A 54,545-nucleotide genomic window follows, 5' to 3' on the forward strand; every position below is an offset into this window, starting at 1 on the left:
ACGCGTACCCGCATCGTCGACGACATCTTCACCCGGATGCCCGAGGTCATCCCGGCCGTCGCCGAGACGGTGGCCTTCGGGCGGGTCGGTGAGCCCGAAGACATCGGCCGGGTCATCGCCCTCCTGCTCGACGACGCCGCCGCCTGGGTCACCGGCCAGGTCGTCGAGGCATCCGGCGGCCAGGGCCTCTGATCGCCCGGGCCTGAGGTGGTCAGCTTTCGAGGACGCGCTCCATCGCGGCCCGCGAGCGCCGCGTCAGCCTCAGGTAGCGGTCAACGAACTCGCCCGGGTCGCCGCCGCCCAGGATCTGGACGGCGCCGGCCAGTTCGGGGCCGTGGGTGGGGAGCTGGTCGGTCGGGCGCCCCCGCACCAGGGTGAGGGCGTTGCGCACCTGGGCGGCCAGGGTCCAGCCGGCGGTCATCGCGGCCGCGTCGTCCTTGTCGACCAGTTTGGCCTTCCGTTCCGCGGTCAGGGCCTCCAGCGTGCGGGTCCGGCGCAGGTCGGGCCGCGCGTCGGCGTGCCGCAGCTGCATCAGCTGGACCGCCCACTCGACGTCGGCCAGTCCGCCCCGGCCCAGCTTGGTGTGGGTGTTGGGGTCGGCGCCCCGGGGCAGCCGCTCGGTCTCGACCCGGGCCTTGATGCGGCGGATCTCGATGACCTGCTCGCGGCTCAGGCCGCCGGCCGGGTAACGCATCGTGTCGGCGAGTGTCTCGAACTCGCGGCCCAGCGACTCGTCGCCGCAGACGAAGCGGGCCCGCAGCAGCGCCTGCGCCTCCCACACCTTCGACCAGCGGGCGTAGTACTGCTGGTAGGCGTTGAGGCTGCGTACGAGCGGACCTTGCCGGCCCTCGGGCCGCAGGTCGGCGTCGATGCCGAGTGGCGGGTCGGGCGCCGGCGAGGTCAGCAGCCGGCGCAGTTCCTCGGCGATGGCGTGGGCGTCGGCCGCGGCCGACGCCGAATCGGAGGAGTAGACGAAGAGCACGTCGGCATCGGACGGGTAGCTCATCTCGTATCCGCCCAGGCGGCCCATCCCGATGATCGCGAAGCGCCCGTCGAACGGCCGGGAGGACCGGGCGATGGAGAGGGCGGCGTTCAGCGTGGCGTCGGTGACATCGGACAGGGCGATGCCGACCGCGTCCACGTCCAGCGGCTGGGCCGGCGCCAGATCGCCGCCGCGGCTCAGGATGTCGGCGCAGGCGATCCGGAACAGTTCGCGGCGACGGCGGGCCCGGACGGCCGCGACCGCCTTGTCGGGGTCGCCGGCATAGCGCGCGGCCGCGTTGTCGAACCCGTCCATCAGCGACGAGCGTGACCGCGGCTGCAACTCGGCGTCGTCGGCCAGCAGCCGCAGCGCCTCCGGGTCGCGGGTGAGCAGGTCCGTCGCGTACCGGGAGAGGCTGAGCACCCGGGCGAGGCGCCGGGCCACCGGGCCGGCGTCCCGCAGCAGTCGCAGGTACCACGGGGTGCTGCCCAGTTTGTCGGAGACGTGGCGGTAGTTCAGCAGGCCGCGGTCGGGCTCCGGCGCGTCGGCGAAGTCCTGCAGCAGCATCGGCAGCAGAGTGCGCTGAATGGCCGCCGTACGGGTGACTCCACCGGTCAGCGCCTGCAGATGGCGCAGGGCCGCGGCCGGGTCGGCGAAACCGAGGATCTCCAGCCGCCGGTGGGCCGACTCGGGGGTCATGCGCAGCTCTTCGGCCGGCACCCGGGCGACCGCTTCGAGCAGGGGCCGGTAGAGCAGCTTGACGTGCAGCCGGCGTACCTGGGCGGCGTGCCCGACCCAGTCGGCCCGGAACGCCTCGACCGCGTCCTGGCCGGGCATCGCCGTGTAGCCGAGCGCCGCCGCCAGCCAGCGCAACCCGGCCGGATCGTCGGGCACCGTGTGCGTACGCCTCAAGCCCTGCAATTGCAGGCGGTGTTCGACGCCGCGCAAGAACCGGTAGCCCTTCAGCAGGGTCTCCCCGTCCTGCCGCCCGACATAGCCGCCCGCGACCAGCGCGCGAAGCGCGGGGAGCGTGCCCGGCACCCGCAGGCTCTCGTCGACCCGGCCGTGCACCAGTTGCAGCAGCTGGACCGCGAACTCGATGTCGCGCAGCCCGCCCGGCCCCCGCTTGATCTCGCGGTCGACCCGGTCCTTGGGCACGTTCTCGATGATCTTGCGGCGCATGTCGCGGACGTCGTCGACCGCCTCCGGGCGCTCGGCCGCGTGCCAGACCAGCGGCGCCAGATCGTCGATCCACTCCTTGGCCAGTTCGAGATCGCCGGCCGCCGGGCGCGCCTTGAGCAGGGCCTGGAACTCCCAGGTGCGGGCCCACCGGCGGTAGTAGGCCTGGTGGCTGGCGAGCGTGCGGACCAGCGGGCCACGGCTGCCCTCGGGGCGCAGCGCGGCGTCGACCGGCCACGCGACCTGCCCGCCGATCTCGATCAGCCGGGCGGCGACGGTGGTGGCCGCGCTCAGGTCTTCGTCGCCGCGGGCGACGAAGATGACGTCGACGTCGGAGACGTAATTGAGCTCGTTGCCGCCACACTTGCCCATCGCCACGACGGCGAGATGAGGATCGGCCGGCAAACCGGCCACCGCGATGCCGTACGCCGCGGCCAGGGTCTCGTCGGCCAGACGAGACAGCGCGGCCATGGTCGGTTCGAGGCCCCGCCCGCCGGTCAGGTCGGCCGCGGCGATCCGCAACAGGCTCGCCCGGTAGGCCCGTCGCAAAGCCGGCACCGTGGAAAGGTCGCCTCTCAGCCCGCCCTCGGCGTTCGGCGGCAGCCCGCTCTTGCCGGTCGCCAGCACCGGCCACTGGTCCGGCTCGGCGACCAGGTGATCGCCGAGGGCCGACGACGCCCCGAGCACCGCGACCAGCCGCCGCCGCAGCCCGTGGTCCTTGCTCAGCGCCTCGAGCAGCGCGTCCGTCGCCTCGTTGGCCACGATCTCGCCGGCCGGCCCGGTGACCTTCTGCCCGTTTTCGCGGGTGGCCGCCCGGCCGACCGCGTCGACGATGCGGTGCAGCTGGCGCAGGGCCAGGTTGGGGTCGGCCGCCTTGGACAGCGAGTGCAGCAGTTCGGCCGCGTCGGTGCCGGCCGGGCCCTGCGCCTCCGGATCCCACAACCGCAGCCCCTTGGGCCCGAGCAGCTCGTCGGCCCGGATCCCGTCGTCGGTGAAGCCGTACCGGGCCAGCCGGCTGAGCCTGTTCACTGCCCCAGCAGCGGAAGCGTGCGGCCGGTGCCGGCGTCGGGGATGTCGGCGTCCGGCAGTTCGCCGCGCATCAGAGCGGCGAAGCGAGCCGCGAACGGCTGCCACACCTCTTCCACGTCGGCCAGGATGCCGGCGGTCGCATAGACCACCGCCTCGGGATCGAAGCCCAGCTCGGCGAGCGTGGCGGCGTCGTCGGCCACCCAGTGCTCGATCATCGCCGTGTCGCACTCGATGTGGAACTGCAGGCCCCACGCCCGGTCGCCGAGCCGGAACGCCTGGACCGGGTAGCGGCTCGACGCGGCGAGCAGGACCGCCCGCAGCGGCAGCTCGGTGATCTCGTCGCGGTGCCACTGGATCACGTCGGGCAGCAGCGGCACCCACTTGAACAGCGGGTCGGTGTCGGCCGCGTCGCGCTTGCCGACCAGCCCGGGCCCGATCTCGGGACCCGAGGTGCTGCGCTCGACCAGGCCGCCGTGGGCCTGGGCCAGGAGCTGCGCACCGAGGCAGAGGGCCAGCGTCGGCACCCGGTTGCGGACCGCCTTGCGCAGGAGACCCTCCAGCTCCGGGAACCAGGGCGCGCCGGGCGCGCCGTCGGGCTTCGCGTACGCGTTCTGATCGCCCCCGAGCACGATGAGCCCCAGGTAGTCGTCGAGGCTCTCGGGCAGCGCGTCGCCGGCGTGCGGGCGCAGCACGGTCAGCTCCAGCCCGGCCTCGGTCAGCCACTCCCCCAGCCGGCTCAGGTCGTCGTTCGGATCATTCTCGATGACAAGTGCGGTTCCCACGGATCGAGGCTATCGCCTCGTCAGGAATTCGCGGATCGCAGCCAGCCAGTCGCCCGAGTTGTCGAACTGGGGCATATGCCCGGCTTCGGCAATGGTGGCCAGCTCGGCGCTCCCCACTTCGCCCACCAGCCGCCGCGCCGCCGCGAGCGGAAACGCCATGTCGTGCTCGCCGTGCAACACCAGCACCGGATGGCCGGTCAAAGCCCCGACCGGGTCCGGCGGGCGCGCCGGCTTCAGCTGGCCTTCGGCGTACGGGCGATCCCACGCGCTGGAGAAGCGCACGCCTCGAAGCACCGCCCGCCACTCGTCGGCCCGGTCCAGCCGCCAGATCGTGGTCGCGATGTCGGCCTCGGCCATCGCCCGGGCCAGCGCGCCGTCCTCCCGTTCCCACGCCGGATCCGTCCAGTCAACGCCGCCGCCCGGTTTCGAGGCGACCGGATAGGCCGTGGTCGAGCTCAGGATCAGCACCCGCGCAGGTCGAAGAAGACCACGTGCCGGATGTCCCGCAGTTTCGAGGCCGGCAACAGATAGGAGTGGTCCCAGCCCGGGCCGCCGTGCACGATCACGAGCATCGGCAGCGCCGGGTCGCCGAAACGGCGCACGAACAGGTCGACACCGTTGATGCGCTCGGTACCGTGCACGCAAATGACCCTAGGGGGTGTGATGACCGAGGCGGCTCCGGACGTCCGGGTGTCGACGTTGGAACTCTTCTTCGACCTCGTCTTCGTCTTCGTGATCACCCAGCTGGCCGACGCGCTGGCCGAGCACCTCACCCTGGCCAGCCTCGGCAACACGGTCCTCATCCTGGCCGTCGTCTGGTGGATGTATTCGGGCTATGCCTGGCTCACCAACGCGATCGCCCCCAACAGCACCATCCGGCGCACGCTCCTGCTCACCGGCATGGCCGGCTTCCTGGTGATGGCGCTGACCATCCCGGGGGCGTTCGGCGAGTACGGCTGGCTGTTCGGCGTCAGCTACCTGGTCGTCAACATCGTGCACTTCACGCTGTTCATGGGCGTCGACCAGGGCCGGGCCCGGGCGATGCGCCTGCTCGGCCCGCTCAACATCCTGGCCGCCCTGCTCGTGCTGGCCGGCGGCCTGGTGCACGAGCCCTACCGCCATCTGCTCTGGGTGGCCGCCCCGGTCCTGCAGATCACCGCGAGCTACCTGCACCGCATCGAGATGCACGAGATCGCGGCCGGGCATTTCGCCGAGCGGCACGGCCTGGTCATCATCATCGCGATCGGCGAGTCGATCGTCTCGATCGGCGTCGGCTTCGCCGGGGTGCACCTGAGCTGGGGCCCGATCCTGGTCGCGGTCCTCGGGCTCTGCATCGCGTACTACCTCTACTGGTTCTATTTCGCCGGCGACGACGAGCGCGGCGCCCGCGTCCTGGCCAACACCTCGCAGCCGCTGCACCGGGCGCGACTGGCGTTGCAGGCCTGGGGCTACGCGCACTACCCGATGCTGCTCGGCATCATCGTCGCGTCGGTCGGCATCAAGATGACGGTCAGCCACGCCACCGGCCCGCTGCACTGGGGCCAGGCGTCGGCCCTCGGCGGCGGCGTTGCGCTCTACCTGCTCGGCCACGCGGCGTTCCTGGCCCAGCTGCGGCTGCGCGGCGTCCCGCACCGGCTGGTCGCGGCGGCGCTCGCCCTGGCGACGATCCCCCTCGGCCACTGGGTCGCTCTCGCCCAGCTGATCGCCCTGCCGCTGGTCATGGTCGTCACCGCGATGGTCGAGGACCTCCCGGAGGTGCGCCGCACCGGCTCGACCGCGATCGGCACCTTCGGCCGCATCCCGACCAGCGAGGAATCGTGAATCCGCCGCCCTGGACGCTGCGCTCCGCCGTCGCCGCCGACCTCGAAGTGCTCGCCGAACTGCGGGCCGCCGTGCTGCGCTCCGATCTGGAACGTCTCGGCCGCTACGACGAGCACCGGGTGCGGCAACGGTTGCGCGACTCGTTCTCGCCCGCCCACACGTCGATCATCCTGTCCTCGGGCGACCTGGCCGGGAGCATCACGCTCCGCCCGGACACGGACGGCCGCCAATTGCTCGAACACTTCTACCTCGACCCGCGGCTGCAGGGGCGGGGGCTGGGCTCGGCCGTACTGAAGACGGTGCTGGACCGAGCCGATTCGCGCGACCAGACGGTGGGTTTGGATGTGCTGCAAGGCAGCGCCGCGCGGCGTCTCTACGAGCGGCACGGCTTCGTGGTCGAGTCGGAGGACCCGATCGACGTCTTCATGGTCCGCACGCCGCGCGGCCGGCATGGCTGACGCCGCCGACATCGCGGCCTGTCCTCGCCGATCAGGCTATGCAGGCGCAGATGATGAGGGCGGCGCCGAAGTGGGCCGCCGCGCTGACCATCGCGCCGCCGTGGCGGTCGGGGGTGCAGATGACCTCGCCGAGTTTGCCCGGGGTCATCCAGTCGAGGACGAGGAAGGCCAGGCCCATGATGGCGATCCCGACGATGCCGAAGATGACCGTGGAGGCCAGGCCCTGGCCGAACGAGTCGTAGCTGGTGAAGATCGCGGTGAAGACGATCGCCGCGATGCCCAGCTGGTTGGCCGCGAGCAGCAGCGAGGCGTTGGGGTTGCGGTCGACCCAGATCAGGTCGCGGAGCTTGCCCGGCGTGAGCAGGTCGATCAGAACGTAGCCGAGCGCCATCAGGCCGATGCCCACGACGCCGAAGACGATGCTACGGCCGGCACCCTCGAGCAGATCTTGCAGCACGGGCTCTCCCAAGAACGACTGACGAAACGTCAGAGCGCAAGATAGCGCTGTCGCTCGTACGGCGTAACCTCGCGGCGGTACTGCTCCCACTCCGAGCGCTTGTTGCGGAGGAAGAAGTCGAAGACGTGCTCGCCGAGCACCTCGGCGATCAGCTCCGACTTGCTCATCACGTCGATCGCCTCGGAGAGGTTTTCCGGGAGGGCGTCGTAGCCCATCGCCTTGCGTTCGGCCGGCGAGAGTGACCACACGTCGTCCTCGGCGCCCGGCGGCAGCTCGTAGCCCTCCTCGATGCCCTTCAGGCCGGCCCCGAGCAGGACCGCGAAGGACAGGTAGGGGTTGCTGGCCGAGTCGATCGAGCGGACCTCGACGCGGGCCGAGTTGGGCTTGCCGAAGGCGGGCACGCGGACCAGGGCCGAGCGGTTGAGGTGGCCCCAGCTGATGAACGCCGGCGACTCGGTGATCGTGTTGGGCAGCTGGAGCGGGAAGAGGCGCTTGTACGAGTTGACGTACTGGTTGGTCACCGCGGTGTATTCGCGGGCGTGGACCAGCAGGCCGGCGATGAACGCGCGGGCGGTCTTGGACAGTTTGGCCGGGTCGTCGGCGTCGTAGAACGCGTTGCGCTCGCCCTCGAACAGCGACAGGTGCGTGTGCATGCCGCTGCCGGGCTGGTCGGTGTAGGGCTTCGGCATGAAGGTGGCCCGCACGCCCTGGGAGAGCGCGACCTCCTTGACCACGTGCCGGAACGTCATGATGTTGTCGGCGGTGGTGAGGGCGTCGGCGTACCGCAGGTCGATCTCCTGCTGACCGGGGGCGACCTCGTGGTGGCTGAACTCGACCGAGATGCCGATGCGTTCGAGCGCGAGCACGGCCTGCCGGCGGAAGTCGCGGGCCACCGCGTGGTTGGTGTGGTCGAAGTAGCCGCCGGTGTCGACCGGGATCGGCAGGGCTCCGTCGAGCGGGCCGTCCTGGATCAGGAAGAACTCGACCTCGGGGTGGGTGTAGAAGGTGAAGCCCTTCTCGGCCGCCCGGGCCAGGGCGCGGCGCAGCACGTGGCGCGGGTCGGCCCAGGCGGCGCTGCCGTCGGGCAGCAGGATGTCGCAGAACATGCGGGCGCTCTCGCCGCTGACCCCGCCCTCGAACGGGAACACCTGGAAGGTGGTCGGGTCGGGCATGGCCACCATGTCGGACTCGTACACCCGGGCGAAGCCCTCGATGGCGGAGCCGTCGATGCCGATGCCCTCCTCGAACGCCGATTCGAGCTCGGCCGGGGCGACCGAGACGCTCTTGAGGGTGCCGAGCACGTCGGTGAACCAGAGCCTGACAAATCGGATGTCGCGCTCCTCGAGCGTGCGAAGCACGAACTCCTGCTGTCGGTCCACGTCCACCCCTAGAGAAGAAAGTCCCAGTCTTGCCCGATGCCGTTACGCCGAGGTTACGCGTGAAGAATAAGGGCATGCCCACGCTTCGGATCGCCCTGGCTCAGGTCAACTCCACGGTCGGTGACATCGCCGGCAACGCGGCGTCGGTGCGGCGATGGTCCCGGACGGCGGCCGACGCCGGGGCGCAGTTGGTCGCGTTCCCCGAGATGATGCTGACCGGCTACCCGATCGAGGACCTGGTTTTCCGCCAGTCGCTGGTCTCGGCCTCGGTGGAGGCGCTCGGGCAGCTCGCGGTCGACCTGGCGGCGGACGGGCTCGGGGATCTCGCCGTCGTCGTGGGTTATGTCGACGCCGACGGGCCGCCGGCGACCAGTGCCGGCGCGGTGCCGGGGCGGGGCCGGCGGGATGCCTCGGCGCTGCTGCTCGGCGGGGAGGTGGCGGCGACCTATTTCAAGCACCACCTGCCCAACTACGGGGTCTTCGACGAGGACCGCTATTTCGAGCCGGGTCAGGCGCTGACCGTGGTGCGTTTCGGCGGGGTCGACGTGGCGCTGACGGTCTGCGAGGACCTGTGGCAGGCCGGGGGGCCGTTCACCGCGGCTCGGCGGGCCGGTGTCGGGCTGGTTCTCAACATCAACGCCTCGCCCTATGAGCTGAACAAGGACGACGTGCGGCTGCCGCTGGTCCGGAGGCGGGCGGCCGAGGCGGGGGCGACCGTCGCGTATGTGAACATGGTCGGCGGCCAGGACGAGCTGGTCTTCGACGGCGACTCGATGATCGTGACCGCGGGCGGAGAGTTGTTCGCACGGGCGGGACAGTTCACCGAGGAGCTGTTGATCCACGACTTGTCCCTGCCGGCCGCGAACGTCGTGCCGAATCGGCCGGAAGAAGCGACCGTCGAACCCCCGCATTTCGAGCAGGCCATCGACGACGACATGTCGATCACCCGGGTCGTCGCGCGGATAGCCGCCCGTCCGCACAAAGGTGACAAATCGGACGGCGGCATCGCCGATCGGATCGCCGACGAGGAGGAGATCTGGTCGGCCCTGGTCCTCGGCCTCCGCGACTACGTCGACAAGAACGGCTTCCGCTCGGTCATCCTCGGCCTCTCCGGCGGTATCGACTCGGCCGTGGTGGCGACGATCGCGGTCGACGCGCTCGGCGCGGACCGCGTCTACGGCGTCTCGATGCCGAGCGGCTACTCCTCCGCCCACTCGAAGGACGACGCCCTGGAACTGGCCGACCGGACCGGCCTCGACTACCGGGTCGAGCCCATCCAGCCGATGGTCGACGCGTTCCTGGCCAACCTGTCGCTCTCCGGCCTGGCGGTGGAAAACCTGCAGGCCCGGGTGCGGGGCGTCATCCTGATGGCGCTGTCGAACCAGGAGGGCCACCTCGTGCTCACCACCGGCAACAAGAGTGAGCTGGCGGTCGGCTATTCGACGCTCTACGGCGACTCGGTCGGCGGCTTCAACCCGCTCAAGGACGTGCCGAAGACGATGGTCTACCGGCTGGCCCAGTGGCGTAATACGCAGAAGAACGCCCCGATTCCGGAGAACTCCATCACCAAACCGCCGAGCGCCGAACTCCGCCCCGACCAGAAGGACTCCGACTCGCTCCCGGAGTACGACGTGCTTGACCCGATCCTGGCCGGGTATGTCGACCACGACCTGGGCCGCGACGAGCTGATCGCGGCCGGCAACGACGAGGCGCTGGTCGACCGGGTGCTGCGGATGGTCGACCTGGCGGAATACAAGCGCCGCCAGTCGGCCCCCGGCACCAAGATCTCGGGCAAGGCGTTCGGCCGCGACCGGCGCCTGCCCATCACCAACCGGTTTCGCGAAGGGGTGTGACAACGTCCACTGATCGGGCGCCCTCCCCGGGTGGGACGATTTCTAGACCCGGGGACCGCCGATATGCGGCCTCGAGGGGAAGGAGAGAACCGAAATGTCGGATATTCCAACCTTGTACGGCGGCCCCGCTACCCGCCGCGTCCGCACCCGCGACCTGCAGAACGCCAAGCAGCGCGGCGACCGCTGGCCGATGCTCACGTCATACGACCAATACACCGCCTCGATCTTCGACCAGTCCGGCGTCCCGGTGCTGCTCGTCGGCGACTCGGCGGCCAACAACGTCTTCGGCTACGAGACCACCCTCCCGATCACCGTCGACGAGCTGCTGCCGCTGGTGAGGGCGGTCGTCCGCGCCACCAAGACCTCGCTGATCGTGGCCGACCTGCCGTTCGGCAGCTACGAGGAGGGCCCCACCCAGGCCCTGCGCACCGCCGTCCGCTTCATGAAGGAGGGGGGCGCCCACGCGGTCAAACTCGAGGGCGGCCGGCGCGTGGCCCCGCAGATCGAGGCCCTGACCGGCGCCGGCATCCCGGTGATGGCCCACATCGGCTTCACCCCGCAGAGCGAACACACGATCGGCGGCTACCGCGTCCAGGGCCGCGACAACGAGGGCGCCGCGGTGCTGGCCGACGCCCGCGCGGTCGCCGAGGCGGGCGCGTTCGCGGTCGTCCTCGAGATGGTCCCCGGCGAAGTCGCGAAGTCGATCACCAAGGAGCTGCCGATCCCCACGGTCGGCATCGGCGCGGGCCCGGACACCGACGCCCAGGTCCTGGTCTGGCAGGACATGTCGGGCATGCGAACCGGCAAGGCCCCGCGCTTCGTCAAGCGCTACGCCGACCTGGCCGGCATCCTCACGGATGCCACGCGGCAATTCGCCGCCGAGGTCCGGAGCGGCGAGTTCCCCGCCGCCGAACACACCTTCTAAGAAGTACGGATCAGGCCGGGTCCCGTTCCGACCGCCGCGGCGGGTGGGTGGATGCGCCCCCTGCCGCCGCCGTCCGGCCGGGCCCGGCCGCCCACCCGGGCCCGGGCCACCCGATCGGAGCTGCGTGCTGCCGCCCCTCTGGGTGGGTATTCGCGGCGGATACTGGTGTCCGATCGACGGGTGACCGGTCCCAGACCGGCGTAGCCGCCCGCAAGAAACGAACTGCCGTCGCCAACTTCGAACGGCCCTGACGCCGACGCCGGCCGTCGAGGTCAGGCCTGCGGAGATGAGGGTGCCCATCAAGCATCCTCTCGACCTGCTCGCCAAGCTGCCCCGCCGGTGCAGCAAATCGGACAGGCTGCCGGCGAGTCAGGCCAGAACGATCTCGGCCGCCGCGGTCAGCAGGCGCGATTGCGCGTGCGGGCGCTTGGCCACCGGGCACGGCCAGCGGGCACGGCCAGCGGGCACGGCCGGTGGGCCGCTGTCGGCGGGCACGGCCGGCGGGCCGCTGTCAGCCGCACGGCCGGCGGGCCGCTGTCGGCGCGCACGGCCGGTGGGCCGCTGTCGGCGGGCACGGCCGGCGGGCCGCTGTCAACGCGCACGGCCAGCGGGCCGCTGTCAACGCGCACGGCCGGTAGGTACGGCCGATAGGCACAGCCGGCGGGCCGCTGTCAGCGCTGACGGCCGCTGGGCCGCCGCTGTCGGCCCGGCGATGGGCGCGGTCGATCGCGGTGAAGCCGGCGCGGGTGAGGCGCTGGGAGAATTCGTCGGCTGGCCGGAACTGCGCGGTGGTGACGGTGTGGTCGAACGGCGTCAGCTCCGGGCCGTCGCAGAAGCCGACGACCAGGGTGCCGCCCCGGGGGCAGGGCGCGGCGGAAACCGGCCGGCACGTCGTCGAGTTCGTGCGGCGGGCAGTGGATCAGGGAGTACCAGGCCGGGGTGCCGTCGGCGGCTTCGATCAAACCCACGCGGACGGAGACCTTCCGGTGGGCGGCGCGGGCGTAGTCGATGAATTCGGGCACCAGTCGCCGCCCAGCGAGTGCGGGTAGCCGGCGATCTGGCCCGGCCCGCACCCGAGGTCGAAGAGCTTGCCCGGCCGCCCACGAGGTCCGATGAAGGCGAGGTCGTCGGGATCCACCTTCTCGGCGCGGCCGAACAGGTCGACGTACAGATCAGCAACGCCGGCATACACCCGCCGGCCCCGGTTCGTCTCCACGGGTGCGCTAGAGGTTGATCTAGCCGGGACCGCGCCGGTCCCGGTGCGTTGTCAATTGCCCGTGGCTCTTGCCGAGTGACCGGCGAATTTCGTTGATCAGCGCCAACTGGGCCTCCGCCGGCCCTTGACTCGCGATCTTGAAGGCCTCGTCGGTGAGCGGGCGTACGGTCGTGTCGCGAGCCACCTGATCGAGAAATTCGCCGACCTTGACACCGAGCTCTTGGATTTTTGCGGCAACCTGAGGCGACGCCAGCAGTTTCGCCGACGCCAGCGTCGCGCTCCAGGCGCCCCAGTCGTAGTCCCAGCCGGACCGGTCGGCGTGGGCGCGCTTGAGCACCATCGAGAATTTGGCGTAGTGGCCCAGGAGATCGGCATAGCTGGCCAGCTGTTTGTCGAGAAGCCACTGATCTCTTTGATTCCGGCGGCTGACCCATCCACCGACGAGCACCCCGGCCGTCGCCGACAACGCGCCCACGGCGGTGGTCAGCAGGGGAACCCATACCGCCATGCGCCACCCACCTCCGTATCCGTTCGCCCGGCTCGCGAATCTCTCGCACGTAGGCAACGGCCGGAGCCCGGCGGCTCGACCGTGACGGTGCTGTAGGACTTGAATGATCCCAACGAGGCGCCCTACACGGCGAAGCGGGTCACGAGTGGACCACGGCGTCCGAACGTCCATACGGCGAGCGCGAAGCAGCAGAGCGCCGTTCCCGTGATCGTGACCGCTGTCCAGCCGCCCGCGGACCAGAGCGTGGTCGCGGCGGCCGAGCCGATCGCGGCGCCGATGAAGTTGCCGGTGGCCAGCGCGGTGTTGAGGCGGCTGCGGGCCTCGTGGGAGAGGGCGAACAGCCGCGCGCGGTTGAGGAGGGCCTGCGTCTGAAGGGCGACATCGATCGCGACGATCACGACGATGAGAAGCACGACGGACCGGCCGGCGAACGTTGCGACGACGAAGGCGCCGAGGGCGAGCGCCCAGGCCGCGCCGGTGGCCGGAAGTGACCAACCGCGGTCGTGCAGACGACCTCCGCGCAGGCCGGACAGGACACCGGCGAGACCGGCCAACCCGAACGATCCGATCACCGCTGCCGGGTACCGGAAGGGTGGGCCGCTGAGCAGGAACGTCAGCGCCGTCCAGAACAGCGAGAACACGGCGAACCCGGTCGCCGCCAGGACCAGCGTCCACCGGGCCGCACGCTCGCGCATGACCACCGCGCCGACCGAGGCGATGAGCCGTGGGTATGCCAGGCGCGTCCGCGGTGGCAGCGGTGGAATCGCGCGGTAGAGCAGGACCGCGAGCAGGACCGCGACGACCGCGGCGAGGGCGAAGACCGTACGCCACCCGGCGGCCCCGGCGACGAATCCGCTGATCGTGCGCGAGGCCAGGATGCCGGTGAGGGTTCCGGACCCGACGACGCCGACGATCCGGCCGCGGTGGGCGTCGCCGGCCAGGTCCCCGGCGAGCGGTGTGAGCACCTGGCCGGAAATCGTCGTCCCGCCGAGCACACCCAGTGCGGGCATGAGCACGCCGATCGACGGCGCCAGCGCGCACAGCAGCAGGGCGGCGGCCGAGGCCAGCAGCATCACCGGGACGAACCGGCGGCGGTCGAGGACGTCGCCGAGCGGCACGAGCAGCAGCACACCGACCGCGTACCCGAATTGCGTCGCGGTGACGAGCCAGCCGGCCGTCGCGGTCGCGGTGCCGAGATCGCCGGCGATGAAGCCGAGCAGCGGCTGCGCCCAGTACAGGTTGGCGATGGCCGCTCCCGCCCCCGACGCGAACAGGAACGTCAGCCCGCGGCTCATCCCCGGCGGCGTCTTCATTTGTGGAGGGCGGCCACGAACTCGCCCTTGAACCGGTCGACGAACGCGGCTTCCCGCCGCGTCCAGGCCACCAACTCGGCCGGCGGCGGCCCCTCGACGACGGGCTCAGTTCGCTCGAGCCAGAAGCGTTCGTTGCGGGCCAGCCGTTCCTCGATGGCGGACGGAAGCAGCCGCCGCTGACCCGCCGAGAGTCCGTACGCGTCGGCCAGCACGCGGACCTGATGCGCCTGGCCGGCCGGAGCCCCGCGCGAAGGCTTCGACGAGATGCACCACGACCAGGCCATGTAGGCAAGGTCTTCGAGTGGGTCACCGACCGCGGCGAAGTCGAAGTCGATGAACGCCACCGGCCGGCCGTCGCGGAAGACGGTGTTGTTGGGGCCGGGGTCGTGGTGGCACACGACCGGCCCACCGCCGAGCCGCTCGGCCAGGCCCCGGCTCGCGTCGTGCAACCCGCGCAAGAGGGCGCCCGCCGCCGCGACCTGCTCGTCGGTGAACGAGCGCCACTTCGCGGGCACCTCACCGGGCACGAAGCTCAGCACGTCACGACCGAGCTCGTCCGTGCCCAGATATCTCGGCGCGCCCTCGAAGCCGCCCCGGCCGAGGTGCGACAGCAGCGACGCCGTGAACGCCGACGCCGGTGACGAGGGCCGCCGGACGGTCTCGTCGATCCGGACGACGCCGGCGGTCATCCGGCCACCGCGCAGCGGCTCAAACACCCTTCACCAGCGCCCGTGCCACCTCGCGAAGCCCTTCCGGCGGCGACTTCGAGGGCGGCAGGACAACGTCGCACGAGCCGTCCAGGGCGGCGACGATCTCCGCCGGCACCCGGCCGCCGGGCGCCGCCACCACGAACGAGACCGCGTCGCGCGCCGGCTCCTTCACGACGAGGCCCCGTAACTGAAGAGGACCTTGCGGGCCACCGGATCGGCGGTGTCGAGGCGTACGGAAATCCGCTCGCCGAGCGGAAGCGAGCCCGCACACCGGGCCCGGACGGCCGGCTCGTCGACGGCGACCGTGCCGCCCGGCGGCCGATGGTGCGACGGCGCGTCGATGTCGACGACCCCCGCGTCGAACGTCTCGCCGACCCGGTGCTGGAGCAGCACCGCCTCGGTCAGGTCGATCGCCGACCGCGCCGCCCCGCCCGCCATCCGGTCGGAGTCGGCCATCGCCTTGGGCAGCCGCGGCAACGCCTCGCGGGCCCACGCCGGAACCTCCCGCGACTCGAAGAGGGCCAGGCACGTCTCCGTCGCATATCGATCGGCGAGGCGCCGCAGCGGCGCCGTCACGTGGGCGTACGGCGCGCCGACCCCGCCGTGCCCGGTCTCCTCCGGCGGCGAACCGTCGAAGGCCGTGTAGGCCGCGCCCCGCAACAACTCGGCCGCCTGGTCGAGGAACGCGGCCCCGCGCGGCGTGGCCGGATCGGCCGACGCGACCACCGCCCCCACCGAGGCTCCGGCCGGCCACGCGACGCCGAGCGACCCGGCCGCCGCCCGCAGCTTCTCGACCGCCTCCGGCTTGGCCGACGGCATCGTCCGGAGCAGCCCGACCCCGCCGCGCAGCATGAGTGTCGCCGCGGCCATGCCGGTGAGCAGCGAGATCTGCGCGTTGTGCTCCTCCATCGGCACCGGCGCCCGCAGGACCAGCCGCCAGCCGTCACCGTCGGGCTCGACCTCCTGCTCGGGCAGTGGCAAATTGACCGCGCCACGATCGGCCGCCCGGGCGGCCAGCAGCGCCCCCAACTCGGGCAGGAGCGCGATCGGCTCGGGCAGCCGGCCCGCGTCGGCCAGCCCTTGAACGCCCACATAGTCGAGCTTGGCCCGGCTCCGCACGGTCGCCCGCTCCAGCCGCACGTCGGCGATCGCACCGTCGGCGTCGAGGTCGATGGTCCAGACGACGGCCGCCCGCTCGACATCGGGGAAGAGGCTGACCGCGCCCTCGCTGAGCACGGCCGGATGCAGCGGAATCCGCGCGTCCGGCAGATAGATCGTCTGCCCGCGGGCCCAGGTCTCGGCCTCGAGCGCCCCGCCCGGCCGCACGAACGACGCCACGTCGGCGATCGCATAACAGACCCGGAACCCGCCGCCGTCCCGCCGGCTCAGATGCATGGCCTGGTCGAGGTCGCGCGAGGTCGCCGGATCAACCGTCACAAACGGCACATCACGCCGGTCGGCCCCCGGCGGCATCTGCCGAGCGGCGGCCTCAGCCTCGGCCGCCGCCCCGGCCGGGAACTCGCCCGGCAACTTCAACTCCCGCCGCAACACCGAAAAATCGATCCGCGGCGCCCGAACCCTCTTCATCGGCACGGCCCATTCCTACCAGCGCCCACCGACAAACGACGCCGGGGACGGAGTCGACACTCCGTCCCCGAGAACATCGGCCTGACGGCCTCAAGCCCTACCGGGCGGCACGCTTGGCGGCCACCTTGCGGCCCGCGGGCGTACGCGGTGAAGCTCCCCCCACATTCCCGGCGGCCGCCCGCCGGGCCGCGGCCGGACTGGCCACCTTGGCCACCTTCGTCGCGTTGGTCCCCGAGTTCTTGGCCGTCGCGGAGCTCCGCGGGGCGTTGGCACTCTTGGCCGCGCGCGCCCGCACGGAAGCCGCCCCGTTGCCGCCCGCAGCGCCCGCCGACCGGCCGGCCGCCGCGTTGCCGGCTTTGGCCGCCCGGGCCCCGGCCGCCTTGGCCGCCGCTGCGGTGGTCGCCCGCGCGGCCCCGGCGCCCGCCGCCTTGGCCGCCGTCCGGGTACCGGTGGCCTTGGCCGCCTTCGCCGCCGCTGCCGTGGTCGCCCGGGCGGCGCCGGTGGCCTTGGCCGGCGTCCGGGTCGCGGTCGCCTTGGTCGCCGTCCGTCCGGCCGCGGTCCCGGCCGGGCGGGTCGTCCCGCGGCCACCCGCGGCCGGCTTCGTCGTCGTCTTCTTGGCAGCCATGCTCTTGGTCTCGGTCGCCTTCTTGGCCGCGGCACCCTTGGCGGCCGTGTTCCTGGCCGTGGTCGCCTTCGCGCTCCTCGCGGTGGTCGCCTTCGGGGCCGTTGCGTTGGCGCTCCTAGCCGCCGCTGCCTTGGCCGCCGTCGCCTTGGCGCTCTTGACCGCCGCCGCCTTGGCCGCCGTCGTCTTCGCGCTCTTGACCGCCGCCGCCTTGGCCGCCGTCGTCTTCGCGCTCTTGACCGCCGCCGCCTTCGCCGCCGTCGCCTTCGCGCTCTTGACCGCCGCCGCCTTCGCCGCCGTCGCCTTGGCCGCCGTCGCCTTGGCGCTCTTGACCGCCGCCGCCTTGGCCGCTGTCGCCTTCGCGCTCTTGGCCGCCGCTGTCTTGGCCGCTGTCGCCTTGGCCGCCGTCGCCTTGGCGCTCTTAGCAGCCGCTGCGCCGGCCGAGATCGCCTTCGTGGCGGCGGTCTTCGCGGCCGTGGCCTTCCCCGCAGCGCGCTTCGCCGCGGTCGCCTTGCCGGCGGTCGTTGGGGCCGCGCTCGCCTTAACCGCAGTCGCCCTAGCCGCGTCCGCCCTAGCCGCAGTCGACTTAGCCGCGCCCGCCCTAGCCGCAGTCGACTTAGCGGCGCCCGCCCTAGCCGCAGTCGACTTAGCCGCGCCCGCCTTGGTCGCAGTCGTCTTGGCCGCGGTCGCCTTAGCCGCGGTCGCCTTGGCGAGGGCTTTCTTAGCCGCCACACCGGCCTTCGTAGCGCCGGCCCGCGCCGCGGTCATCTTGGTCCCGCCCGCTTTGGCCGCCTCCATGTTGGCTTCCGCGGTCCGTGCCGCCGCGGTCGCCTTGGCCCCCGCGGTCTTCGCCATCGTCGCCGCCGACTTGGCCGCCATCCGGTTGGCTTCCGCCGCCGACTTCCGGGCCGCCGTAGCTCCCACGCCCCGCCCGGCCGCCTTCTTCGCCGCCGTGCTCTCCGCAGCTGTCATTTTGGTCGCCGCTTTCTTGGCCGCCGTAGCCGCGGCCCCCGTCGACTTCGCCGCCACCTTGGCGGCGGTCTTCCTCGCAGTACCAGCCTTCGCCGCCGCCGCACTGGCCGCAGCCGCAGTCTTGTTGGTAGCGGCCGACCTCGACACGGTCGCCCTACCCACAGCTATCTTCGACGCCGCCGCCTCCGCCGCACCGGCTTTCGCGGCTTTAGCAGCAGCACTCTTCGCCGCACCGTTCCGGCCGGGCGCCGCCGGCGCGACCTCCGATTCGGCCGCCGCGACCTGATCGGCCACCTCATCCGCGATCACGCGGCCCTCAGCAGCCGCCATCGCCGCGCCGGTGCCCGGCCCAGGAGGCGCCGCGATCCCGGACTCGGTCGGCTCAGCCATCTGCGGCTCGGCCGAATCCATCGCCGTCGGCTCGTCCGTCCGAGCCGTAACCCCCGACACCGTACTGACCGCCGCGGCAACCCGCCGCCGCCCGCCGGCGGCCTTCTTCACACCGGCCACTTTGCTCCCAGCCGCTTTCACACCCGCCACTTTGGCCCCGCCGACCTTGGTCGCCCCCACACCACCGGCCGCCTTCGCCGCACCGGCCTTGGCCGCCTTCGCCTTACGCCCAGCCGACTTGATATTCACGACCGTAGCCATCCGGTCCGACCCGGCAGCAGGCGTAACCGCCGCGCCCTTGGCCCCGGCACGAGTCCCGGCCGTCCTGGATCCCTTGGCCCCGACGACCTTCAGCGAAGCACCCCCAGCCTCGATCGCCTTGGCCGCCGCACCTTTGGCCCCGATGGCTTTCACCCCGGCACTCGCCTTACCCGCGACGGTTTTCGCGCCGGCGACCTTCGCCGCCCCAGCCTTCGTCCCGGCCGTCCTCACCGCTCCGGCCTTCGAGTCGACAGTCTTCGACGTCGCCTTCGAGGCCGCCGCCCGGCTCCCGATCGCCTTCACCGCACCGGTTCTCGCCCCAGTCGCGCCCTTGACCCCGATCGCCTTGACCCCAGCCGCCTTGACCCCAGTCGCTTTAACCCCAGTCGCTTTAACCCCGGCGGCCGGCTTCCCCGCCGCAACCTTGCCCGCCGCAACCCCAGCCGCGCCTTTGACCGCAGCCGCCTTGGCCCCGCCGACCGGCTTCCCAGCCGCGGCAGAACCACGCGCCGCCGAACCACGCGCCGCCGAACCACGCGCCGCCGAACCACCCGCCGCAGAACCACGCGCGGCCGACTTCCGCCCCGCCGCCGACCCGGAAGACGCCGCCGACGCCGCCGACGGTGCGTTCCCCTCGCGCTGGGCGATCACCCACTCGGCCGCGCTTCGGCTGCGGCTTCGTGCGGTACCTCCCGCGCCCCCGGCGGCGCCCGCGCGCGACGGGCCAACACCAGAAGCAGCCGCCCCTCCCGGAGCGGCCTTGCGTGCGCGTGATCCCGTCACGGGGTCTTTTCCGGCGGCCGCGCGGGGCGGCGTACCCGAAAGATTTGTGGCTTTTGTCGGTCTGATGGGTGTATTTCTGGCAGGAGCCATCAGGATGTTTCCTCCTTGCGAATGACTGCGGGCTCGTCTCCGAGGAGGAGACTGCGAGATCCGGCTTGGACACTCAAAGCCGGCGAACGGTGTTAGCTGTCCTCCCCGGTCCAGCGGGCATCCTCGGCGTCCCACTCGGCATTGCGCTTCTCGACCGTCTCGAGTGCCCGCGTCGCTTCGTCAGGCGTGGCGTAGGGGCCGAGCCGAAACTGGGCGGGACACAGGTCGCCGCCGGTTTCGACCCGGTTGTGTCGGAGGCACCAGAAATAGGCGTCGCCGACGGGCCCACTGTCGTTCATGCAATCACTCTGCCTCTCAAACCGACCATCCGCCACCGATTCGGGCAAAATGTCCTAGATTTCCATTGTGGAACCCGAACGTGGTTCAAAATAAACCGCCCCGGCCAAGAGGCCGGGGCGGTCGGAAATCGGTGGGTCAGGCGAGCTCGGCGGCGACGAGCTCCGCTACCTGTACGGCGTTCAGAGCCGCGCCCTTCCGCAAGTTGTCGTTGGCGATGAAGAACGACAGAGCGTTCTCGGACGTGGGGTCGACCCGGATGCGCCCGACATAGGACGGGTCCCGGCCGGCCGCCTGTAGCGGGGTCGGCACGTCGGACAGTTCGACGCCGGGCGCGGAGGCGAGCACTTCGCGGGCCCGCGAGGGCGACAGCGGCCGCGCGAACCGCGCGTTGATCTGCAGCGAGTGCCCCGTGAAGACCGGCACCCGCACGCACGTGCCGGAGACCAGCAGCTCGGGGATGTCGAGGATCTTGCGGCTCTCGTTGCGGAGCTTCTGCTCCTCGTCGGTCTCGCCGGTGCCGTCGTCGACGAAGCTGCCGGCCTGCGGGATCACGTTGAACGCGATCGGCCGCGGGAACGACCGCGACGCCGGGAACTCGACCGCCGCTCCGTCGAACGTCAGCTCGGTGGCGCGGTCGGCGACCTTCTTGACCTGCTCGTCGAGCTCGGCCACGCCGGCCAGCCCGGCACCGGAGACCGCCTGGTAGGTGGTGGCGACGATCGCGACCAGCCCGGCCTCGTCGTGCAGCGGCCGGAGCACCGGCATCGCGGCCATCGTCGTGCAGTTGGGGTTGGCGATGATGCCCTTGGGCCGGCGCCGGGCCGCGTCGGGGTTGACCTCGGAGACGACCAGCGGCACGTCCGGGTCCATGCGCCAGGCCGACGAGTTGTCGACGACGACCGCGCCGGCCTCGGCGACGCGCGGCGCGAGCTCCTTGGAGCTGCCCTTGCCGGCCGAGAACAGGACGATGTCGAGCCCGCCGAAGTCGGCGGTCGACGCGTCCTCGACGGTGACCTCGCTGTCCTTCCACGGAAGCGTGCGGCCCGCACTGCGCGCCGAAGCGAAGAGCCGAAGCTGGTCAACAGGGAACTGTCGCTCGGCCAGGATCCGGCGCATGACGCCGCCCACCTGTCCCGTCGCGCCCACAATGCCGATCCTCATGAGCAATAAAAGTACGGCCTCACCAGCGATTCAAGAAATCAGGTTGTTCATATAGTGAGACATCTGTCCCACATTTGAGGACGGCGGGTCTAGCGTCGACGGCATGGCGACGTACACCCACGGGCATCACGAATCGGTCTTGCGCTCGCACCGCTGGCGCACCGCAGAGAATTCGGCCGGATACCTCCTGCCGCATCTTTCCTCCGGCGCCACGGTGCTCGACGTCGGTTGCGGCCCCGGCACCATCACGGCCGACCTGGCGACCCTCGTCACACCGGCCCGGGTGACCGCGCTCGAGGTCACCGAGCCGGCCCTCGACCTGGCCCGCGCCGAGATCACCCGCCGGGGCCTGACCACCGTCGACTTCCGGGTCGGTGACGTCCACGCCCTCGACTTCGCCGACGACACGTTCGACGTCGTGCACGCCCACCAGGTGCTGCAGCACGTCGCCGACCCGGTGGCGGCGCTCCGCGAGATGCGCCGGGTCGCCAAGCCGGGCGGGCTCGTCGCGGTCCGCGACAGCGACTACGCCGCGTTCACCTGGTGGCCCCTGCTGCCGGAGCTGGACGAGTGGCTGGCCCTCTACGAAAAGGTGGCCCGCGGCAACGGTGGCGAGCCCGACGCCGGCCGCCGCCTGTTGTCGTGGGCCCACGCGGCCGGCTTCACCGACGTGACCGCCACCTCGAGCACCTGGTGCTTCGCCGACCCGACCGACCGCGACTGGTGGGGCGGCATGTGGGCCGACCGCGTCCTCGAGTCGGACATGGCCGCCCAGTCGCTGCGCACGGGCGCCGCGACCCAGGACGACCTGCAGCGCATCTCTGACGGCTGGCGCACCTGGGCCGCCGACCCGGACGGCTGGCTGTCTCTGCTGCACAGCGAACTGATCTGCCGCGCCTGAGACAACGGGCGACGGGCAACGGGCAACGGGCCTACGCGCCGTTCGGTTTGTACGCCCAGTGCCAAGACTCGCGCGACACGTTGTTGACGAACCCGTACCTGGCCGCGTTCTGGCGCATCCATGCCAGGCCCTTGCTGTCCAGGTCGAGGTCGGCGGCCATGCCCCACCCGTGTTCGCTGGTGCCGGGCTTGGCCGCCAGCCCGCCCTGGGAGTACAGCCCCTTCCGTTTGGCCAGATCGACCTGCTCGTCGTACGGCCGGTAGGAGTCGGTGATGCCGATGGTGACGCCGTCCTTCTTCGCGTCGGCCATCAGTGAGGTCAGTGACGAGGCGGCCGGCGCCCACAACCGGTGGCCGGTGTTCCCGACCGGGGACAGGGCGGTCCGCGGGATCTTCCCGTTGCCGTAGGCCGCCAGCTCGGTCGGGATGCCCTTGCTGTTGAGCGTGTAGTTGCGCCCCGCCGCGGAAACGGTGCCGGTGCCGGAGGAGACCGCGTCCTGCAGATAACTGGCGAAGGAATCCCCGGACGCGGAGGAGGAGGACGCCGGGGCGGAAGTGACCGGAGGCGCCCCGACCTTGCCCTGCAGGGCGAGGATCCGGCTCTGAATGTCGGTGATGCGTGAGTTCACGTTGTCGATTCCCACGTAAGGCTGTTCGGCGGCCCCTAGGAAATCTGAGCGGCAACCATCACCGGCTCGCGCCGCTCGGCGCCCTCCAGCCGCTCGACCAGTTCCAGCTCGACCTGCGAGGTGTGGTCGCCGCGGTTGGGGAGGACGTTGGTGATCAGCACGACCGCGCAGCCGATGCCGGCATAGAGCCCCAGCACGATCAGGTGCCCGGTCACCGGCGCGTCCGGGAAGTAGAGGTCGTCGCGTACGGCTTGAACGCCGGCCCCGGTCGGCAGGTTCTCTCCGACGTGCCGGCCGAAGGCTGGGAGGAACTCGGGCAGGATGCTGGCGCCGGAGATGACCGTGCCGAGGGTGAAATAGAGGGCGCCGACCAGCGCGCCGACCGGTCCGACGAGCGCGACCGCGCCGGCCGTCGAGGCGGTGATGGCGAGCGAGATCAGCGAGAAGATGCCGAGCATCTCCCATCGGTCGGCCTCCCGGCCGACGCCGAACCAGCTCATCGACCAGAGCACGACGGTGGCCGAGCCGATCGCGTACGCGATGAGCGTCGTCACGTGGGCGATTCCCCGCCGCCACGACCGCCGGGCCCGCGGGATGAGCCGGCCGAGTCCCATCGAGGCGATCGTGCCGCCGAGTGCGAGTGCCTGGGCGATGAAGCCGAGCGACGCCCCGTTGGTGTCGTCGGGCGGCAGCGGCACCACGTCGAGGACCACGGGTGGCGTGGCGAGGATCTGCGCCTGGGCGACCGGCATCTTCTGGCCCTGCCTGGCCCAGTCGGCCAGGGCGGCCATCGCCTGCTGTTGCACGACACCGACGTACGTGGTGCGCAGCAGCGACGCCGCGGCCGGACCGGCCGCCGAGGCCACGTAGAGCCGGGGCTGGTAGCCGGAGATGTCGACGCCGCCGTAGACCTCGCGGCGCCGGATGCCGGTCTTCAGGTCGTCGCTCGACGCGTAGTCGGTGACTTGGAAGGCGCCGCTCTGTTCGAGCTGCATCACCACGGCCGTGCGTTTGGCGGCGGTCGAGACCAGCCCGACCGGCACGTGGTGGGGTGCGGCGCGGTGGCCCATGCCGAGGTAGTAGGCGGTGAGCCCGAGCTGGATGAGCATGCCGATCACGCAGACGGCGAGCGCGAACCGCCGGAACCGCCACACCGACTCGGCCTGCTGCTGCTCCTCGGTCATCGCTTTTCCCCTCCGATCCCGGGAGTACCTCGAGAAGCAGCTTTACTCACCAATCACCCGAGTGTGGGCGTTTCGCACCTAACTGATGCTTTTCTCGATCATTTCCAGGAGCGCCCGCGTCGCGGCGCTCGGCGCCTGCAGTGATGAGACCGCCACGCCGAGGGGCCACTCCAGGTCGCTGCCGGCGAGCGGCCGGACGACGAGACCGCGCCGATCGGGTACGGCGAACTGAGGCAGAACAGACACACCGAGCCCCTCCCGGACGAAGCTCGCCGCGCTGGCGATGTCCATGACCTGGATGGTGACGTGGCGCTGGATGCCGGCCGCGGCGAACGCGTGATCGACCACGAAGCGGTTGCCGTAGCCCTCGGGGAAGTCGACGAACGCCTCACCGACCAGGTCCGCGATCGTCACCTCCTCGGCGTCGGCCAGCCGATGACCCTCGGGCAGCACGAGGCGCAGCTGTTCGTGGTGGGCCTGGCGGATGCGTACCCCGGCCGGCGGGCGGCCCGGCACCGAGGCGATGGCGAGGTCGATCGAGCCGTCGACCAGGCCCTCGAGCAGGCCGACCGAACCCCGGGACGAGACCGCGAGCTGCAGCCGCACGTCCGGATACAGCCGGTGGAAGCGACCCAGCAGCGCCGGTACGTCGATCATCCCGACCGAGGTCAGCGTGCCGATGCGGACGGTCCCGCGCAGGCCGCCGCGCACCTCGTCGACCGCGTCGCGGGCCGCGCGCACCGCGTCGAGGGCGGCCCTCGCCCGCGGCAGCAGTGCTTCGCCGGCGTCGGTGAGGACGACCCGCTTGGACGTACGCTCCAGGAGCTCCGCCCCCAGCTCGCGCTCCAGCGCCTTGATCACCGCGGAGACGCCGGACTGGACGACGTGCAGGCGGGCCGCGGCCCGGGTGAAGCCGCGTTCCTCGGCCACCGCCACGAAGTACTCGAAGTGCCGCAGTTCCATGGCTCGCAAGTATCACATCTCGTGCTGGATACCAGCAGTAATCATCGTTGGAGTTGATGCTTGAGCCGGCGCACTCTCTGACGCATGAGCTTGCTGATCGACTCCCGGCCCGCGGCCACCGAGGCCCCGCGCGGCTCCGCCCGGCACGGCCTGGGCTTCTGGCTGATCGCCACCGTCTTCCTGACCGTGCTCGCGTTCTCCACCGTCCCGGCCCCGCTCTACCCGCTCTACCAGCGCCAGGACGGGTTCTCGGCGTTCACCGTGACGATCGTGTTCGCGGTCTACGCGGTCGGCGTGATCACCGCGCTGGTGCTCGCCGGGCACATCTCCGACTGGACCGGGCGCAAGCGGATCGTGCTGCCCGCACTGGCGGTCGAGATCGTCGCCGCGGTGCTGTTCCTCACCTGGACCGCGCTGCCCGGCCTGATCCTGGCCCGCTTCCTGACCGGGGTCGGCGTCGGCCTGATCACCGCGACCGCCACCGCCTATCTGCTCGAGCTGCACACCGCCCACCGGCCGAGGGCCGGGCGGGGACGGTTCGAGATCGTGTCGTCGGCCGCGAACCTGGGTGGGCTCGGGGTCGGGACGCTGGTGAGCGGGGCGCTCGCGCAGTTCGTGACGGCTCCGCTGCGTACGCCGTACGTCGTCTTTTTGATCCTGCTGGCACTCGGCGTCGTCGCCGTCGCCGGCGTTCCCGAGACGGTGATCGCGCCCGCCGCCCGCCCGCGGTACCGGCCCCAGCGCCCGCGCATCGGCGCGGGTGACCGCGTCGCCTACCTGGTCGCGGCCACCGGGACCTTCGCCACGTTCGCGGTCTTCGGGCTCTTCACCTCGCTGGCTCCTGGCTTTGTGGCCGGCGCGCTGCACCACCCGAGCCGCCTGCTGGCCGGCGTGGTGGCGTTCCTGGTCTTCGGCGCCGGCGTGACGTCGCAGGCGGTGACCGGCGCGCTCGACCCGCGGCGGCGCTTCGGCGCCGGCCTGGTCGCGCAGGCCGCCGGCGTCCTGGTGCTGGCCGCCGGCATGCAGGTGCCGTCGCTCGGGCTGTTCCTGGCCGGCGGCGTGATCGCCGGGGCGGGCTCGGGCCTGATCTTCAAGACCGCGGTCGGCACGGTTGCGGCGGCCGCCGAGCCGGCGGTACGCGGCGAGGCACTGGCCGGCCTGTTCCTGATCGGCTACGTCGGGCTGATCGGACCGGTTCTCGGGATCGGCGTCGCGACCCAGTTCGTGACGGTTACCACAGCGATGCTCGGATTCACCGGACTTCTGCTCGTACTGCTCGCCGGGATCGCCGTTCTGCGCCGGCGTTAATACGTGACTCGTCCGGCAATATCGCAAACCGGAGCGTCCCGGATTGGGTCCGGCGCGAGTTGGAAATCTCACCCTGGAATGCCACTGCTGGCCGAAATGCGCGCGGCTCATCCGAATGACGAAGTGACCTCGGAGCGGCCAAATCCTGGCCACCGGAATGCGAACAGGCCGCTTACCAGGTCTTATGTGGATCATGACTCAGGGTGGGACAGTTTCCTCCGTTGACGTGCAACTTGCACAACTCTTAGTGTCGGGAGCGTGACCAAGGGTGGATTCTGGGTAACGGAAGCCCGCCGCACCCCCAGCGGCGGCCAAGATCAAGATCGACCGAGGAGCCTGAGATGAGTGTCACGATCGGCATCAACGGATTCGGGCGAATCGGCCGGTGCGTTACCCGTATCGTCGCGGCGTCGCCGCATTCCGGAATAACGATAGCCGCGGTGAACGACGTCGCCTCGACCGAGAAAATGGCCTACGGGCTGCGCCGCGACAGCATTCGCGGCACATTTCCCGGCACGGTTGCCGCCCACGCCGATCAACTGGTCGTAAATGACGAGTCGATCCGCACATTCCACCACGACCGGCCGGAGCGCATTCCGTGGGCCGACTGCGGGGTGGACGTGGTCATCGAGGCCACCGGGCAGTTCCGGGCCGGCGGGCCGGCCCGGACCCACATCACCCACGGCGGGGCCCGCAAGGTCGTGATCAGCGCGTCGGCCGACGACCCGGACGCGTTCCTGATCTACGGCAGCAACCACGACACGTACGACCCGGAACGCCACGACGTCGTGTCCCCCGGGTCGTGCGGGGTCAACGCGCTCACCACGATGGCCAAGGTGCTGCTCGACCGGTTCGGGCTGCACTCGGTCAGCACGTCCGTGTTCCTTGCCGTCCAGGGGTGGGGCAAGGTGCAGGACTCGGTGATGGGCACCTCACGCGACGACCCGCGGCTCGGCCGGGCCACCGGCGAGAGCATCATCCCCCACAACTACGTCGTCGGTGACCTCGTGCGGGTGGCGCTCCCCGCGATCGGCGAGATGCGCTTCAGCTACTACTGCGTGCCGACCCCGATCGGCTCCCTGGCCGAGCTCACCGGGCAGACCGACAAGCCGGTCAGCATGGAAGCGGTCAACCGGGCGATGGCCGAGGCGGCGGCCGGGCCGCTGCGGCGGGTGCTGGCCTACGACCCCGACCCGACCGTGTCGATCGACGTCAAGAACAACCCGGCGTCGTGTCTGTTCGACCCGTCCGGCACCCAGACCACGGCCGACGGCGGCATCCGGGTGCGGGGCTGGTTCGACAACGAATGGGGCTTCTCCAACCGGCTGCTCGACCTGGCCCGCCTGGTGGGAAAGGAGAGCCCGGTTCACTCATCACGGAGCGTTAGCTGGAGCATTGCCTAGTATGGCCCGGTGATCGACGTAGAGGACGTACGGGCGGCCGCCGCACGAATCGGCGGCCGCATCCGGCACACACCGGTGCTGCAGGTGTCCGATTCGACCTGGTTCAAGCTGGAGTACACGCAGCACACCGGCTCGTTCAAGACCCGCGGCATGCTCAACCAGATCCTGTCGGCGCCCGCCCTGCCGGCCGCCGGCATCGTCACCGCCTCCGGCGGCAACGCCGGGCTGGCCGCCGCCTACGCGGCCCGCGAACTGGGCGTTCCGGCCGAGATCTACCTGCCGCTCACCGCTCCCCCGGTCAAGGTGGCCAAGCTGGGCAAGCTCGGCGCCCGGGTGGTCCAGGCCGGCAACGAGTACGCGGAAGCCGCGTCGGCCGCCTCTGTTCACGCGGCCGAGACCGGCGCGCTGTACTGCCACGCCTACGACGACCCGGCCATGGTCGCCGGCAACGGCACGCTCGGCCTCGAACTGCTCGAGCAGATCCCGGGCGGCTTCGACACGGTGCTGGTCGCGGTCGGCGGCGGCGGACTGATCGCCGGCGTGATCGCGGCCCTCTCCCCCGAGGTACGCGTGGTCTCGGTCGAGCCGTCCACTTCCGCCTGCCTGCACGCGGCCCTGCGGTCGGGCGCCCCGGTCGACGTACCCGTCTCCGGCGTAGCCGCCGACTCGCTCGGCGCACGCCGAGCCGGGCAGATCGCCTACGACCTGGCATCGTCCTTTGAAGTGCCGGCGCTCCTGGTCGACGACGACGCGATCGTCGACGCCCGCCGCCGCCTCTGGGACGACTACCGCATCGCGGTCGAGCACGGCACGGCCGCCGCCTACGCGGCGCTCACCTCCGGCGTCTACCGGCCCACCCCCGGCGAACGGGTCGTGGTGCTGCTTTGCGGCGCCAACACCGACCCGTCCGACCTCGCGTGATGCACTACGTCCTGCTGGTCCTGGCCGGAATCGCCGCCGGCACGGTCAACGCGATCGCCGGCGGCGGCTCCCTGATCACCTTCCCGAGCCTGATCGCCACCGGCCTGCCCACCGTCGACGCGAACGTCACCAACTCGGTCTCGGTCTTCCCCGGCTACGTCTCCAGCGTCTTCGGCAGCCGCGCCGACCTGGCCGGCCAGGGCGCCCGCGTCCGCGCCATCGTGCCGACCAGCCTGATCGGCTCGATCGGCGGCTGCGCCCTGCTCCTGCTGACCCCCGCGCGCGCGTTCGAGGTGATCGTCCCGTTCCTGGTGCTGGGCGCCGCCTTCGTACTGGCGTTCCAGGACCGGCTACGCGCACTGGTCGGCCACCCGCGCGAAATGTCCCCGCGCCGCGCCACCTGGACCCTGCAGGGCGTAGTCCTCGTGGGAGCGATCTACGGCGGCTACTTCGGCGCCGCGCTCGGCGTCATGTACGTCGCCGCCCTCGCCCTGATCCTCGACGAACCGTTGAAACGCATCAACGCCCTCAAGAACGTCCTCTCCACCGCGGTCGGCCTGGTCACGGTCATCGTCTTCGCGATCTTCGCGAACGTGCACTGGGGCGCGGCACTCACCCTCGCGCCGGCCACCATCCTCGGCGGGTACGCGGGAGCCAAGGTCGCCCGCCGGCTCCCGCCCCGCGTCCTCCGCTACCTGATCGTCACCTTCGGTACGGTCGTAGGCCTCATCCTGCTCTACCGGGCCTTCTTCTAGACTGGTCGACGCGACGGACGAGTCGGCCGGGCGGTCGCGTCGGGGCTTCGGCCCCGCCGAGGAACGTCCGGACTCCACAGAGCAGGGTGGTTGTTAACGGCAACCCGGGGCGACCCGCGGGAAAGTGCCACAGAAAACAGACCGCCGGTGTCACCACACCGGTAAGGGTGAAACGGTGAGGTAAGAGCTCACCAGCACCCCGGGTGACCGGGGTGGCTCGGTAAACCCCACCCGGAGCAAGGCCAAGTAAGGCCGCCCCCGCAAGGAGGCGGCCGGCGCAGGCGTTCGAGGGCTGCTCGCCCGAGCCTGCGGGTAGGCCGCAAGAGCCTGGCGGCAACGCCCGGCCGAGATGGATGGCCGCCCCCGGCGACCACGGTCGCCGGGAACAGAATCCGGCGTACAGGCCGACTCGTCCGTCGCCCTCGAGGTCAGAGCCATCCCGTTGGCTTTGACCTGGCAGTTTGGGTAGTGGTCAATGGTGGCTCGTGGTCATCCTGCCGCCAGCGAAGCGCGGTCGACTGCGCGGACCTGACCACAGTGAGGCCAGGAAGAATCGACTCTATTTCTTGTAGGAATTGCACGAGGGCATCAAGCGGACGCTCGGACAGCTCCCAGACCCAGCCGCCGCTGTGACCGGACGAGGCCGCCGCGAACCGGTGCCGCGTTCAGTTCCTACTTAGAATTTGCGACCCCCTACCTTGTAAGGCCTGGGCGACCCGTTCGGCGTTGTCCGTGCGTGACGCCAGGCAGGTTGCGAAGGACCAAGCCGCGGCGTTCCTCAATTCCCGCGCGAAGAACGGCATCAGCGGCGTATCGAAGCCGCCTGCCCGAAACTCCTTGACGTTTTGACGCAAGGCGACGAATGACTTTGATGCTGTCGCTGTCCGCCTTGTTGCTCCGCGGCCTCCGTGATCCTGACGGCCTTGTGCGGCCTTTGCCCCATCTCTCCGGCGGCCCCTTCGGTTCGCCCGGTCAGGCCGGCTGGCTCGCCTCGCGGGCGCGGCGTTCGCCGATGAAGTCGCGGCCGCACATCGCGACCAGGATGGTCAGGACCAGCCCGACCCCGAACGGCGCCAGCACGAAAGCCAGCGCACCACTGGGCACATGCGTTCCCGCTCCGCCGCCCTTGTCGTCGAGTGGCGCCTCGGCGACTTTGCGGAGCCCGGTGCGGACGCCGAGCACCGCGGTCAGGTCGTAGAGCACCGCCAGGATGACCCGGACCGCATTGTGGCCGTCGCCGACGATGCCGATCGTGAAGCCCGTCGCCATGCCCCCGACCAGGACGAGCAGGAGGAGGAACAGCACGACGGCGCCGACCCGGCGACGCCAATAGGCGCCGCCGCGGCTCGTCCACGTCCGGCCGAGGAACGGCACCGGCAGCACGCCGCCCTTCAGCCGGGCCTGAAGGCGCAGCCGGCCTTCCGGGGTGTCGAGTTCTCGGCGCCTTTTGCTGCTCATCTGCGTCGTCCTCGTCCGAATCGGAATCAGAATAGGTTCTTGACGCCGTGCCAGAGGCCCTTGGCGGCTTCCTGCGGATGCTCGATGTCGTGTCCGACCTTGTGGTACATCCCGACGACGTCCTGGTCCCAGGTTGCCTTGCCGGTGTCGGCGAAGCCCTCGCCGATTCCCTTGACCCAGCCGTCTTCGGTGATGTGCTCGTTCCAGTGGCCCTCGTGCCCGGCCTCGTAGCCGAAGGCGCCGACGCCGTAGGAGGTGAACGGGGCCAGGAACGGCCCGGCGTACGGGATGCAGTCGGTGGCCAGGCCGGCGCCGATCGCGGCCGCGTTGGAACCGCCGTCGACCAGGATGGCGTGGGTCCACGACCAGCCCTTTTCGTGGTCTTCCTTGGACTGGGCCCAGGTCGCGAATCCGCCGAGGACGACGTCGACCGCGGGGACGCCGTCGAGCAGCCGGGACAGCCGGCTGCCGTCCTCGACCGCGCCGAGGCCGTCGGCGATGTCGCCGAGCGAGCTGCCGAGGAAATGGCCGCCCTTGAAGTGTCCGGCCAGGTCTTCGGCCGCGGTCAGATCGGTCTTCAGCAGCCGCCGTTCGGCCCGCATGTCGGCCAGTTCGGCGGTCAACGCCGCTTTCGCCTTGGAGCCGGCCGGGGTGTGTTTGCGGGCGAACTGGGTGTCCTTGTATTTGCGGTTGAAGTCGTCGAGTTTGCTTTTGGCGTCCTCGGCGAACTCGTTGGGCAGCGCGTAGTAGCCCTTCAGCGACGCCGCCAGCACCGCGACGTCGGCCGATTTGAGGAACGAGGTCGGTTCACCAGCGATCGCCGCGGTGATCTCGTGCAGCGTCTCGGTCGCCGTGTCGCGTGCGTCCTGCGCCGCCTTCTCGGCGGCCTGCGACGCGGTCGAATATTCCTTCATCGCCGCGATGACGGCCGGGGTGTAGACCCCCGGCGGCACGGTTCCGTTGGCCGCGACCGGCACCCCGGCATCCAGGGCATCGGAGACGGCCCGGTCGAGCTGCCGCTGCGCGGCCTCCAAACCGGAGGCGAGATCCGCCAGGGCGGTTCCAGCCAGCTGTACGCAGGAGCTCAGCTCCACAGTCGCGGTGGCGTCCTGTTCCCACGCGCCCTTGAACTCCTCGGCCGCCGCACCCGACCAGCCGGCGTCACCGCACAGTGCGTCGACCCGCCCACTGAGTGCCTCGGCGCTGCCGCGCATCTCCGGGACCACTCCGGACAGCTGGCCGGCGACGCGGTGCAGACCCGCGATGTCTCCACCGATCTTCATGCCTCACCGATCACCTTGTTGTACAGCGCCACCACGTCGGAGTCGTTCTCCTTGTAGTCGTCGTGGCACTCCTTCAGTTTGGTGCCGTGTTCGGCCATCGCCGCGCTGATGCCCGCGTTGAGCGACGCGAACAGCGACAACACCGCGGCGATCCCGGCGTCGACGGTCGCGTCACCGCCGTCGACCGGTGGCGGTGCCATCCGGGGCCGCAGCCCGGCGAAGGTTCCCGACTCGGAGGTGAACGTCGACGCCATGTCACCGAGATCGGCGTACACGACCTGGTAGCCCGCGCCCATCAGTCCACCTCCGAGGCATAGAAGACGTCCTCCGCCGACCACTCCCGCGCGTCGGCCCCGTGCGCCGGGTCGACCTGGACCCGGTAGACGCCCTGCGTCCGCAGCCACGCGACGTACGCGTACATCGGCAGCCCGATCCAGGGCTGGAACGGCCCCAACGTCGCGACCAGCGCCTCGACCGAGCTGAAGGCCAGCCCGACCCGCTCGTCCGTGCCGGCCAGCCGCCGTAGCTCGACCGCCGGCTCCCGTTCACCGCCGTCGCGCACCGGCCGCGCCGGCACGAACACGACGTCCCCATCCGCCGGAAGATCCATCGACCACCATCCCCGTCACCTGAACAGGCACATTAGCAACGACGCGCGCCTGCGCGGCCCGGGGTGCCGCCCCTTGCGGCATTGACTTCACCGCCTATCGAGCGTCCTCCCCGAAGAGGGCGGCGTACCGGTTGAGGTAGAGCGGCCAGCCCTGGTCGTGCTCGACGCCGTCGCGGACCGACTCCCAGCCGGGGCCGTGCCGGTCGAAGTGGCGGTGTTCCAGCTCGACCCGGGTGCGGTCGGGGGTCTCGGCGGTGAAGGTCACCTCGACCTCGCTGGTGCGCTCCGGGTCGGTTTCGACCTGCCAGGTCGGTCCGATGTTCCAGCTGAACACCACCCGGTCCGGCGGGTCGTAGGCCAGGATGCGGGCCCATCGGCATTCGCTGCCGTCCGTGCCGCGGTCGACGATGTGACCGCCCACGCGGGGCTCGAACACCGTCTCGGCGATCGGCGTGCCGAGCAGGTTGTGCTCCGGTGGCTTGAAATCACCGAACCGGTCGGTGAACACGGCAAAGGCCTTGCCGATCGGCGCGTTGACGACGACCGTCCGGCGAACCACCGCGGAATCCGCTTGCGTCATGAATCCTCCTGAGTCTTGTCCCCGGCGATGTGCTCGTCCTCGACGACGCCCTGATAGCCGCCCAGCGCCCGCCGCCAGAAGGTGTCGAGCTGGTCCTTGAGGGCGGCCATGCCGACCGGGTTGAGCCGGTAGACCCGGCGTGTCCCCACGGCCTGGTCGGCGACCAGGCCGGCGCCTTTGAGCACCTGGAGGTGCTGGGACACGGCTTGCCGGGTGATCGGTAGTTCTTCGGCCAGCTCTCCGACGGCGCGGGGCCGTTCGGCGAGGCATTGGACGATGGCGAACCGGCTGGGATCGCCGAGCGCTTCCCAGCCCTCCTGAGCTCTGTAAGTCGCCACGAGCGAAAGCTACGACTTACAGAAGCGGTCGTCAAGAACCTGGCGCCCCCGTCGCGATGGTCGCGAACGGGATCGGGCCGGTCACGACCGGATCCCGTCGGCGGCCCGCCGCGCGAGCGCATCAAGGACCCCGACGTGGGCCGGCGGCACCTCGACGTCCAGTCGCAGCACCTCATCGCCCGGGTGGAAAGTGAACGTGAAAAACGAGCAGCAGCTGCTCTCGCGGCCGGTCAGGTCCCGAGCCACCTCCCCGGCGGCCGGGTCGAGGTCCCACCGCAACACGGTGGCCGACAGCCGCTGCTGGGCGCGTAGCGCGGTGGCGAACAGACCGTCGAACTCGGCCAGCCTCAGCGGCCTCTCGACGGTGGGCAGGGTGCAGGCCTCGGGCGCCCACCCGGATTCTTCGGCGGTGGTCATGGTTCGACGGTAAGCCTGAACCTCGGTACCGGATGCAAGCCGATGATTTTCCGGCCGCGAGGCTGTCTACCTGTTCGACGACAGGAGAAAAGAATGTTCGAGGCAGTGATCCGGACGGATGAGCGGGGGGCGTGGTGAGCGGCACCAAGGTGTTGGTTTCGGGGGCGAGCATCGCGGGGCCGGCCCTGGCCCACTGGCTGCGCCGGCGCGGGGCCGAGGTGACGGTGGTGGAGCGGGCACCCGAGCTGCGCCCCGGTGGGCAGGCGGTGGACGCGCGCGGCGTGGCCAAGGAAGTCATCCGGCGGATGGGGCTGGACGCGGCCGTACGCGCGGCCCGGACCGACACCGCCGGCGCGTACACCGTCGACGTGGACAGGAACGTGCTGGAGACCTTCCGCGCGGACGACGACGGCGGCGACGGATACATCGCGGAGATCGAGATCCTGCGCGGCGACCTGTCCCGGGTGCTGCACGACGACACCCGCGACGGTGTGGAGTACCTCTTCGGTGACCGGATCGCCCGGCTCACCCCGGACGCGGACGGGGTCGACGTGGCCTTCGAGGGTGGCGACCGGCGGCGCTTCGACCTGGTGATCGGGGCGGACGGGCTGCACTCGGCGCTGCGCGCGATGGTCTTCGGCCCGCACGAGCGGTTCGTCCGCCACCTCGGGCGCATGATGGCGTTCTACACCGTGCCGAACGAGTTCGGGCTGGACCGCTGGCTGATCGACTACCAGGAGTCGGGGACCGGGCGCTCCGCCGGCCTGCGGCCCATCCCGGACGCGACCCGGGCGATGGCCATGTTCTCCTTCCTCGCGGCTGATCTCGACCTCGACTACCGCGACGTCGCGGCCCAGAAGCGTCTGCTGCGCGAGCGGATGGACGGCCTGGGCTGGTTGACCCCGCGCATCCTCGCCCACCTGGACGACACCCCCGACTTCTACCTGGACCAGGTCGCCCAGGTGGTGATGGACCGCTGGTCGAGCGGACGGGTCGGGCTCCTCGGGGACGCGGCCTTCTGCTCGTCGCCGCTGTCCGGGGCGGGCACCGGGCTGGCCCTGGTCGGCGCCTACCTGCTGGCCGGAGAGCTGGCCGCCGCCGACTGGGACCCGGAGGCCGGGTTCGCCGCCTACGAGCGGCGGATGCGCCCGTTCGTCGAGGCCAACCAGGAGATCGGCCGGTTGCACGCCCGCAGCCTCGACGTCGGCGCGGCCGACGCCGAGCCCTGCTCGCAAGAGTGGCTCGCCGACCTGATCGACCGCGCGATCAACGGAGTCGACCTGCCCGACTACGCGGGGGTGCCGGACTCCTGGGCCCCGGCCGGACCGCCGATGACCTCACCGGCCATGCCGTAAGCCACCGCCTCCCGGCGCGCTGCACTGTCCAAAGCGGAGGCCGCCGATGTCGGTCCAGGACATGCCTGCGCCGGGCGTGGATGCCCGGGCTAGGGTGAGTCGTGCTCGTTCTCGATACCGGAGATCCGGTGGCCGTCGCCGCGGTCGCCGCCATCCGCACCGGGGATGTCGCGGCGTTGCGGCGGCTGCTGGCCGAGCGGCCCGGCGGCACGCCCGCTAGATGACGCGACGGCGTTCGCGCAGTGGCGGGCCGCGCGCCGGCTGGTCGAACGCGGCGCGCACACGACGCTGTGGCACGCCGCGGCCCTTGGCCTCCTCGACCAACTCCGGACCCGTTTCAGCGGCCCCACGCGGCCGGAGCCGGCCGAAGTCAGCGACGTTTTCTGGGGCGCCTGCCATGGCGGCCAGCTACCGGCCGCCCAATTCCTGCTCGACCGCGGCGCCGAGCTCGACTGGATCCCGGGCTGGGAGAACCTGACACCGCTGGACGCCGCCACCCGCGGCGCCGCCACCGACGTGATCACCTGGCTGCGCGGGCACCACGCGAAGACCGCGGCCGAGCTCGGCCGATAGACCCCCACCCGGCCGGGCGGCGAGTGATCGGCGGCTATCCGGCGGAGCGGTCGGTGACCGGGCGGCGGCGGAGGGCCGGGTCGAGCAGGGCCGCCGGCTGGTAGGTCTGGTCGAGGGTGCCGACGTCGGTGCCGGGCGGCACGATCTTGTCGATGCGGTCGAGGAGGTCGTCGGTGAGGGTGACGTCGACGCCGGCCAGCAGGTCGTCGAGCTGGGATTCGGTGCGGGCGCCCAGCAGGGCGCTGGTGACGCCGGGGTGGGCGATCGTGAAGGCCATGGCCAGGTGGGTCATCGGGAGACCGGCCTCGGCGGCGAGCGGGATGAGTTGTTCGACCACGTCCAGGCGGCGCTCGTCGTTCAGGTGCTTGAAGAAGCGGGCGCGCGAAAGGTCGTTCGAGCCGCCCTTGCGGACGCGGCCGGTCAGCAGGCCCTGGGCGAGCGGGCCCCAGACCAGCGTGCCCAGGCCGTACCGCTGGGCGACCGGCAGCACCTCGCGTTCGATGCCGCGGCTGAGCAGGGAGTAGGCCGGCTGTTCCGTGGAAAAGCGGGACAGGCCTCGCCGTTCGGCGACCCACTGGGCCTCGATGATGTCGGAGGGTGGCAGGCCGGAGGTGCCGATCGCCCGGACCTTGCCGCCGCGGATCAGGTCGGTGAGGGCGGACAGGGTCTCCTCGAGGTCGGTCGACGGGTCGGGGCGGTGGATCTGATAGAGGTCGATGTGGTCGGTCTGCAGGCGGCGCAGGGAGTTCTCGACCGCGGTCATGATCCAGCGGCGGGAGGTGCCCTGCTGGTTGGGGTCGTCGCCGGCCGGACGGCCGAACTTGGTCGCCAGCACGACGTTGTCGCGCCGGCCGCGGAGGGCGCGGCCGACGACCTCTTCCGAGTCGCCGTACGCGTCCGCGGTGTCGACGAGGTTGATGCCCGCGTCGAGCGCCTTGTGGATGACGCGAATCGAATCGTGGGGGTCGGGGTTGCCGACCGCGGTGGCGAACATCAGCGCGCCGAGCGCGTACGGGCTGACCTGGATGCCGGTCCGGCCGAGGGTGCGGTATCGCATGGGCCTGCTCCTGCCGTAGAGTGCGAGCTAAGCGGAATATCTTTCCGGAACTATACGGAATGCCTTTCCGTTTCACCAGGGGAGGGTGGAGAGCCATGGCGGAGAGACGGCGGGCCGACGCGCGGCGAAACCTCGACGCCCTGCTCGAGGCGGCGAAGGCGGTCTTCGCCACGTCGGGGGTGGACGCCCCGGCGAAAGAGATCACCGACCGGGCCGGGGTCGGCGTGGGAACGCTCTACCGGCACTTCCCGCAGCGTTCCGACCTGGTCATCGCGGTCCTGGAGCGCGAGATCGACGCCTGCGCGGCGGCGGGTGGCCCGCTCAGCGCCGACAATCCGCCCGAGGTGGCGCTGACCAGATGGATCCAGCGCTACACCGACCTCGTCGCGACCAAGGCCGGGCTCGCGTCGGCCCTGCAGTCGGGCGACGCGGCCCACCAGGCCCTGCGCGAGCACTTCTACGAGCGCATGAGCCCGGCGCTCGACTCGCTGATCGGGGCGGCGAAGATCCGGCCCGACATCAGTGCGGCCGACATTCTGCACGCCGTGGCGCTGCTGTCCCATCCGGTGCCGGGCGAGGGCCCCGACTATGGGCGGCACCTGGTCGCCGTGTTCGTCGACGGCCTGAGGAACGGAACGGGCTGAAGAACGGGACGGGCTAAAGGATCGGCGGCGACGCCAGCGCCCGGCCGGACACGATCATCATGATGATGCCGGCCACGGCATAGATGGCCATGAAGTGCCACGACCGGTCGGCGCGGTCACCCCGGTGCAGGCGGATCGCGTAGTAGGCGGCCGGCACGAAGGCACACCCCGGGATCAGGAACAGCGGGAACCGGGCCGGATCGAACGGGCCTCGGAACCCCGCCGCCAGAAACAGCATCCAGATCACGGCCAGCAGCAGCACCAGCTTGGCGATCAGCCGGCGTGCGTCGGGCGAGATGGACATCGATCGACGGTAGCAAGTGAAGGTGGACGGTCCTTACCGCGTACGGGAAAGAAGGCGGCGCCGGCGCCGTGACCGAAACTTGAAAGATCGTTTAATGTAACCGCATGACACAGATCGGTGACCGACAGTCGCTACGCCGCCCGCGGATCGCCACCTCGGTGATCTTCGCGGCGCACGGCGCGGTGACCGGGACGTTCGCGGCGCGGGTGCCGTGGATCGCCGATCACGTCGGGGCCGAGGTCGGTGCGCTCGGGCTCGCCCTGCTCATGCCCGGTCTGGGGTCGCTGCTGGCGATGCCGGTCTCCGGGCGGCTCGTGCACCGCTTCGACCTGCGGTCGCTGGTGCGGGTGCTGATCCTGCTCTGGCCGGCCGCGCTGATCCTGACGTCGCTGCCGACCGGCGTGCCGGTGCTGTGCGCCACCCTCGTCGTCTACGGCGCGACCGCCGGCCTGGCCGACGTGGCGATGAACGCGCACGCCGTCCTGATCGAGGAGCGGCTCCAGCGGTCGGTCATGTCAGGCTTCCACGGCTGGTGGAGCGTCGGCGGACTGGTCGGGTCGGCGATCGCGGCCGGCGCGGCCAAGGCCGGCGTCGACGCCCGCGTCCACTTCGCGATCGCCGCGGCCGGCCTGATGGCGATCACGCTGGTCGCGTCGGGCTGGCTGATCCCGCACCGGCCGCATCCGACGGCCGACGAGCCGCCCGCGTTCGCGCTGCCGTCGCCGCAGGTGCTGCCGATCGGGCTGATCGGGTTGTGCGCGGTCTTCGCCGAGGGGGCGAGCCTGGACTGGTCGGCGGTCTACCTCAGTGACCTGCTGCATCACCCGGCGGCGACCGGGGCGGCGACCGTCTCGATCTTCTCGGTGTGCATGGCGGCGGCCCGGTTCGGGGGCGACTGGGTGGTGCGCCGGCTCGGGCCGGTGACGACCGTACGGCTGTCCGGCGCCTGCGCGACCGCGGGGGCGCTGATCGTCGTGCTCACCAAGTCGGCGGTCAGCGTGATCACCGGGTTCGGGCTGCTCGGCATCGGGATCGCGGTCGTCGTGCCGCTGGTGTTCGCGGCGGCCGGAAAGATCGGGAACAGCCCGGGACGCAGCATCGCCGGGGTGGCCGGCATCGCGTACGGCAGCGGCCTGATCGCCCCCGGGGTGATCGGCGGCATCGCTCACCTGTCGTCGCTGACCGTGTCCTTCGTGGTGATCGTCGTGCTGGTCGCGCTGATGGGGCTGTGCGCTCAGGTACTGCGGCCGGCCGTTTGACCGGAGCCTCCCGCGCCGGGCGAGGATCGGGTGGATGGGTCGCTTTCGGCGCCGGCCCTCGGGACGGCGCCCGCCTCAGCCCACTCCGGCGAGCCCGTCGATCACCAGCGCCACGTCGAGCGCCCGCGTGCCGACGGTTCCGCCCTCGGCATTCCACACCTCCGACAGAACGCCCATGACGAAACCCCACGCCCGCACCCGCTCGACCGGCATTCCATAACCGTCGGCGAGCTGCTCGATCCGCGCCGGGACCAGCTTCAGCAGTTCCTCGTCCCGGCGCGGCGGATCGGGGTTGTAAAGCATCGGCCCGCAGTCGAAACCGGCGTCACCGACCCGCCCGAACGGGTCGATCGCCTTCCATTCGTCGCCGGCCCGCAAAACGTTGTCATGATGCAGATCGCCGTGCAGAACCCGGTCGTCGGCCGAATCGCACAACGCCTCGAACAGCTCGGCCGCCTTCTCCACCAATCGCCGCGGCATCGGCCCGTCGCCGGGAAACCGGCGCAGATAGGCCCGGAAATCCTCACCCTCACCGCGCAGGTGCGGCAGGGCGCACCCGTCCGGGGGTACGCGGTGAAGCCGTTCCCGGCCGGCACACCGTCGGCGGTCGTCGCCCGGGCAACCCAGTTCATGCTCATCGGGTAAGGCGCCCCGATCGTCAGGTGCCAGTCCTTCGCCGTCCGGTCGATGAGCTCCGGCAGCTCATCCAGCCAGCGGGACCCGGCGTCGCCCCAGCCCTCGAGAATGTTTCGCACCAGCGCCGGCTGCAGTATCTCCCCCATGCCGGATGATGATGCCGTGCCCAGAGTCCTTTTGATAACCGGCGGCGCCGGTGGCATCGGTGCCGCGATGGCCCACCGCTTCGCCGCCACCGGGGGCCGCGTCCTGGTGGCCGACATCGACGAGGAGACCGGCCGGGCGGTCGCGTCCGCGGTCGGCGGCCTCTTCGTCCGCACCGATGTCTCCAACGAGGACGACAACCGCCGGGCGGTCGAGGCGGCCATCTCCGAGTTCGGCGGCCTCGACCTCGTACATCTGAATGCCGGAACCGGCGGCGCGGGCGGCGCCGGTGACGATTTTGATCTGTCCCGCTATCGCCGCACACTGGCCGTCAACCTCGACGGCACGATGTTCGGCCTGCGCGCCGCCCTGCCCGCCCTGGCCGCGCACGGCGGCGGCGCGGTCGTCGTGACGGCCAGCCTGGCCGGCCTGGGCCCGGCCACGTTCGACCCGGTCTACTCGGCGACCAAACACGCCATCGTCGGCCTGGTCCGCTCCCTGGCCCCGGCCTGGTCCGACGCCGGCATCACCATCAACGCCATCTGCCCCGGCTTCGTCGACACCCAGATGATCACCGGCCTCCAGCCCCTGATCACCGCCGGCGGCCTGGCCGTGGCCACCCCCGACGAGGTAGCCGCCGCGGTCGAATCCCTGGCATCCTCGGGCGTGACCGGCGAAGCCTGGACCATCCAGGCCGGCACCCCACCGACGCGGTTCCCGTTCCCCGCGATCGACCTCCCGAAGGCCCGCTGACATGGAATTCTTCGTCTACCACCGCGACCGCCCCGGCTCGGGCGCCCTCCGCGACCAGATGCTCGAAGACCACTGGTCCTACATGGACCGGTTCCAGACCCGGATGATCGCCCGCGGCCCCACCCTGACCCCCGACGGCGAGACCGCCACCGGCAGCGTGCACATCGTCGACCTGGCGTCGCCCGCCGAAGCCCGGGCATTCGCCTTCGACGAACCCACCTACCAGGCCGGCGTCTACCGCGACGTCCTGCTGCGCCGATGGCGCAACGTCCTCGGTCGCACCATGTGGGAATTCCCGGCGGGCCGCGTCGAAAGCGACGGCTACCTGGTCATAGGCCTCGGCCCCGTCGCGGCGGTCGGCCCGCCGCCGGCTTTCGACGGCCTCATCGCGTACGGCCCACTGCTCTCCGACCGCGGCGACCCCGAGATCGGCGTGGCCGCCCTGCTCCAGGCCCCTTTCGCCGTCGCCGGCGCCGTCCTGCCCCCGGACGACTACGCGGCCGTCGAAGTCCACCACTGGGCCTCCGGTGGACGCCCGTCCTGAGTTTCCGTTTCCGCGGAGCGTCCCGGGGTACCCCACTAACGGCACGACGACGTGAACGGCGACGTGGAGGTGCGATATGGCGTTCGACGACAAGGTCGACAACAAGGCCGAGGAAATGGGCGGCAAGGTCAAGGAAGGCGTAGGCAAGGCCACCGACGACGAGCGCCTGGAGGCCGAAGGCAAGGCCGACCAGAGCGGCTCCAAGCTCAAGCAGGCCGGCGAGAACATCAAGGACGCCTTCAAGTCCTGACCCGGTTCCCGATCCCCGCGATTATTCGCGGGGATCGTCCATGTCCACGCCATTCCGCCAATGCACCCGGGGGAAGGGCGGATTCGGGCGTTCGAGCAGGGGTTGCCTGCGGTGGCGCAGGTGCAGGTCGAAGAAGGCGAGTGGGTACGTCTGTTGGAGTCTGACCGCCAGGCCCGGGCTGAACGTACCGATCCAGCCGGCCAGGTCGGTGTCGCTCATGCCGGTGAGGCGGGCTATCTGCGGGAGCAGCCACACGGCGTCGGAGTAGGAGATTTCGGTGCCGCCGTCGATCTGCAGGTCGCGGTGCCAGCCGTGCAGGTGGGTCCAGAACTCGGCGGCGCTGGTGTCGGCGGCGCGGGTGAAGTTGGCGGTCATCATCAGGAATGGCCGGTCGATGTCGGTGGTGATGGGTGGCCGGCATTGCATCGGGCCGTCCAGGCTGAGTCCGGCCCGGATCCGCTGGTCGCCGATCATGGCCAGGGCGGTCGCGGTGCCCCCCTTGGAGTAGCCGAACATGCCGACGCGGCGCATGTCGAGGATCTCGGCCAGCCCGGCCGGCAGCCGGCGGTGCTCGGCGTCGGGGTTGCGGCCGGCGGCGAGGCCTTCGAGGCGGTCGAGGACGAACGGGATGTCGTCGGCGTGGTCCCCGGGCGTGGTCGGCAGGTCGTCGCTGGGGACGGCGAGGTGGCCGCCGGGGAATTCGCTGAACGCGTCGTACGGGGTGTCGACCGTGACCACGACGTAGCCGTGGCTGGCTAGTTCCTGCACGATGACGGTGGTTTCGGAGCGGTGCCCGTTGGAGCCGTGGGAGAACACGATGACGGGCCGCCGGCCGAGTGCCCGCAGCGCCGGGGCTCCGTCACGACCGGCCGTGAGCGGTGCCGCGGCGACGTCGACCGGGAGCCCGTTGTCCGCGAGCAGGCCGCGCAACGGCGCGTCCGGCAGCCACACCGCTGCCGGATAGCGCCGGGCGTCCGGTGTCGCGGGGTACCAGACGCTCACCATCAGCTCGCGGTAGTGACCGGGGCCGGCGACGGGGTCCGGACGGGCCGTATCGATCAGGTGCAGTGACACGATGCCGAGCCGGTACGGCCCGGTCGGCGCGGGCAGGGTGAGGCGGGGCTGGTCGGGGTTGACCTGGCTGGGGCCGGGGCGGCCGGGGTTGGCCTGGTTGGGGTTGGCCTGGCCGGGGTTGGCCTGGCTGGGGTCGAGCCGGCTGGCCGCGGCGGCCGAGGTGCGGTCGGCTCCGGCGAGCGGTCCGGCGGCCCCGGCGGCGAGGGCGGCGGCGAGCAGGCGTCGGCGGGTCAGTGCGATGGTCATCGGTCCTCCGAAGTGTCGCTGGTCTCGACTCGGGCGATGAGCTGTTTGAGGCGTGCGATCTCGTCGGCGAGCGCGGCGGTGCCGGCGGGCGTCAGCGTGATCCAGGTGCGGCCGCGGCGCCCTTCGTAGCCCTTCTCGACTTCGATCAGCCCGGCCGCTTCGAGCACGCTCAGGTGCTTGGAGAGGTTTCCGGCGGTCAGATCCAATTGGGTACGCAGGTAGCCGAACTCGACCCGGCGCGCCTCGTGCGCGATGGTGAGGACGCCCAGCCGGACCCGCTGGTGAACCACGTCGTCCAGCCCGGTGATCGGGTGTGCGGCGTCCGGATCGGGGGCGCCGGTCATGACGTTCACCGGCGCCGGAGGCGGGCCAGGGCGAACCCGGCCGCGCCGAGCAGCAGTACGGTCGCGCTGATGACCTGGCCGGGCACCCAGTACATCCGGGTGTTGCCGGCGTTGCCGGCCCAGCCGAAGTTGATCGGCACCAGGACCACCGCCAGGTAACCGACGGTGAAGGCGAACAAGGCGAGATTGCGTTCGAGTCGGGCGAGGACCAGCAGCGCGATCCCGATCATGCCCCACGGCCCGATCAGGCGATCGACGAACAGCACCCACGACGGGGTCGGCCGCGGGTCGGCCGGCAGCGCCCGCCCCGCCCAATAGATCCTCTCCGCCACCCAAGCGGCGGTGAACAGCAGCGTTGTCACGGCGCCGGTGATCGCGTACGGCATGACCCGCGCGCCGAGCCCGCGCGCTCGGGCGGCCCGGATGTACGAGTAGGCGATCGCGGCGTAGGCCAGCAGGAGAACCGGGGGCCAGTAGTAAAGCACGCCCTGGCGCGAGAATCGGCAGATGTGGTCGGCCGTGCAGTGCACCGACATGAAGTGCACGTCGAACCAGATTCCCAGGTATGTCACCACGGCGAGCACCAGCAGCGTGACCCAGGTCAGCCGCTGATCGTGGCGCACCCGGCGGGCCAGGGCATGCACGTCGGACAGCAACCGCCGGGGATCGCCGTTGGCAGGAAGCGCATCGGTAGTCATGCCAATAGGTTTCCACAGCAAACCTGTCGGCGCTAGTGCCGAATCGAGAGAAGACCGCCGCGCGACGCGCTCCACCGCCCGCCGATGCGCCCATCTGGCCGCCGAGCGCGCGCACCGACCGACGGCGTCCGCGGGCTCGCCAGGGCGAGCGGTCTGTTCAGGTCGAGGGCGGTCGATCGCTTCGCACGTCCTTCCAGACGGCGGAGGCAGCCTGCCAGCCGAGCCAGTGCACCAACTGACGCTCCACTCTTCGGGAAGCGGCAGGCAGACGCCGGAAGTCTTTCAGCGGCACATCCAACCGACCGTAAGCGACTTTCTTCTGTTCGCCAATTTCCGCCTCCAGTGTGAAGCGCGCCCGTTCTCATATAGCTAAGGAAGGTTGCTGGAATACCAACCCAGACCGCAGTCCTCGGCAGTCTGGATAAGTGTGCGCAGGCCTGGTTCCGAGACAATACGGATGGCAGCCGGTACTGGAATCCCTACCCAGGACCAAAGCAGACTCTCACGTCCGGGCGGCAGCCAGCGATGAAACTTACGATGGTTTGGGCCATTCATCCGATTGAGCGCCTCCCGTATTCGATGATTGCCCTACTGAGCAACACGATCATAGATCTGAACGGTCAAGTCGTTTATCGATCGGTCAGAACCTGCAAACGAGGGATCAAGAGGTGCCAAGCCGCCGACCTCGTCGAGGGGTTAGTGCTTCCCGAGCTCAGTCCGTACGATCCATTGCATGGAGATGGATCGATTCCAGAGCCAGAAGATCGCCCAGCAGATCCTTGAAGAAGCCGAACTTCGTGATACGCAGAGCAAAGTGGCCGCTGCCCAAGTGCACGCCCTGATTGCCATCGCCGAGCAGCTGCACGAGGTCGCCCGAGCGCTCGAGAGGCTGAGCGGGCCGCCATCGCCCGGGTGACGATCGGGAGCCACAGCGCCGGACCGACCGTCGCCACACAGATTCAGGCCAGCGGACGCAGATAACTGTATGATGCATGGATGTTGGATGACGAGGTGCTGGGGACGATCGAGACCCAGGTGGCGCTGCTCATGCGACTCGGTGAGGCGACCCGCCGGTCCACCGACGTCAAGCCGCACCGGGCTCTGGACCGCGCAGCCTACGTCATTCTGCGCCGGCTTCAGCAGGACGGGCCGCAGAACGTGTCGGTGATCGCGACCGCGCTCAACCTTGACGGGTCGACCGTGACCCGGCAGGTCACGGCGCTGCAGAAGGACGGGCTGATCGAGCGCCGCCGTGATCCGCGCGACGGGCGGGGCACGGTGATCGCGGCGACGACGCTCGGGCTGCAGCGGGTTGAGGCCGTGCGGGAGGCCAGGCGGGCGCTCTACGGGACGGTGTTGCGCGACTACAGCGGCGAGGAGCGGCGGGAGCTGGCCGCCACGCTGGAGCGGTTCATCGGGGCTCTCGACGCCCACATGCGTACGACCAAGGCGTGACGCGCCCCGGAGGGCGCGCCACCAACCCCAGCTCAGGTTGAGGAAACCGTTTCGATCGGCGTCGCCGACCGGTCGATGCGCGGGTCGCCCTCGTCGGCGAAGTAGTCGTCCGGCGTGGTGCCGTCCACGCCGTCCGGGGTCTTGATGGCCCGGAGCAGCAGCGTCACCAGGACCGCGACCACCAAGTTGACCAGCACCGCCACGAAGCCGACGTAGATGGTCTTCGGTGAGGAGAAGCCGAAGCTGCTCAAGGGGAACGCCGACCCGCCGAAGTGGAGCTTGTGGGTCGCCGGGTTGGGGATCTTCCACAGCATCCACATGGCCAGGCCCATGCCGATCACCCAGCCGGCGATCAGGCCGCCCCGGTGCATCCAGCGGGTGTAGAGGCCGAGCGCCACCGACGGTGCCGTCTGCAGGATGATGATGCCGCCGATCAGCTGCAGGTCGATGGAGAACTGCGGGTCGAGGAAGACGATGAAGGCGACCGCGCCGACCTTCACCACCAGCGAGGCGATCTTCGAGACGCGGGCTTCCTGCGCGTCGGTGGCGTCCCGCTTGATGTACTCCTTGTAGATGTTGCGGGTGAACAGGTTCGCCGCGGCGATCGACATGATCGCGGCGGGGACCAGGGCGCCGATGCCGATCGCGGCGAAGGCGACGCCCGCGAACCAGGACGGGAACTTGTTGTCGAACAGCAGCGGCACCACCGTGTTGCTGTCGACGCTTCCCGCCTTGTTGCCGGCGAGCGGTTTCACCCCGGCCGAGATGGCCATGTAGCCGAGGAGCGCGATCAGGCCGAGCAGGAAGCTGTACGCGGGCAGGGCCGACATGTTCCGCTTGATCACGTTGCGGTTCTTGCTGGCCAGCACGCCGGTGATGCTGTGCGGGTAGAGGAACAGCGCCAGCGCCGAGCCCAGAGCCAGGGTTATGTACTGGATCTGGTTGTTGGCGTTGAGCAATATCCCGTCCCCGGGTGACGCCGATTTGTCGAATTTCGCCGACGCCGAGTCGAAGATGTGGCCCCAGCCGCCCAGCTTGTAGGGCAGGTAGATGACCGCGACGATGATCACGATGTAGATCAGCGTGTCCTTGACGAACGCGATCAACGCCGGCGCCCGCAGTCCCGACTGATAGGTGTACGCGGCCAGGATCGCGAACGCGATGATGATCGGCAGGTGCCGGGCTATCACGCTGTCGCCGGTCACGCCCATGGTCTTGAGCACCGCCTCGATGCCGACCAGCTGGAGCGCGATGTAGGGCATCGTCGCCACGATGCCGGTGATCGCGATCAGCAGGGCCAGGGTCGGCGAGCCGAACCGGGTCCGCACGAAGTCGGCCGGGGTGACGAAGCCGTGCCGGTGCGACACCGACCAGAGCCGGACCAGGATCAGGAAGAACATCGGGTAGATGACCACGGTGTAGGGCACGGCGAAGAACCCCGCCGCTCCGGCGCCGAAGATCAGCGCCGGCACGGCGACAAAGGTGTACGCCGTGTACAGGTCCCCGCCGACCAGGAACCACGTGATCCAGCCGCCGAAGCTGCGGCCGCCCAGTCCCCATTCGTCGAGGTGGGCCATGTCCTTGGGCGCCCGCCAGCGCGCGGCCACGAAACCGATGGCGCTGACCAGGAGGAAGAGGATCGTGAAGATGACGATCTCGGTGATGTGCTCGCTCATGCCGTCACCGCTTCTTCGTCAGCTGGTAGACGACCGAGGTGGTGGCGACGCCGACGAGGATGAAGGCGAACTGCAGCCAGTAGAACGTCGGGAAGCCCCACAACCGCGGCGAGTCGTGGTTGAACAGCGGGGTCAGTACGGGCAGCACGATCGGTATGAGTAGCAGCCAGTTCCACGGGCTGCGGTCGCTGCGTGCGGCGGGCACCGCCTCGGGAGATTCAGGCTCGGCCATCAGCCGTACCTCCTTGTTGTGAGCGCGGACACGGTCCGCGTTTACGCTAACGAGGCAACGGGAAAAGAGTCGATCATCGTGCGCCGAACGGGCGAGGCGGTGCGCCGAACGGCACACCGCCTGGCCTTGGTTTCAAGAGGTCACGGCGTCCAGAGTCCGGTCGCCACGGCCTTGGTGAGCGACGCGTTGGCGTCGTCGCCGTCGAGCGACCACATCATCGCACCGCCCAGGCCCTTGGCCCGGATGTAGATGGTCTTCTCGAGCAGCTGGGCCGGGTCGTCGTAGGTCCAGAACGTCGTGCCGTCGAACAGCCACGAGTTGCCGGCGATCGGGTCCCGGTAGACCTTGAAGCCGGGCAGGTTCTTGACCGTCTTGTAGTCCTCGGTGCCGTCGGCGAAGACGCCGTGCGCGGGCCCGGTGGCCGGCTTGAACAGGCCGTTGCCGCCGCCGGTGACGCCGGTCCAGCCCTGGCTGTAGTAGGGCAGCCCGGCCACCAGCTGACGCCGTGGCGCCCCCTCGGAGATCCACTTGTTGATCGCGCCGTCGAGCGAGAAGTCGTTCGGAACCGGCGTGCCCTTGGGCACGAAGATCGACGACATCTGGTTCGTCGAGGTCTCCCACGGGCCATGGAAGTCGTAGCCCTGCACAGTGCCGAAGTCGAGGTACTTGAAGATCTTCGACGGCTCGAACCCGGCGTCGATCTTGGCCGGTGCGGCCGGCAGGAACGCCGACAAGACCAGGCCCTTGCGATAGGCGTCCAGCTCCTTGCGGAACTCGGCCGCCAGCAGCGTGAAGTTGTGCTTGTCCTCGGGGCGGATCACGTTGCCGACGTTGCCGTCCGAGCCGGGCCATTCCCAGTCGAGGTCGACACCGTCGAAGATGCCGGCCGCGGCACCCGGGGCGACGCCCGGCAGGTTGCCCTTGATCCACATGTCGAGGCAGGAGCTGACCAGCTTCTTACGCGAGGCGTCGGTCAGCGCGGCGTCCGAGAAGAACGCCGAGCCGGTCCACCCGCCGAGCGAGATCAGAACCTTGAGCTTGGGGTTCTTGGCCTTGAGCTCGGCCAGCTGGTTGAGGTTGCCGGAGAGCGGCTGGCCGGCCACGTCGGCCTTGCCGTTGACGGCGAGGTCGGCGGTGAACGGGGTCTGCCAGTCGGCCCACGGGTCGGCCGAGGCGCACAGGCCGTCGGCGGTCACGGTGCCGAACGCGTAGTTGAGGTGGGTGAGCCGGGCCGCCTGGCCCGAGCTCTGCACCTTGCTGAGCTGGTAGTTGCGGGCGTAGATGCCCCACTGCTCGAAATAACCGACCTTGAGGTACGACTGCTGGTGCGACGGGTGCGCCTGTGCCGCAGCCGGTGCGACCGCCACGATGGACGTGGCCACGGCGGCCACGGCTACGAGGCGGCGGGTCAAACCGCGCATGAGCCCTCCAGGGGCAGAGTGAAACCGTGAAGAAAGTTTCCTAATCGAGGAAGCTAAACGTCACCCCTGGCGCCGTCAAGATGACAGACGGGCATGAATGCGCAGGTCATCGATGATGACCGATAGATTACTACCGCAAATGGGCCGTCTCGTTGACCGACCGGACCGCGACGTTGCCGTCCGGCCAGACGTCCATCGTGGAGACCCCGGCGGCGTCCAGATAGAGCCGGTGGAGAAACGCGTCGCCGGCGGCCAGCGCGTCGCGCAGGATCAGCTTGATCGGCGTGACGTGGGAGACCAGCACGACGACCCCGCCGGCGTGCGACTTCACGACCGTCGCCAGGGCGCCACGCACCCGCTTGGCCACCGCCTGGAACGATTCGCCGCCCGGCGGCGCCACGCTGGTCGAGGAGAGCCAGGCCTGCATCTCGCGGGGCCAGCGCTCCTGCACCTCGCCGAAGCTCAGCCCCTCCCAGCGACCGAAGTCGCATTCGATCAGATCTTCGAGCACGGTCACCGGCACGCCGCCGACTTCGGCGGAAATCAGCTCGGCCGTACGCACACAGCGCCGCAACGGCGAAGTGAGGATCGCGGTCACGTCCCGGGACAACCCGGCCACCCGCCCGGCCGCCGCCATCGCCTGGGCCTGGCCCTCATCGGTCAGCGCCGGGTCACCCCGGCCCGAATAGCGGCCCTGCTGGGTCAGAGCGGTCTCGCCGTGCCGCACCATGATGATCCGGGTGGCGTTGTCCATGGCCGGGGGCGCCCAGGACAGCGTGGGGCCGGTGGACTCCGCCTCGGGGGAAGCGAGCGAAGGCTCGGGGGAAGCCGCGCGCGAGGCCTCCGGGGAAGCCGCGAGCGACCTGGAGGACGACGGGCCGTGTCCGCCCGCCGCCTCGTCCATCGCCTTGTTGGCCAGCGCGTCGGCCGCCTTGTTGCGCTCGCGCGGAATCCACTCGAACGTCACGCCGTCGAACCGCTTCACCAACGCGGCCGCCTCGGCCGCCAGCGGCCGCAGCCCCGGGTTCTTGATCTGCCAGCGGCCGCTCATCTGCTCGATGACCAGCTTGGAGTCCATCCGCACGTCGACCTGGGTCGCGTTCAGGTCGAGGGCCGCCTTGAGCCCCTCGATCAGCCCCGTGTATTCGGCGACGTTGTTGGTGGTGACGCCGAGCGAGCCGTACCGCTCGAGCAGGATCTCGCCGTCCGCGTCGCGGACGACCGCGCCGTAGCCGGACGGCCCCGGGTTGCCCCGCGAACCGCCGTCCGCCTCGATCTGCAGCCGCAGACTCACCGTGTTGATGATTCGCTCCTCGTGCAACGCCAAGAAAGGCGGACTCGATCGCTCACAGGCCGGACTCCGCGGTCCGCACCATGATCCGGCGGCACTCCTCGCACCGGACGACCTCGTCGGCCGAGGCCGACTTGACCCGGGCCAGGTCGGCGCCGTAGAGCTCGATCCGGCACCCGCCGCACCGGCCCTGCTTGAACAGGGCCGCGCCGAGGCCGGAGTCGAGCCGGATCTTGTCGTAGAGCGCGACCAGGTCGGCCGGCAGGTCGCCGGCCAGCGGGGCCCGGGAGGAGCTCTTGAACTCCTCCTCCTTGGCGATGTCGGACAGTGCCTCGTCGCGCCGCCGCTCGGCGGCCTCGCGCCGTTCGGTCGCGGCCGCGAGCCTGCTCTTGACCTCGCCGAACGTGGCCTCGGCCGACTCGCGCTTCTCCATCAGTTCGAGCTCGGCGTCCTCCAGCTCGGACTGGCGGCGGTTGAGGGTGGCCAGCTCGTGCTGGAGGCCCTCGATCTCGCGCACCGCGCCGCCCGCGTCGAGCCGGGCCTGGTCGCGGTCCTTGCGCAGGCGGACCTGCTCGATGTCCTTCTCGAAGCGGCTGATGTCACGGTCGAGGTCGTCAACCGCGACCTGGGCCCGGACCCGCTCATCCTCCAGCGCGGAGATCTCCCGGGCGACCGTCTCGATCTCGGCCAGCTCGGGCAGCGTCTTGCGCCGGTGCGCGAGCTGGGCGAGTGCGGTGTCGACGGCCTGCAGGTCGAGCAAGCGACGCTGGGCGTCCGGGGCGGCCTTCACGACGGGTTCTCCTTGTTTTCGAGCGGGTTTTCGAGCGGCGGTTTTCCGAGCGGCGAGTTTTCCAGCGGCGGGTCGAGCGGCTTTTCGAGCGACCCGAAAGCATGGACCGTCCACGGATCGGTGTCCAGATCGGACACGATGACATCAGCCCCGAGCTCGCCGCGCAGCCAACCGGCCACCTCGTCGAGCCAGGGGCGTTCGGTGGCCCAGTGGGCGACGTCGATCAGCGCCGGGCCACCGGCGGCGAGGTGCTCGCTCGCCGGGTGGTGACGCAGGTCGGCGCAGAGATAGGCGTCGACGCCGGCGGCGACGGCATCGGCCAGGAAGCCGTCGCCCGCTCCCCCGCACACCGCCATCGTGCGGATCACGCCGGCGGGGTCGCCGGCGGCGCGCACGCCGGCGGCGGTCACCGGCAGGCGGGACGCGACAAACGGCACAAAATCGGCAAGCGTCATCGGCGCGGCCAAAACGCCGACGCGGCCGGCCCCGGTGCCGGGAACCGCCGCGGGCACCAGCGGCCGCAGGTCACGCAGGTCGAGCCGGGCGGCCAAGGCGTCCGAAACGCCCGGATCGGCGCTGTCGGCGTTGGTGTGCGCCACGTACAGAGCCACGTCGTTGCGGATCAGCCGGTGCACGATGCGGCCCTTGTAGGTGTCGGGCGCGATCGACGACACCGGCTTGAGCAGCAGCGGGTGGTGGGCCACGATCAGGTCGGCGCGCACGTCGAGGGCCTCGTCGACGGTCTCCGGCACGCAGTCGACGACGCAGAGAACGCGCTCGACCGGGTGCCCGAAGTCACCGAGAACGAGACCCACCCGGTCCCAGGAGTCCGCCCACTCCCGCGGATAGCGCAGGTCGAGGGCGGTCACCGCGTCCAGGACGGTGGGCGGTGCGGCTGCGTCGGTCACGGCCGCCAACTCTATATCGCTACGAGACGACGTCCGGCTCGACTCGGCTGGTCATGCGAACCGGATTGCTCACCGCCTGCAGCGCGCGCCGCCACGGGAACTGGTGGCGGAAGCGATCGGTCTGCCCGGGTTCGCCCAGCCGGTACAGATGATCGCCGTACAGCACCTGCACACCCCAGTCGCGCAGCTTGGCCAGGCTCTCGTGCAGCGAGGGGTGCAGTGCCATCACGTTGTTGGTGTACGGCAGCACCGCGATCGGCACGCCGTACCCGTACGCCTCGACCAGCAACCCCAGAACAAGCGTGTCGGTGATCCCGACGGCCCACTTGTTGATCGTGTTGACCGTGGCCGGCGCGACGATCATCGCGTCGGCCGCGGGCAGCGCGTCCGCGTCGCCGGGACTCTTGTAGTAGGTCCGTACCGGGTGCCCGGTCTGTCTCTGCAGCGCGGGCGCGTCGACGAACTTACGCCCGTCCGGGGTGGTGACCACGCACACGTCCCAGCCCTCGTGCTGGGCCATGCGGACGAGGATGCCGACGTCACGGGCCATCGGAGAACCACAGACCAGGATGTACAACACGCCGGTGCTCACTCGCGGACCCACCTCATACGCCGACTCCCATCTGTTCGGCCAGCTCCGCGATCGGAGCCGGCGGCGTGCCCCGGGTACGCCGGAGCACGTCGGAAAGCACCTCGTGGGCGAGCGGGCGACAGCGGATCTCGGACGGGGCGAGCCGATCGCCCTCGAGCAGCATCTCGCTGGCCTTCTCCACGTTGCCGATCTGGTTGTAGCCGCGGGCGATGTCCAGGTAGTGGTGCGCGCGGCGTTCGGGCAGCAGGGCGTTGAACCCGACCACGTCGATCTTCTCGTGGGTGTCCACCGCGGTCCGGCCGTCGCCCAGCTCGACCGCGGTCGCGCAGCGGTGCAACTGCACGTTGGTCGGGCCGAAACTGGTCCAGTAGCAGTTGAAGTCGCCGCCCAGCTCCAGCGAGGCCTGCTCGGCGCCACAGAGCAGGTCGCGTACGGTCGCCGAGTCGCCGATCTGCGCGGCCGCCATCGCGCCGTTGAGCAGCAACATGCCGTACACCGAGAGCCGGTCGTGGTGCGGCCCCTCGCCCCGGGGCTGCGACGCGAGCCGGTTGGCGATGTTGACGTTGACCTCGAGCGAGGGCCGGATCCGGCCGAGGGCGCGCAGCGCGCTGCCGACCCGATAGCTGGCCAGGCCGGCCAGCAGCTGGTCGCCGGCCCGCTGGGAGACCGCGATCGAGCGGTCGGCGGCCAGCCAGGACAGCTCGTGCTCGCCGACCTTGCGCAGCGCCGACGACGCGATCTGATAGACCTGCCCGAGCAGGTGGGCCGCGTCCCGGGCCTCGATGGTGGTGGCGTGCGCGCTGTCCGCCGCCTGGGCGTCCCGCAGCAGTTTGGGCAGGGCGCGCGCCAGCACGCCATATTTGGCGTGCTGATAGGTCAGCCAGGCGTGGCTGACCGCTTTGCGCATCTCGGCCAGGGGCGGCGAATGAGGCACCGCCTGGAAGAACGCGCTCATCTGGTCGTACCGCTCCAGAGCGGCCCGGATCTCCTCGACCTCGACCTGGTCGATGCAGTTCTGAGCCTCGGGCCGGCGTTCCACCTCCTTGCCCAGCAGCAGCTGGACGTCGACCTGGAGTACGTCGGCGATCTCGTAGACGACGGAGAACTTGTCGAGTCGGCGGACCCCCCGCTCCACCTTGTCGACCCAGCTCTTGGATTTGCCCAGCCGGTCCGCGAAGACCTGCTGGGACATCTTGCGTCGGCCGCGCCAGTAGGCGACGCGGCGGCCGATCGGCAGCTCGTCCACGGTGCCTCCCCCGACTCCCCGGCGACCCCCGCCGGCGAGCCCTTCTGTCCTTGGCAGTCTCGACCTTCCACGTCCGCGCACGTCGCACAGCGTGTGTGATCGTCTGCTCACCGATGCTCGTAGTTTTTCCTGCGACTTGCAAAGGGTGGATCTGCCGAATCCAACGAGGCGTGTCACGCTTGGATACGCAAACGGCGCCTGATATGGCGGGTCTCCACCCAGATCGGGGGGTTACAAAGCCATGCAGTGGAGTAGGCATCGACCGTTCGGCCCACCGTCGCTTCTCGATCGACTCGATCGGGCACGGCGCGCGCACGCGGCCCGGCGCTACGCCGCGCACGGGTGGACAGTGGAGCTTCACGGCGAGATGGTCCTGCTGGGCACCGGGTCGACGTTGGACGCGATCGAGGTGCCACCCGGTCTGGGCGCCGCGGTCCGGAAGCCGGGCTCGCCAACCCCGGGACCGGTCGCCGTCACTGCCGCCGGTCGCTGCATCTTTCTCGTACGGCCGGGGAGTCCACTCCGGCCCGAACTGGAGAGACGACTCGACGTGGTCCGGCACGGCCCCGGCTCGTGGGTCGCGGTCGCGCCCAGCCGCCTGCCCGAGGGCCTCGTCCGCTGGGTGGTCCCGCCCGCCCGCACCGGCTGGCGCCTGCCCCCGGCCGACGACGTCCAGCGGCTGCTGGTCGACGCGCTGGGCTCGCGCCCGGTCGTCCGACCGTCCGTCCCCCGGCAACTGTCCACCTCGCGGCGGGCTTGAGGACGCCGACGTCTGGCCGACCGCCGAATCGTTGACGCTGGTAGCGGACGGATCCTGGGCATGGGCGGGGGCACGCATGTCAACTGACAACCTAGTTGCGTACCACCATCGGGTCGAGTCACCCGATGGAGTGAAGGCACGTGAACGCTGGGCCGGCACCCACCCCGCCGGGTCCCGCCCGGTCGGCTCCCGCCCGGCCGGCAACCGCCCACGGCGCTGACCTCCGCCCGGCGTCATCCCCGGCCGGCGTGTGGTCAGTGCACGGAGCTCGCGGTCGTGAGGCTGTGGGTGAAGCGAGGACCGTAGAAGTTGGTCAGACAGGCGTCGGCCGACTGGCAGACCTTGGAGTCGTACGGGGCGTAGGCCAGGAAGTAGTCCAGCTTCCGACCGGCGGCCGACTCGTCCAGATTGTCGGGATAGGCGGCGACGGTGTAGCCGCGGTAGCCGCTGATGCGGTGGTGGGCGTGGTAGGAACGCTGAGCAGCGAAGGTGAAGTAGCCGACCGTGTGGTGGTCGGCGTGGTCGCCGTCGCCGTAATGGCCGGCGTAGTCGAGCGTGCGGATGCGGTCGGGCTGGTAGACGGCCATCGCGGCGGTCAGGGTCTTGACGAGGGTCTGCCTGGTGTAGGCGCCGCCGCTGCCCAGCGGCCGCAGCCGGGGGATCTCGCCCTGCCACAGGGCCGGCAGGGTCCCGAACGGGCGCAACGGGCTGCCGTGCGCGTCGGGCAGCCGCATGAAGAGCAGGGTGATGCGGGTGCCGCGCAGAC

61 protein-coding genes, 1 other RNA gene and 1 pseudogene (1 of these 63 running past the window's edge) are annotated in these 54,545 nt (G+C 70.6%); 22 read left to right on the top strand and 41 right to left on the bottom strand.

Annotation, left to right across the window (positions count from 1 at the left end; genetic code table 11):
- On the top strand, nt 1–192 hold a 192-nt coding region (locus tag AB0M88_RS28500), incomplete at its 5' end, for an SDR family oxidoreductase (RefSeq protein WP_364107504.1).
- Nucleotides 193–211: 19 nt separating this feature from the next.
- Here the strand turns inward: AB0M88_RS28500 and AB0M88_RS28505 are convergent.
- The 4 genes from AB0M88_RS28505 to AB0M88_RS28520 are packed head-to-tail and all read right to left on the bottom strand — an operon-like array spanning nt 212 to nt 4,613.
- On the bottom strand, nt 212–3,190 hold the full coding sequence (locus tag AB0M88_RS28505) for a bifunctional [glutamine synthetase] adenylyltransferase/[glutamine synthetase]-adenylyl-L-tyrosine phosphorylase (protein ID WP_364107506.1): 2,979 nt from the start codon (nt 3,188–3,190) through the stop codon (nt 212–214).
- Nucleotides 3,187–3,972, bottom strand: coding sequence for a type 1 glutamine amidotransferase (locus AB0M88_RS28510; RefSeq protein WP_364107508.1), 786 nt, complete (start codon nt 3,970–3,972; stop codon nt 3,187–3,189). Before AB0M88_RS28510 ends, AB0M88_RS28505 begins: the two co-directional genes overlap by 4 nt.
- Nucleotides 3,973–3,981: 9 nt before the next feature.
- Nucleotides 3,982–4,440 (bottom strand): alpha/beta hydrolase, encoded by a 459-nt coding sequence (locus tag AB0M88_RS28515; RefSeq protein ID WP_364107510.1) that lies wholly within the window; start codon nt 4,438–4,440, stop codon nt 3,982–3,984.
- A complete protein-coding gene (locus AB0M88_RS28520; RefSeq protein ID WP_364107512.1) occupies nt 4,434–4,613 on the bottom strand; it encodes a hypothetical protein in 180 nt (59 codons plus the stop codon). The genes AB0M88_RS28515 and AB0M88_RS28520 overlap by 7 nt, the downstream gene beginning before the upstream one ends.
- 4 nt (nt 4,614–4,617) lie before the next feature.
- Between AB0M88_RS28520 and AB0M88_RS28525 the strand changes: the two genes are divergently transcribed.
- Entirely contained in the window at nt 4,618–5,793 is a 1,176-nt protein-coding gene (locus AB0M88_RS28525; protein WP_364107514.1) for a low temperature requirement protein A, read from the top strand.
- Complete coding sequence (locus tag AB0M88_RS28530) at nt 5,790–6,251, top strand: GNAT family N-acetyltransferase (protein WP_364107516.1); 462 nt, start codon at nt 5,790–5,792, stop codon at nt 6,249–6,251. Before AB0M88_RS28525 ends, AB0M88_RS28530 begins: the two co-directional genes overlap by 4 nt.
- 31 nt (nt 6,252–6,282) lie before the next feature.
- Here AB0M88_RS28530 and AB0M88_RS28535 read toward each other — a convergent pair whose 3' ends face one another.
- Both AB0M88_RS28535 and AB0M88_RS28540 read right to left on the bottom strand, forming a co-directional pair.
- Complete coding sequence (locus tag AB0M88_RS28535; protein ID WP_364107517.1) at nt 6,283–6,708, bottom strand: DUF350 domain-containing protein; 426 nt, start codon at nt 6,706–6,708, stop codon at nt 6,283–6,285.
- 29 nt (nt 6,709–6,737) lie between these two features.
- Nucleotides 6,738–8,087 carry a glutamine synthetase family protein gene (locus tag AB0M88_RS28540; RefSeq protein ID WP_364107644.1) on the bottom strand — a complete coding sequence of 450 codons (1,350 nt, stop codon included), beginning with the start codon at nt 8,085–8,087 and terminating at the stop codon, nt 6,738–6,740.
- A 74-nt stretch (nt 8,088–8,161) separates the two neighbouring features.
- On the opposite strand from AB0M88_RS28540, the gene AB0M88_RS28545 reads away from it, so the two are divergent.
- Nucleotides 8,162–9,940, top strand: coding sequence for an NAD+ synthase (locus AB0M88_RS28545; RefSeq protein WP_364107519.1), 1,779 nt, complete (start codon nt 8,162–8,164; stop codon nt 9,938–9,940).
- Between the two features lie 94 nt (nt 9,941–10,034).
- The gene (gene panB, locus AB0M88_RS28550; RefSeq protein ID WP_364107521.1) at nt 10,035–10,865 is read left to right on the top strand and encodes a 3-methyl-2-oxobutanoate hydroxymethyltransferase; all 831 of its coding nucleotides are present in this window, start codon (nt 10,035–10,037) and stop codon (nt 10,863–10,865) included.
- A 134-nt stretch (nt 10,866–10,999) separates the two neighbouring features.
- Here the strand turns inward: panB and AB0M88_RS28555 are convergent.
- The 8 genes and pseudogenes from AB0M88_RS28555 to AB0M88_RS28590 all read right to left on the bottom strand — a co-directional run.
- Nucleotides 11,000–11,153: pseudogene (locus AB0M88_RS28555) on the bottom strand (IS110 family transposase); the annotation flags it as partial.
- A gap of 670 nt (nt 11,154–11,823) precedes the next feature.
- Nucleotides 11,824–12,081 carry a hypothetical protein gene (locus tag AB0M88_RS28560; protein WP_364107523.1) on the bottom strand — a complete coding sequence of 86 codons (258 nt, stop codon included), beginning with the start codon at nt 12,079–12,081 and terminating at the stop codon, nt 11,824–11,826.
- A 19-nt stretch (nt 12,082–12,100) separates the two neighbouring features.
- The gene (locus tag AB0M88_RS28565; RefSeq protein ID WP_364107525.1) at nt 12,101–12,589 is read right to left on the bottom strand and encodes a hypothetical protein; all 489 of its coding nucleotides are present in this window, start codon (nt 12,587–12,589) and stop codon (nt 12,101–12,103) included.
- A gap of 122 nt (nt 12,590–12,711) precedes the next feature.
- Nucleotides 12,712–13,902 (bottom strand): MFS transporter, encoded by a 1,191-nt coding sequence (locus AB0M88_RS28570; protein WP_364107527.1) that lies wholly within the window; start codon nt 13,900–13,902, stop codon nt 12,712–12,714.
- On the bottom strand, nt 13,899–14,591 hold the full coding sequence (locus AB0M88_RS28575; protein ID WP_364107529.1) for a phosphotransferase: 693 nt from the start codon (nt 14,589–14,591) through the stop codon (nt 13,899–13,901). The genes AB0M88_RS28570 and AB0M88_RS28575 overlap by 4 nt, the downstream gene beginning before the upstream one ends.
- 19 nt (nt 14,592–14,610) lie before the next feature.
- On the bottom strand, nt 14,611–14,784 hold the full coding sequence (locus tag AB0M88_RS28580; protein WP_364107531.1) for a hypothetical protein: 174 nt from the start codon (nt 14,782–14,784) through the stop codon (nt 14,611–14,613).
- Complete coding sequence (locus tag AB0M88_RS28585; protein ID WP_364107533.1) at nt 14,781–16,205, bottom strand: RNB domain-containing ribonuclease; 1,425 nt, start codon at nt 16,203–16,205, stop codon at nt 14,781–14,783. Before AB0M88_RS28585 ends, AB0M88_RS28580 begins: the two co-directional genes overlap by 4 nt.
- Before the next feature lie 91 nt (nt 16,206–16,296).
- Entirely contained in the window at nt 16,297–16,824 is a 528-nt protein-coding gene (locus AB0M88_RS28590; RefSeq protein WP_364107535.1) for a hypothetical protein, read from the bottom strand.
- On the opposite strand from AB0M88_RS28590, the gene AB0M88_RS28595 reads away from it, so the two are divergent.
- On the top strand, nt 16,823–18,079 hold the full coding sequence (locus AB0M88_RS28595; protein ID WP_364107537.1) for a hypothetical protein: 1,257 nt from the start codon (nt 16,823–16,825) through the stop codon (nt 18,077–18,079). The two genes, AB0M88_RS28590 and AB0M88_RS28595, sit on opposite strands and share 2 nt — an antisense overlap.
- 1,330 nt (nt 18,080–19,409) lie before the next feature.
- Here the strand turns inward: AB0M88_RS28595 and AB0M88_RS28600 are convergent.
- Nucleotides 19,410–19,616, bottom strand: a complete 207-nt coding sequence (locus tag AB0M88_RS28600) for a hypothetical protein (protein ID WP_364107539.1) — start codon at nt 19,614–19,616, stop codon at nt 19,410–19,412.
- A gap of 136 nt (nt 19,617–19,752) precedes the next feature.
- Entirely contained in the window at nt 19,753–20,778 is a 1,026-nt protein-coding gene (locus AB0M88_RS28605; protein WP_364107541.1) for an aspartate-semialdehyde dehydrogenase, read from the bottom strand.
- 103 nt (nt 20,779–20,881) lie between these two features.
- Here AB0M88_RS28605 and AB0M88_RS28610 point away from each other — a divergent pair, with 103 nt between their 5' ends.
- On the top strand, nt 20,882–21,679 hold the full coding sequence (locus AB0M88_RS28610; RefSeq protein ID WP_364107543.1) for a methyltransferase domain-containing protein: 798 nt from the start codon (nt 20,882–20,884) through the stop codon (nt 21,677–21,679).
- Nucleotides 21,680–21,710: 31 nt separating this feature from the next.
- Here the strand turns inward: AB0M88_RS28610 and AB0M88_RS28615 are convergent, their stop codons facing one another.
- The 3 genes from AB0M88_RS28615 to AB0M88_RS28625 form a co-directional block, all read right to left on the bottom strand.
- Nucleotides 21,711–22,307 (bottom strand): M15 family metallopeptidase, encoded by a 597-nt coding sequence (locus tag AB0M88_RS28615; RefSeq protein WP_364107545.1) that lies wholly within the window; start codon nt 22,305–22,307, stop codon nt 21,711–21,713.
- A 35-nt stretch (nt 22,308–22,342) separates the two neighbouring features.
- Nucleotides 22,343–23,491 (bottom strand): ABC transporter permease, encoded by a 1,149-nt coding sequence (locus tag AB0M88_RS28620; RefSeq protein WP_364107547.1) that lies wholly within the window; start codon nt 23,489–23,491, stop codon nt 22,343–22,345.
- Between the two features lie 78 nt (nt 23,492–23,569).
- Nucleotides 23,570–24,454, bottom strand: a complete 885-nt coding sequence (locus AB0M88_RS28625) for a LysR family transcriptional regulator (protein WP_364107549.1) — start codon at nt 24,452–24,454, stop codon at nt 23,570–23,572.
- A gap of 84 nt (nt 24,455–24,538) precedes the next feature.
- On the opposite strand from AB0M88_RS28625, the gene AB0M88_RS28630 reads away from it, so the two are divergent.
- The 5 genes from AB0M88_RS28630 to rnpB all read left to right on the top strand — a co-directional run bounded on the left by AB0M88_RS28630 (nt 24,539) and on the right by rnpB (nt 29,257).
- Nucleotides 24,539–25,762: an MFS transporter gene (locus AB0M88_RS28630; RefSeq protein WP_364107551.1), complete on the top strand. Its 1,224-nt coding sequence runs from the start codon at nt 24,539–24,541 to the stop codon at nt 25,760–25,762.
- A gap of 341 nt (nt 25,763–26,103) precedes the next feature.
- A complete protein-coding gene (locus tag AB0M88_RS28635; protein ID WP_364107553.1) occupies nt 26,104–27,165 on the top strand; it encodes a glyceraldehyde 3-phosphate dehydrogenase NAD-binding domain-containing protein in 1,062 nt (353 codons plus the stop codon).
- A 9-nt stretch (nt 27,166–27,174) separates the two neighbouring features.
- Nucleotides 27,175–28,086 (top strand): threonine/serine dehydratase, encoded by a 912-nt coding sequence (locus AB0M88_RS28640; RefSeq protein WP_364107555.1) that lies wholly within the window; start codon nt 27,175–27,177, stop codon nt 28,084–28,086.
- Nucleotides 28,086–28,841 (top strand): sulfite exporter TauE/SafE family protein, encoded by a 756-nt coding sequence (locus AB0M88_RS28645; RefSeq protein WP_364107557.1) that lies wholly within the window; start codon nt 28,086–28,088, stop codon nt 28,839–28,841. Before AB0M88_RS28640 ends, AB0M88_RS28645 begins: the two co-directional genes overlap by 1 nt.
- An 18-nt stretch (nt 28,842–28,859) precedes the next feature.
- An RNA gene (gene rnpB, locus AB0M88_RS28650) (RNase P RNA component class A) lies at nt 28,860–29,257 on the top strand.
- A 556-nt stretch (nt 29,258–29,813) separates the two neighbouring features.
- Here rnpB and AB0M88_RS28655 read toward each other — a convergent pair.
- From AB0M88_RS28655 to AB0M88_RS28685, 7 genes are all read right to left on the bottom strand, one after another.
- Nucleotides 29,814–30,299: a hypothetical protein gene (locus AB0M88_RS28655; RefSeq protein WP_364107559.1), complete on the bottom strand. Its 486-nt coding sequence runs from the start codon at nt 30,297–30,299 to the stop codon at nt 29,814–29,816.
- A gap of 26 nt (nt 30,300–30,325) precedes the next feature.
- A complete protein-coding gene (locus AB0M88_RS28660; RefSeq protein ID WP_364107561.1) occupies nt 30,326–31,582 on the bottom strand; it encodes a hypothetical protein in 1,257 nt (418 codons plus the stop codon).
- Entirely contained in the window at nt 31,579–31,878 is a 300-nt protein-coding gene (locus tag AB0M88_RS28665) for a DUF6317 family protein (RefSeq protein ID WP_364107563.1), read from the bottom strand. The genes AB0M88_RS28660 and AB0M88_RS28665 overlap by 4 nt, the downstream gene beginning before the upstream one ends.
- On the bottom strand, nt 31,878–32,192 hold the full coding sequence (locus tag AB0M88_RS28670) for an SAV_915 family protein (protein WP_364107565.1): 315 nt from the start codon (nt 32,190–32,192) through the stop codon (nt 31,878–31,880). Before AB0M88_RS28670 ends, AB0M88_RS28665 begins: the two co-directional genes overlap by 1 nt.
- A gap of 94 nt (nt 32,193–32,286) precedes the next feature.
- Nucleotides 32,287–32,772 (bottom strand): SRPBCC family protein, encoded by a 486-nt coding sequence (locus AB0M88_RS28675; protein ID WP_364107567.1) that lies wholly within the window; start codon nt 32,770–32,772, stop codon nt 32,287–32,289.
- On the bottom strand, nt 32,769–33,110 hold the full coding sequence (locus tag AB0M88_RS28680) for a metalloregulator ArsR/SmtB family transcription factor (RefSeq protein ID WP_364107569.1): 342 nt from the start codon (nt 33,108–33,110) through the stop codon (nt 32,769–32,771). Before AB0M88_RS28680 ends, AB0M88_RS28675 begins: the two co-directional genes overlap by 4 nt.
- A gap of 81 nt (nt 33,111–33,191) precedes the next feature.
- Nucleotides 33,192–33,527 carry a hypothetical protein gene (locus AB0M88_RS28685; RefSeq protein ID WP_364107571.1) on the bottom strand — a complete coding sequence of 112 codons (336 nt, stop codon included), beginning with the start codon at nt 33,525–33,527 and terminating at the stop codon, nt 33,192–33,194.
- Nucleotides 33,528–33,658: 131 nt separating this feature from the next.
- On the opposite strand from AB0M88_RS28685, the gene AB0M88_RS28690 reads away from it, so the two are divergent.
- A complete protein-coding gene (locus AB0M88_RS28690) occupies nt 33,659–34,882 on the top strand; it encodes an FAD-dependent monooxygenase (RefSeq protein ID WP_364107573.1) in 1,224 nt (407 codons plus the stop codon).
- A 165-nt stretch (nt 34,883–35,047) separates the two neighbouring features.
- Nucleotides 35,048–35,455, top strand: coding sequence for a hypothetical protein (locus AB0M88_RS28695; protein ID WP_364107575.1), 408 nt, complete (start codon nt 35,048–35,050; stop codon nt 35,453–35,455).
- A gap of 34 nt (nt 35,456–35,489) precedes the next feature.
- Here the strand turns inward: AB0M88_RS28695 and AB0M88_RS28700 are convergent, their stop codons facing one another.
- Nucleotides 35,490–36,512 carry an aldo/keto reductase gene (locus tag AB0M88_RS28700; RefSeq protein WP_364107577.1) on the bottom strand — a complete coding sequence of 341 codons (1,023 nt, stop codon included), beginning with the start codon at nt 36,510–36,512 and terminating at the stop codon, nt 35,490–35,492.
- A gap of 95 nt (nt 36,513–36,607) precedes the next feature.
- On the opposite strand from AB0M88_RS28700, the gene AB0M88_RS28705 reads away from it, so the two are divergent.
- Complete coding sequence (locus tag AB0M88_RS28705) at nt 36,608–37,156, top strand: TetR/AcrR family transcriptional regulator (protein WP_364107580.1); 549 nt, start codon at nt 36,608–36,610, stop codon at nt 37,154–37,156.
- Nucleotides 37,157–37,169: 13 nt separating this feature from the next.
- Here AB0M88_RS28705 and AB0M88_RS28710 read toward each other — a convergent pair whose 3' ends face one another.
- On the bottom strand, nt 37,170–37,460 hold the full coding sequence (locus AB0M88_RS28710; RefSeq protein WP_364107582.1) for a hypothetical protein: 291 nt from the start codon (nt 37,458–37,460) through the stop codon (nt 37,170–37,172).
- A gap of 104 nt (nt 37,461–37,564) precedes the next feature.
- Here AB0M88_RS28710 and AB0M88_RS28715 point away from each other — a divergent pair, with 104 nt between their 5' ends.
- Complete coding sequence (locus AB0M88_RS28715; protein ID WP_364107584.1) at nt 37,565–38,719, top strand: MFS transporter; 1,155 nt, start codon at nt 37,565–37,567, stop codon at nt 38,717–38,719.
- A gap of 75 nt (nt 38,720–38,794) precedes the next feature.
- Here AB0M88_RS28715 and AB0M88_RS28720 read toward each other — a convergent pair whose 3' ends face one another.
- A complete protein-coding gene (locus AB0M88_RS28720) occupies nt 38,795–39,388 on the bottom strand; it encodes an aminoglycoside phosphotransferase family protein (protein ID WP_364107647.1) in 594 nt (197 codons plus the stop codon).
- 129 nt (nt 39,389–39,517) lie between these two features.
- On the opposite strand from AB0M88_RS28720, the gene AB0M88_RS28725 reads away from it, so the two are divergent.
- From AB0M88_RS28725 to AB0M88_RS28735, 3 genes are all read left to right on the top strand, one after another.
- Nucleotides 39,518–40,252, top strand: a complete 735-nt coding sequence (locus tag AB0M88_RS28725) for an SDR family NAD(P)-dependent oxidoreductase (RefSeq protein ID WP_364107586.1) — start codon at nt 39,518–39,520, stop codon at nt 40,250–40,252.
- Between the two features lies 1 nt (nt 40,253).
- On the top strand, nt 40,254–40,796 hold the full coding sequence (locus AB0M88_RS28730; RefSeq protein ID WP_364107588.1) for a YciI family protein: 543 nt from the start codon (nt 40,254–40,256) through the stop codon (nt 40,794–40,796).
- Nucleotides 40,797–40,872: 76 nt separating this feature from the next.
- Nucleotides 40,873–41,046 carry a CsbD family protein gene (locus AB0M88_RS28735; RefSeq protein ID WP_364107590.1) on the top strand — a complete coding sequence of 58 codons (174 nt, stop codon included), beginning with the start codon at nt 40,873–40,875 and terminating at the stop codon, nt 41,044–41,046.
- Between the two features lie 21 nt (nt 41,047–41,067).
- Here AB0M88_RS28735 and AB0M88_RS28740 read toward each other — a convergent pair whose 3' ends face one another.
- The 3 genes from AB0M88_RS28740 to AB0M88_RS28750 are packed head-to-tail and all read right to left on the bottom strand — an operon-like array spanning nt 41,068 to nt 43,408.
- On the bottom strand, nt 41,068–42,366 hold the full coding sequence (locus AB0M88_RS28740) for an acetylhydrolase (protein WP_364107592.1): 1,299 nt from the start codon (nt 42,364–42,366) through the stop codon (nt 41,068–41,070).
- Nucleotides 42,363–42,710, bottom strand: coding sequence for a transcriptional regulator (locus tag AB0M88_RS28745; protein ID WP_364107594.1), 348 nt, complete (start codon nt 42,708–42,710; stop codon nt 42,363–42,365). The genes AB0M88_RS28740 and AB0M88_RS28745 overlap by 4 nt, the downstream gene beginning before the upstream one ends.
- 5 nt (nt 42,711–42,715) lie before the next feature.
- The gene (locus AB0M88_RS28750; RefSeq protein WP_364107597.1) at nt 42,716–43,408 is read right to left on the bottom strand and encodes a hypothetical protein; all 693 of its coding nucleotides are present in this window, start codon (nt 43,406–43,408) and stop codon (nt 42,716–42,718) included.
- A 733-nt stretch (nt 43,409–44,141) separates the two neighbouring features.
- Here AB0M88_RS28750 and AB0M88_RS28755 point away from each other — a divergent pair.
- Together AB0M88_RS28755 and AB0M88_RS28760 are read left to right on the top strand one after the other, a co-directional pair.
- On the top strand, nt 44,142–44,324 hold the full coding sequence (locus AB0M88_RS28755) for a hypothetical protein (protein ID WP_364107599.1): 183 nt from the start codon (nt 44,142–44,144) through the stop codon (nt 44,322–44,324).
- An 80-nt stretch (nt 44,325–44,404) separates the two neighbouring features.
- Nucleotides 44,405–44,863 (top strand): MarR family transcriptional regulator, encoded by a 459-nt coding sequence (locus AB0M88_RS28760; protein ID WP_364107601.1) that lies wholly within the window; start codon nt 44,405–44,407, stop codon nt 44,861–44,863.
- Nucleotides 44,864–44,895: 32 nt separating this feature from the next.
- On the opposite strand, the gene mctP is transcribed toward AB0M88_RS28760, so the two are convergent.
- The 8 genes from mctP to AB0M88_RS28800 all read right to left on the bottom strand — a co-directional run bounded on the left by mctP (nt 44,896) and on the right by AB0M88_RS28800 (nt 53,019).
- A complete protein-coding gene (mctP, locus tag AB0M88_RS28765; protein ID WP_364107603.1) occupies nt 44,896–46,539 on the bottom strand; it encodes a monocarboxylate uptake permease MctP in 1,644 nt (547 codons plus the stop codon).
- A gap of 4 nt (nt 46,540–46,543) precedes the next feature.
- A complete protein-coding gene (locus AB0M88_RS28770) occupies nt 46,544–46,771 on the bottom strand; it encodes a DUF3311 domain-containing protein (protein WP_364107605.1) in 228 nt (75 codons plus the stop codon).
- A gap of 140 nt (nt 46,772–46,911) precedes the next feature.
- Nucleotides 46,912–48,192: a glycoside hydrolase family 18 protein gene (locus AB0M88_RS28775; RefSeq protein WP_364107607.1), complete on the bottom strand. Its 1,281-nt coding sequence runs from the start codon at nt 48,190–48,192 to the stop codon at nt 46,912–46,914.
- Nucleotides 48,193–48,322: 130 nt separating this feature from the next.
- A complete protein-coding gene (locus AB0M88_RS28780) occupies nt 48,323–49,486 on the bottom strand; it encodes a bifunctional RNase H/acid phosphatase (RefSeq protein WP_364107609.1) in 1,164 nt (387 codons plus the stop codon).
- Nucleotides 49,487–49,538: 52 nt separating this feature from the next.
- Nucleotides 49,539–50,273 (bottom strand): C4-type zinc ribbon domain-containing protein, encoded by a 735-nt coding sequence (locus AB0M88_RS28785; RefSeq protein WP_364107611.1) that lies wholly within the window; start codon nt 50,271–50,273, stop codon nt 49,539–49,541.
- Nucleotides 50,270–51,181, bottom strand: a complete 912-nt coding sequence (locus AB0M88_RS28790; RefSeq protein WP_364107613.1) for a Nif3-like dinuclear metal center hexameric protein — start codon at nt 51,179–51,181, stop codon at nt 50,270–50,272. Before AB0M88_RS28790 ends, AB0M88_RS28785 begins: the two co-directional genes overlap by 4 nt.
- A gap of 19 nt (nt 51,182–51,200) precedes the next feature.
- Entirely contained in the window at nt 51,201–51,773 is a 573-nt protein-coding gene (locus AB0M88_RS28795; protein WP_364107615.1) for a flavoprotein, read from the bottom strand.
- Nucleotides 51,774–51,786: 13 nt separating this feature from the next.
- Nucleotides 51,787–53,019 carry a helix-turn-helix domain-containing protein gene (locus AB0M88_RS28800; RefSeq protein WP_364107617.1) on the bottom strand — a complete coding sequence of 411 codons (1,233 nt, stop codon included), beginning with the start codon at nt 53,017–53,019 and terminating at the stop codon, nt 51,787–51,789.
- Nucleotides 53,020–53,368: 349 nt separating this feature from the next.
- Between AB0M88_RS28800 and AB0M88_RS28805 the strand changes: the two genes are divergently transcribed.
- Nucleotides 53,369–53,779 carry a hypothetical protein gene (locus AB0M88_RS28805; protein ID WP_364107619.1) on the top strand — a complete coding sequence of 137 codons (411 nt, stop codon included), beginning with the start codon at nt 53,369–53,371 and terminating at the stop codon, nt 53,777–53,779.
- Nucleotides 53,780–54,033: 254 nt separating this feature from the next.
- Here AB0M88_RS28805 and AB0M88_RS28810 read toward each other — a convergent pair whose 3' ends face one another.
- Nucleotides 54,034–54,545: the 3' portion of a PIG-L family deacetylase gene (locus AB0M88_RS28810; protein WP_364107622.1), read on the bottom strand. The gene runs 508 nt beyond the window's last position; 512 of the gene's 1,020 nt are visible here — the last part of the coding sequence; its start codon lies off the right edge, out of view — the gene reads right to left on this strand; the stop codon is at nt 54,034–54,036.

It is taken from the genome of Actinoplanes sp. NPDC051411 (assembly GCF_040682075.1).
GTDB lineage: Bacteria > Actinomycetota > Actinomycetes > Mycobacteriales > Micromonosporaceae > Actinoplanes.

Bases quoted from the DNA above. Each gene is read 5' to 3' on its own strand.
- AB0M88_RS28525 (WP_364107514.1), top strand. From the start codon at position 4,618: ATGACCCTAGGGGGTGTGATGACCGAGGCGGCTCCGGACGTCCGGGTG.
- AB0M88_RS28545 (WP_364107519.1), top strand. From the start codon at position 8,162: ATGCCCACGCTTCGGATCGCCCTGGCTCAGGTCAACTCCACGGTCGGT.
- panB (WP_364107521.1), top strand. From the start codon at position 10,035: ATGTCGGATATTCCAACCTTGTACGGCGGCCCCGCTACCCGCCGCGTC.
- AB0M88_RS28565 (WP_364107525.1), bottom strand. From the start codon at position 12,589: ATGGCGGTATGGGTTCCCCTGCTGACCACCGCCGTGGGCGCGTTGTCG.
- AB0M88_RS28570 (WP_364107527.1), bottom strand. From the start codon at position 13,902: ATGAAGACGCCGCCGGGGATGAGCCGCGGGCTGACGTTCCTGTTCGCG.
- AB0M88_RS28575 (WP_364107529.1), bottom strand. From the start codon at position 14,591: ATGACCGCCGGCGTCGTCCGGATCGACGAGACCGTCCGGCGGCCCTCG.
- AB0M88_RS28595 (WP_364107537.1), top strand. From the start codon at position 16,823: ATGCTCTTGGTCTCGGTCGCCTTCTTGGCCGCGGCACCCTTGGCGGCC.
- AB0M88_RS28590 (WP_364107535.1), bottom strand. From the start codon at position 16,824: ATGGCTGCCAAGAAGACGACGACGAAGCCGGCCGCGGGTGGCCGCGGG.
- AB0M88_RS28600 (WP_364107539.1), bottom strand. From the start codon at position 19,616: ATGAACGACAGTGGGCCCGTCGGCGACGCCTATTTCTGGTGCCTCCGA.
- AB0M88_RS28605 (WP_364107541.1), bottom strand. From the start codon at position 20,778: ATGAGGATCGGCATTGTGGGCGCGACGGGACAGGTGGGCGGCGTCATG.
- AB0M88_RS28610 (WP_364107543.1), top strand. From the start codon at position 20,882: ATGGCGACGTACACCCACGGGCATCACGAATCGGTCTTGCGCTCGCAC.
- AB0M88_RS28620 (WP_364107547.1), bottom strand. From the start codon at position 23,491: ATGACCGAGGAGCAGCAGCAGGCCGAGTCGGTGTGGCGGTTCCGGCGG.
- AB0M88_RS28625 (WP_364107549.1), bottom strand. From the start codon at position 24,454: ATGGAACTGCGGCACTTCGAGTACTTCGTGGCGGTGGCCGAGGAACGC.
- AB0M88_RS28630 (WP_364107551.1), top strand. From the start codon at position 24,539: ATGAGCTTGCTGATCGACTCCCGGCCCGCGGCCACCGAGGCCCCGCGC.
- AB0M88_RS28635 (WP_364107553.1), top strand. From the start codon at position 26,104: ATGAGTGTCACGATCGGCATCAACGGATTCGGGCGAATCGGCCGGTGC.
- AB0M88_RS28645 (WP_364107557.1), top strand. From the start codon at position 28,086: ATGCACTACGTCCTGCTGGTCCTGGCCGGAATCGCCGCCGGCACGGTC.
- AB0M88_RS28655 (WP_364107559.1), bottom strand. From the start codon at position 30,299: ATGAGCAGCAAAAGGCGCCGAGAACTCGACACCCCGGAAGGCCGGCTG.
- AB0M88_RS28660 (WP_364107561.1), bottom strand. From the start codon at position 31,582: ATGAAGATCGGTGGAGACATCGCGGGTCTGCACCGCGTCGCCGGCCAG.
- AB0M88_RS28665 (WP_364107563.1), bottom strand. From the start codon at position 31,878: ATGGGCGCGGGCTACCAGGTCGTGTACGCCGATCTCGGTGACATGGCG.
- AB0M88_RS28670 (WP_364107565.1), bottom strand. From the start codon at position 32,192: ATGGATCTTCCGGCGGATGGGGACGTCGTGTTCGTGCCGGCGCGGCCG.
- AB0M88_RS28675 (WP_364107567.1), bottom strand. From the start codon at position 32,772: ATGACGCAAGCGGATTCCGCGGTGGTTCGCCGGACGGTCGTCGTCAAC.
- AB0M88_RS28685 (WP_364107571.1), bottom strand. From the start codon at position 33,527: ATGACCACCGCCGAAGAATCCGGGTGGGCGCCCGAGGCCTGCACCCTG.
- AB0M88_RS28695 (WP_364107575.1), top strand. From the start codon at position 35,048: ATGTCGCGGCGTTGCGGCGGCTGCTGGCCGAGCGGCCCGGCGGCACGC.
- AB0M88_RS28700 (WP_364107577.1), bottom strand. From the start codon at position 36,512: ATGCGATACCGCACCCTCGGCCGGACCGGCATCCAGGTCAGCCCGTAC.
- AB0M88_RS28705 (WP_364107580.1), top strand. From the start codon at position 36,608: ATGGCGGAGAGACGGCGGGCCGACGCGCGGCGAAACCTCGACGCCCTG.
- AB0M88_RS28710 (WP_364107582.1), bottom strand. From the start codon at position 37,460: ATGTCCATCTCGCCCGACGCACGCCGGCTGATCGCCAAGCTGGTGCTG.
- AB0M88_RS28715 (WP_364107584.1), top strand. From the start codon at position 37,565: ATGACACAGATCGGTGACCGACAGTCGCTACGCCGCCCGCGGATCGCC.
- AB0M88_RS28730 (WP_364107588.1), top strand. From the start codon at position 40,254: ATGGAATTCTTCGTCTACCACCGCGACCGCCCCGGCTCGGGCGCCCTC.
- AB0M88_RS28735 (WP_364107590.1), top strand. From the start codon at position 40,873: ATGGCGTTCGACGACAAGGTCGACAACAAGGCCGAGGAAATGGGCGGC.
- AB0M88_RS28740 (WP_364107592.1), bottom strand. From the start codon at position 42,366: ATGACCATCGCACTGACCCGCCGACGCCTGCTCGCCGCCGCCCTCGCC.
- AB0M88_RS28745 (WP_364107594.1), bottom strand. From the start codon at position 42,710: ATGACCGGCGCCCCCGATCCGGACGCCGCACACCCGATCACCGGGCTG.
- AB0M88_RS28750 (WP_364107597.1), bottom strand. From the start codon at position 43,408: ATGACTACCGATGCGCTTCCTGCCAACGGCGATCCCCGGCGGTTGCTG.
- AB0M88_RS28755 (WP_364107599.1), top strand. From the start codon at position 44,142: ATGGAGATGGATCGATTCCAGAGCCAGAAGATCGCCCAGCAGATCCTT.
- AB0M88_RS28760 (WP_364107601.1), top strand. From the start codon at position 44,405: ATGTTGGATGACGAGGTGCTGGGGACGATCGAGACCCAGGTGGCGCTG.
- mctP (WP_364107603.1), bottom strand. From the start codon at position 46,539: ATGAGCGAGCACATCACCGAGATCGTCATCTTCACGATCCTCTTCCTC.
- AB0M88_RS28770 (WP_364107605.1), bottom strand. From the start codon at position 46,771: ATGGCCGAGCCTGAATCTCCCGAGGCGGTGCCCGCCGCACGCAGCGAC.
- AB0M88_RS28775 (WP_364107607.1), bottom strand. From the start codon at position 48,192: ATGCGCGGTTTGACCCGCCGCCTCGTAGCCGTGGCCGCCGTGGCCACG.